Here is a 52,777-nt window from a genome sequence, read left to right on the forward strand (position 1 = left end):
TTCTTTGGTCCTAAAAAAAAGTCCCGGAAATGATGAAAATATAATGCAATGCACAAAGAAAGGGAGTAAAATATAGTTAATTAGTTGTTACTAGGGAAGATAGTTTTCTTAATCAAGATGCAAAGGGGATCTTCGTTATGTCAGAGCAGAAAGCATACGTCCATAAAGACAGCCGTATGCTGTTACAGGACAACGTACACGCTAGTAGAGATTCCGAAGATCCCACCGCCTGGCTTAGGGAAACGGAAATAGTAACGCATGACTTCCCTTATCTAGCAAATTTAATTGCAGACAGTTTCAAAGAATGGTTTGGTGGGCTCGATGTCCTTCCATTCTCCAGATCATGGGAATGGTGTGTGCTGAATTTTGAAGGTAAATATTTAAACAATAGTATGGATCAACAAGAACTATGGAGGCAGCAGTGGGAACAGGCGGCGGCTTCTAGCTTAATTTCAGAAACAATCTCTGCCGTTCCGCTAACCGTAGAAGGTAAGGATCTGAGCTTTTTTACCATACCGCTATTCACTCGCGTCGGCAATGAAATTTTTGCATTTTTGGGCTGTTCTATGCCTACGCAACAATATGAAATGGGTGGTCGAGATACTGCAGAAGCTATGTCGCTGCATTACCGCACCTGTTTTTATCATAAGTTTGAACATATATTTGTAGCTGATCTTGCAAGTACCCATATTCATGCAGAACGTGAAAGCAATCGTCGTTCATTGTTATTTCAGATTGTTCAGCGGATGCATGACAATATTGATGTAGATGCTGTACTTTCGGAAGTCATTGATAGCATCTCTGCGATGTATCCTGGAGCCAGACTCGATCTGTATATGTCACAAGATCATCGCAGCACTCATCCGCAGGTCAAACCGTTACCTTTTCACATGTCCAGTGATGATGTCTGTGCCAGGGCGTTCAAGGATGGACGTGTTGCGCTGCACACTAGTGATGAAAATCACCGAAATGTAGAAATAGGGCTTCCGTTAGGTGGTAAGCAGGGGGTTTATGGGGTATTCCATATGGTGATGGATAATCCAATCTTCCCTGACGTTGATTTACGGTTTCTCACAATGGTAGCCGATACGGCAGGGACTGCTTTTGAGAATGCCAAGCTTTATGTGCGCTCCAATCAGCTAATCCGTGAGCTTCGCATGAGTAATGAGCTTACCCAGCGTTTGAATCAGAGCTTACGTTTAGGCGATATTTTTCAATTTGCGTTTGAAGAGTTACTTGAAATGTTTGGTGCAGATTACTGCTGTATCTTACATATGAATGAGGAAAAGGGTGGCCTAGAAGTTATTGCCTGCAACCATCCCTCATTGCAGAATGAAGTATTAGAAGTAGGGGCAGGTTTAGGTGGAAAGGTGTATTCCACAGGTGAATCACTGATCATGTCTGACTACATAGATAATCCTAAGACAACATCCCGACTAATGAATGCTACCGGTTCGCAGTCGTTGATTGCCACACCTCTTAGTGTGGGTGGAGAAGTGCGAGGTGCGATTATGCTGGCACATCGGGATGCTCATTATTTTTCCTATGACAACTACAGGCTATTGCAGGCGATGGCGGGACATATTGGTCTAGCAGTAGGTAACGCCAGGCTACATGCTGAAGTTAGACGTCTTGCGAATAGAGATAGTCTAACAGGTCTTTATGCTCGTCATTATTTGGACGAAGAGATAAAAGAAAGACAGTCTACGGACTTCTGCGGTTGTTTAATTGTTGTGGATATTGATCAGTTCAAAATCGTGAATGATACCTATGGTCATCAAAAAGGTGATAAAATTCTAAAAGAGGTTAGTGAAATTGTGAAATCTTCCATCCGACAAGGCGACATTGCTGCGAGGTGGGGTGGGGAGGAGCTCTCCGTTTATTTACCGTTAATGGGAATGCAGCAGGCGGGTTATGTAGCTGAGCGTATACGCAAACGCGTTATGGAAGAAACTGAACCTAGTGTAACGGTATCCTGCGGAATAGCGGAATGGAGCTGGATGGACGATCGAGTAAGTGTTGAGTCATTATTTTATCGAGCGGATATGGCGCTGTATAAAGCTAAGAATAACGGCCGGAACCAAGTTGTTTTTGATACGAAAGAAAATGATAGCAATATTAAGAACCCGTGAGGTAAGCCTCATGGGTTCTTTTTTTATATGCACAGTTATTCTGGCTCTAATTGCGGTATAAGGCTTGCAGGAAGGGAGAACCCTATACGTGGGTTGTACTTAAGTAAAATACTCCGAGAAAGGCCTGAGGTCCGTGAGAAAGCTATTATTACTTAAGGGAGGAGTCCCTCTAGTTCTGACACTGTATTGCCTGTTCTGTAGCGGATGTAGCGTCATGAGAGACAAACCTGCGAAGGAAGATTTAAGTTTGGCGTTGGCAGGGATGGCTGGAAGTGATGAGGTTGTTTTTGAAGGGGCAAATATGCTGAAACGAGGGGGAACAACGGTCCCTGAATCTTTATTGTTCTACGGAGGCACAGTGGAGGATCATAAAAAGGTCAAGCTGTACACGCTTCTTCCAGATAAATCCATGACCCAAAAAAAAGCAGCTGATGGCGTTAAGGACTTAAAGAGTAGCGCATATGCTCTGAAACCTTATTACAGTCAGTTAGAGAAAAAAGAGGGAAGATGGGAACTTCAGACTACTGAAAATTCCTCGGAGGAGGGGAATCCATTACCTGCGCTTAATCCGTTAAAGCAACTCGAGGAGCTTGAGTCCATGGAGAAGAGTGTAACCGAAGAGGCTGGAGCTGGCAGAGGGACAAGTGTGCTGCGAATCGAATTGACGCCTTCAGAGGCTAGGAAGCAGCTGGTTGCTGAATTGGAGAAAGAAATGCAGAACCTTCGTCCCAAAGTCCCCGAATCCGCTGAGAACAACGCAGAGGCTGATCAGGCAGTGACGAAAGCTTTGGAGAAGCTGTGGCAGAAGAAAAATAATGAGCTACACCAAAAGCTGAAACAGGCTAATGTAGAAACGGTCTACCACCTAACGGTTGATAAGAAGCATAATCTTCCCAGAAGGCTTACCTTGAATCGAAAAGTAAGCTATTCCGGTGAAATGATGAATAAATCTGAAAATGAAACTTATGTATCTAAGGTGGATTTCACAGGTTACCGTTAATCTTAACATGGTTATGCAGGTCTTGCGCTCCATAAAGGGCGTGCTACAATAGAACAGCATGCTTATTTTTCAGACAGAGGAAGGAAGAGTACACAATGAAAGATCCCAGAATTCAAAAGCTGGCGGCAAATCTTGTAGGTTATTCCGTAGATGTTCAGCCAGGCGAGAACGTGCTTGTAGAAATGATTGGCAATGAAAGAGATTTAATCAAAGCTGTTGTTGAGGAAATCGGTAAAGCTGGCGGTCATGCTTTTGTTCAGTTGACAGATCGTACAGTCCTACGCAGCATGCTTAAATATGCAACACGTGAGAGTCTTCAGACATGGGCTGAAATTGACTTGAACCGGATGAAGCAAATGGATTGCTATATCGGCATCCGTGCAGGTGAGAATGTAAATGACCTGTCCGACGTTCCAGAAGAAAATATGAAATTGTATAATTCTTTGTATTCCCATCCAGTGCATAGTGAACAACGCGTGAAGCATACGAAGTGGGTAGTATTACGTTATCCCAATGCGAGTATGGCTCAGCTTGCAAATATTAGTACAGAAGCATTTGAGGACTTTTATTTCGAAGTGTGTAATTTGGATTACGCCAAAATGGACAAGGCTCAGGATGCATTGGCTGATCTCATGCGCAGAACAGATAAGGTACATATTTCAGGTCCTGGAACGGATCTTAAGTTCTCCATCAAAGGAATCGGTGCAGAGAAATGCTCTGGACAAAAGAACATTCCGGATGGCGAGGTTTACAGCGCTCCTGTTCGTGATTCTGTAAATGGAACGATCAGCTATAATGCACCATCCGTTTATAACGGAGTGACTTTTGAAAATATCAAATTCAAATTTGAGAATGGTAAAATTGTTGAAGCAACAAGCAATGACTCCGCTCGCTTGAATGAAATCCTGAATTCAGATGACGGCGCACGTCATATTGGTGAATTTGCCATAGGCTTTAACCCTTACATTTTGCACCCAATGAATGACATTCTGTTCGATGAGAAAATTGCAGGCAGCCTGCACTTTACACCAGGACAAGCATATGATGTTACAGATAACGGAAACCGGTCTTCCATTCACTGGGATCTTGTATTAATCCAACGTCCAGACTATGGCGGCGGGGAGATTTATTTTGACGATGTATTAATCCGTAAGGATGGAATCTTCGTGTTACCAGAACTGGAAGGTCTGAATCCTGAAAACTTGAAATAAGCTGTAAAAGTAAGAAAACACCTTGCACAAGTAAGCGGATTCAAGGTATCATAAGAAATGGTTACAAATGACTTATGTTTCATAATCAAGTTGCGGAGGGATTTCTATGTCCAGTAACAATGCGGCAATCGTTGATATTGCTCAAACGGCAGGTCAGTTCAACTCTTCAATCGTTCTTCAAGCGGACAACAAGTACATTGATGTTAAGAGTATCCTTGGTTTGTTCACGACTTTGGTATCAAGCCAAAGCTACGAGCTTCATGTTCACGGAACAGATGCAGAAGAAGCTAAGAAGGCAATGAGTGAAGTTTTTGCTAAACACGGTTTGAACTTTACAGTTGTAGCTGAGTAATAGTTGTATGTAAAGACGTCCTACCGATTTACGGTGGGGCGTTTTTTCTAGAAAAAGATGAGGAATTAATGCCATCCCTTATAAACAGCTTAGCTGCTTCTTTCAAATAAATGGTTAGTATAAACAGAATTGTTGTATTGATATCCGATTTCGACTAATATTAAGTAAAATAGTAAAAGCAGCTTAACTTTTGGACATGGGGGGGAAGAGGCATGACTTCGTCGGAATTACAGGAACAGTTTAATCTTAAAGCGATCAATCTTCTACAAGAAGATGCCGATAAAATTCAGCAACTTATTGAAGTGCAGATGGAAAATCTGGCAACACGCTACTGCCCTCTCTATGAGGAAGTGCTCGATACCCAAATGTACGGTTTCTCAAGAGAGGTCGATTTCGCGGTTAGAGCAGGTTTGGTGCCAGAGATTACCGGTAAAATGGTGCTGAGTAAGCTGGAGCGGAATTTAGCAGTACTCTATGAGGCATTGAATAACAAAGCAAAAGAAGAATAAGTTTTGATTTATAGTATTCATAGAAACGCACATGAGGACAGATCGTCACTCATGTGCGTTTTTTTTGAGAATTATATATGGAAGTATTTATACTAGATAAAAGGAGACTCCGAGAATTAGATAAACCGTTAATAGCAAGAGACCCTCATACCAGTTGGTCGAACCATCCTGAGTGATTGATTTGGCAATAAAGACGGCGACACCAATGGCGACAATTTCGATCGTTGTAAACACAATGTCCATAGTATCACCCATGAAATAACTGGCGAAGATAAGTACAGGCGCTACAAATAGTGCAATTTGAAGACTGCTCCCGACAGCTATTTCTACTGCCGCACCGATTTTGTTCTTCATGGCTAGCATAATGGCTGCACTATGTTCTGCGGCATTACCGATGATTGCCACGAGGAAGGCGCCTACAAACAGTTCACTAAATCCAAAGCGCTCAGTTAGTGTCTCTAGCGTCCCTACCAGCCACTCACTCACAAAGGCTACCATCACGGTAGCAAGAAGTAGATAAAGGATGGATCTGTTTCTGGACCACTTAGGCGCATGCTCATGAGCCATTTCTTCCTTCCCGGCTTCTGTAACGTCCTCTAGATGTTTCTTGTGCGTAATCATGGAGAAGACCAGCCAGGCCATGTACGAAGCGATGAGCAGCCCGGCAACGATTAAACTCAGCACGTCTGTATCTTTTTCAGTTATGGAATGGGTATTGAAGAACATAGCCGGTACAAATAAAGCGATCACCGCTACGATCATAAGGGAGCCGTTCATACCGGCAAGGGTTACGTTAAAGTTCTGTACTTTGAACTTCATTCCGCCAGCGAAAATACTTAAACCTAGGACAAGCAGCAGATTGCCGATAATGGAACCGGTAAGACTGGCTTTCACCATGTCGAACAGTCCTTCCTTCACTAGGAAAAAGGCAATGATTAGCTCTGCGGCATTACCGAAGGTAGCGTTTAAGAAACCGCCTAACCGCTGTCCAGCATAATGTGCTACACTTTCAGTGGCGCGGCCCAGAAAGCCAGCCACAAACACAACGGCTACTGCAGAGAGAACGAACTGAAGCGTGTGGTCCCAATCTGCATAATGTCCTATGGCACTAAGGATAAAGGTGATTGCCAGCAAAGCTGGTGAAATCCATTTTTTCAATGTAAAGTACACTCCAATCTATGTATTCAGGATCAATTCATAATCAATATACCCAAATTATTCCTAAGTGTAAACGAGAAAGCGAGAAACTGATTTGCTTTTTAGCCTGTTTAGGAATTACAATAATTGATAATGAGTTAAGGGGGGATATGGCATGGCAGAACAACTTCAATTGGAAATGGGAAATATACGAATTTCAAATGACGTCGTCTCGAAAATTGCCGGATTGGCTGCCTTGGAGACTCCAGGTATTGCAGCCATGTCAGGTGGCCTATCAGAGGGCTGGGCAAAGCGTCTTAGTGGCAAGAACGTCCAAAAGGGCGTTACCGTTGAAGTGGGACAGCTAGAAGCAGCAGTAGACCTGCGTATTATAGTTCTCTATGAAACTCCGATACATGAAGTGTGCCGGATGCTTCAACAGAACGTACGCGAAGCTGTGGAGAGCATGACTGGACTTCATATTGTTGAAGTGAATGTCAAAGTTGAAGGCGTAGCCTTTAAGAACGATGAAATTGCTTAATGCAAAAGAGCTTGTACACAAAAAAGCAGTCCAAGATATTTAACTTGGACTGCTTTTTTATATATTCCATTACATCCGGATTTATGAATCTTACCGGGAACGAACTTGTCTAACCGTAGTTACAGATTTCGTGACTTCCTCTTTGGCTGGAAGATTAGTTTCTCTTGAAATGCTCAGCATAATTCCCATGGACAGCATACTCACAAGAAGTGAAGAACCGCCGTAGCTGATAAATGGCAAGGTTACACCAGTAAGCGGAATCGTCTTCGTTACACCACCAATATTGACAAAGGCTTGAATAGCAATAAGCCCCATAATACCTATGCCAACGAGTGTGCCAAAGGGATCCTTACACCTTAATGCGATTAAAATACCTCGCCAGATAAAATACAGGTATAACATCAGAAATAACGCCGTTCCTACAAAGCCGAATTCTTCACCAATGACGGGGAAAATAAAGTCCGTATACGGGTATTTAAGATAATCCAGCTTTTGAATGCTTTTGCCAAAGCCAGAGCCACTGACTCCACCTTGTCCGAGAGCGGTCAAAGACTGAATAATATTATACCCTTCTCCTTCAGGATCCTGATAGGGATCTATGAAAGCTTGAATTCGACCTTTTTTATAGTCTTGATTGGCGACTACTTTTTCGGATGCAGGGGCAAGGGAATCAATCGCCGCTTTAGCCCCCATAACTATTCCTACACCTAGCACCAAGAGGGCGATAGAACCCAAGATATGCTTCATGCTGGCACCGCCTGCATAAATAACGAGTCCGCTGGTAGCCACGAGAATAAGGCAAGAGCCCAAATCTGGCTGCATCATAATAAGCCCAGCAACTATACCTACGATGACCATTACAGGGATATATCCAGTACGGAAATCTCTAAACCTTTCACCTTTTTTGGTAATCAGTGCGGAGAGATACAGGATAATCGATATTTTGGCCAGCTCAGTAGGTTGGATACCTAGCTTCCCGATACTTAACCAGCTTTTGGCGCCATTGATTCTTTCGGAGAAGGCTACAAATAGCAGGAGGATCACGGTGATGATAAAGATAGGCACATACCACTTCTTGAATTTACTGTAGTGAATGTTCATGGCTGTAAACATAACAACGATTCCAAGTACGATCCAGATCATTTGGCGTTTCATGAAATATAGAGGGTCATTACTGAACTTCGAGCTTGCTAAAGTCAAACTGGAGCTAGCACTGAAGACCATGACTAGACCGAAACCCACAAGTAGTAGTGTTAAGATAAGTAGTTGGAAATCGGGTGTTCCTCTTTTGGGCAGGCTGACATTTTGTTTCGTCTTTCCCTTTTTGTTACTCAAGCCTCCAACAGCTGCTTTAATTCGAGAATCCGAGTAGCAGCAGTGTCCAATACTGGTTTAGGCACCGGGGAGTCATACTCCAGCCCATGGGGGAATGTTGCTTTCCCTAAATATACGGCTTCAATTGCAAGTACGGCATCAGCTTTCTCCAGCTTACCCTCGACAGCGCGAGTGTTGATGCGTAGAAAGTATTCGCCACCATCCTGTGGGTCTTCAATTTTGCAGTCGTAAGTGGCACGATAGTATTCCCATTGCCAGCGAATGAAGCCAGCCTTTGTCGCACTCTCGTCCAGATAGAGAAGATCACTCTTCAATCCTACGAGGCCCGTGTTCTCAAAAATCATAGCACGCATATCCCCCTTATGAAGTATAATGATGAATTTATGATCCGTTTGCTGATGTTCTACCTCATGATAGTATGTTTCTAAACGTTGTGCAAGAGTGGACACCTCCTAACGATACCCAGTTTTTTGCGTTTCTGCTACAATGAAAGAATTATAGCCGTGTGCGGCTGGAATAGAGTGAGCAGGACTGCTGTCGCATGCTGTTGATGCGGGTTTATGAAGAAGGGGATGGAGAACGAATGAAGAGCTTAGCGGTTGATTCTCTCATGCCGGAGATCGTGGAATGGAGACGCCATTTACACCGTCATCCGGAGTTGTCTTTTCATGAAAAGGAAACGTCAGCATTTATAGCAGACAAGTTAGCAGAATTCGGCATTGAAGTTAGGAGAAGCACGTCTGGATATGGTGTAACAGGTGTATTGCGAGGACATCGGCCGGGGAAAACGGTAGTCCTTCGCGCGGATATGGATGCACTACCTATTATTGAGGAGAATAAGAATGACTATGTTTCGCAAAATGAAGGGGTTATGCATGCCTGTGGGCATGATGGACACACTTCAATACTGCTGGGTGTAGCCTCTTACTATAGCAGCCGCCTTGAAGAGTTAGAAGGGGAACTGCGTTTTCTTTTTCAGCCAGCGGAGGAGGTATGCCCGGGTGGTGCACAGGGGATGATTGCCGAAGGCATGCTGGAAGGTGCAGATGCGGTGTATGGTTTGCATTTGTGGACTCCGCTTCCAATGGGTACCGTGGGCAGTGCACCAGGACCTCTTATGGCATCTGCTGATGAATTTTTCATTGATATCATCGGCAGGGGCGGACATGGCGGTATGCCGAATCGCACGATAGACAGTATTGTGGCCGGGGCGGCGCTTGTGACTCAGCTTCAGAGCATCGTAAGCCGCTCTGTGAACCCGCTGGAGCCCGCTGTGCTTAGTGTAGGAACCATTCAAGGGGGATTCGCCCAGAACGTCATTGCTGAGCATTGTCGCATTACAGGAACCGTACGGGCGTTCGACGAGGAGACCCGTTATCTGATCCGCAGCAGAATCGAAGAAATGACAGTTTCAATAGCTGGCGCATACGGTGCAGAAGCTAAGATAGATTATGTTATGGGATATCCGCCACTCGTAAATCACGAGGGGGAATACCAGCGTTTTTCCGAGGTGGCACCAGGAGCACTAGGAGAAGCTGTTCAAGTAATTCGGATGGAAAAGCTGATGCCAGCAGAGGATTTTGCCTACTATGTAAAAGAAATTCCTGGCTGCTTTATGTTCGTAGGGGCTGGGAATCCAGATAAAGATGCAGCATACCCGCATCATCATAGCAAATTTGATTTTGACGAGGATGCTATGTTGCATGGGATGAAATTATTGATCGCTATGGCGAATTCCTGTTTGCAAGAGAAGACAATCGTATAATTTCGTTTCATAGAGGAGAACCTATTCCATAACATGGAGATTACGTTTAGGAGGGTTCGTTCTTGAAGACAGTGAAAGAGGTTATGACGAGGGAGCCTGTAACAGTCACACTACTGGATAATGTGTATGAAGTCGCTGTTAAAATGAGAGATCATGACACTGGATTTATACCAGTCATTGATAATGAAGACGATAAGACATTACTTGGTGTAATTACAGATCGTGATCTAGTGATTAGAGGTTACGCGGCTAAACACCCTGGATCAACTGCTGTGGAAAAGGTAATGAGTAGAGAAATTCAGACCGTCTCAGAGAATACATCTGTAGATGAGGCTGCAGAACTGATGTCGAGCTGGCAAATTCGCAGATTGGCTGTGACTAGTGGCCAGAAGCTGATTGGTGTAGTGTCCATCGGTGACTTGGCTGTGCGCAACATTTTTGCGGACGAGGCTGGCGAAGCGCTTCATGATATTTCGCAGCAGCATTTACATTAAATAGTTTGATAGGGAAGCTCATGACCGTTATGCGGGGATGAGCTTTTTCCTGTTCAAATATAAGAAAATATAGATTTCACACTATACATTTTCCTTATGTTTCTCGCATAAACGCTTACCGCTCTTTTGGGACGCCGAAGGCGTTTTTGCTTGTATGAATGTAAGCAGATTACATAGCGCAAGCTTGAATAAAATTAATGATTGGGGAGGGAACGTTTTGAATGAAACAGGGGCTTGCATTGTGCGAAGGGATCGGACGATTCTACTGGAATGTGCACATCCTGGTTTTGAGAAGGCAAGGAAAGAACTGGGAACCTTTGCAGAGCTCGTAAAGAGTCCTCCGGCTTATCACACTTATAGAATCACTCCATTATCATTATGGAATGCTGCAGCGCTTAATTATACAGCTGAATCGATTATTTCAAGTCTGCATCAACTCGTGCGCTGGGGTGTTCCTGCCGGGCTGGAGGATGAGATCGCAACTCTTCTCTCTAGGTATGGGAAGCTTACCCTTCACGGGAAGGAGACTTCGAATGAGATCATTACGCTTAGGGCTGAGACAGCTGAGATTCTGAATGGACTAGTTAATGAATCAGGTCTAAAGGAGTTAGGTTTGCAGAGAATAAATCCACTAGAAAGCTCATGCCGTGCGGAGAACAGAGGGCTTTTAAAGCAAGAACTGATGAGACTAGGCTACCCTGTACTGGATTATGCTGGTTATCATGTCGGGCAAGCTCTAAGTTTGACCTGGAAGGAGTCTCACAATCACGCAAAGGATGGAGCGAAAGGTGAAGCTTTTGGACTGCGTGAATATCAGCAGGAGGCTGTCCAGATGTTTCAAGGCATAGAAGGGCAGGGAGGCAGCGGGGTGGTTGTGTTGCCTTGTGGAGCGGGTAAGACGGTAGTGGGATTGGCCGTTCTTGAAAGTCTACAATGCGAAACACTGATCTTAACTTCAAATACAACTTCGGTAAGACAATGGGTAGATGAGCTGCTTGAGCGAACCGATTTGGCTGATGAGTCTATTGGCGAATACTCTGGTGAAAAAAGAGAAGTGCGGCCTGTTACTATAGCTACCTATCAGATATTAACGCACCGTCAATCCAAAGGCGGTCCTTTTCTCCATATGAAGCTGTTCAATGAACGCAACTGGGGTTTGATTATTTATGATGAGGTCCATCTGCTTCCAGCTCCAGTATTCCGGGCTACAGCAGATATTCAGGCAACTAGAAGACTAGGTCTCACTGCAACTCTGGTTAGAGAAGACGGGAAGGAAGGGGACGTATTCTCATTGATCGGGCCTAAGCGTTACGACATGCCTTGGAAGGAGCTGGAGCAGCAGGGGTGGATTGCAGAGGTAGAATGTGTCGAGATGATCGTACCGATGAGCTCTGAGCTGAGACAGAAGTATTTGTATGCTGAAGCGAAAGAAAAATTTCGTATGGCCTCATGCAATCCTGCAAAAGCTGAGGTGATAGCCGGGCTTCTAAAAGCCCATCAGGGATCATCGGTTCTGGTTATTGGACAGTATCTCGACCAATTAATTGAACTGGCGGATAAGATCGGTGCACCTCTGATTACGGGTAAAACGAAGCAGCGAGAAAGAGATGAGTTGTATGCAGCTTTTAAAGAGGGAATAATACAGGTGCTTGTTGTCTCTAAAGTAGCGAATTTTGCGGTGAATTTGCCAGATGCGTCGATTGCTATTGAGGTTTCAGGAGCTTTTGGATCCAGGCAGGAGGAAGCCCAGCGCTTGGGTCGAATCTTGCGTCCGAAGGCGGGTGAGAACAAAGCGTACTTCTATACGCTGGTATCTGAAGATAGCCGGGAGCAGGAATTCGCAATGCGCCGCCGGATGTTTTTAACAGAACAGGGGTATGAATATGTCGTTAAAATGGTGCCGAACGGAAAGGAGCGAACGATCCATTGAACCAGCTATCAGCGGATGCTTTAGAGGTCTTAAAACGATTATGTGCTGCTTACGCGGCCCAACCCTTTGAAGAGGGGAAAGAAGAGCGGTGGCGTCCTACGACGCTCTGCCGGGCGGAGCAAAAGCTTGCAATGAATGAACTTCGGCGCGCGGGTTTGTTAACTGCGAGGTATAAAATATTGGGGGAGAAGCTGTATCAGATTCCTGTTGAACAATTATTAGTGCTAGAACAAGAATTCTTCCCATACCAACCTAAGTTTATTGAGGGTTATTCAGTGAATCTATCCATGGAGGCGGGTGCTGGACTGGCAGTAGATCTGTTTCGGGCCTTGCTGTTCATGGCTCGTGAAGGCTTGCCTTTGACCGCTAAGGGAATTATTCATAAAAAGAATTTAAATCGTTTAGCGGCTCAGCTTTCTTTTCAGGAAAAGCATTTAGCGGGGCTCTCTATGGGCACTCCTTCGAATGAAATGGATGCTCTGTCAGCCGCTCTTGTAGTAGATATCATGTTGTGTCTTGGGCTTATTACCAGACTGAAAACAGGCTATAGACTGGACAAGGATATGCTGGGAAGTTGGTTGCAACTTCCTGAGACAAGAATGACTGACATCCTGTATGGGATTGTTATTCATCGTTTTGGAAGCATTGGGCCTGCCGATCAGCATTTTCGCTATTTAATATCCAGCAATGCTTTTGTATCAGAGAAATGGACAGCGTTGCCTGAGCTTCTGGACTGGATGGCAGATATGAATTTAACCGGAACAGTTACCCGGAAAGAGCTGGAACAATCAAGCTTAAACTGGCTTCGTTGTCTAACAGGCTTTGGATGGTGTGAACTGGGGAGCACGCCTGAGGGTATCCAGTGTTTTCGCTGGACTGCTGCAAAACCGAAGCTGATGTATAGTAGTGAGTCCTGCCCTGATTCTGTGTCAGAGCATTCGAATGACCAGTTTATTGTGCAGCCTGATTTTGAAGTCCTGATTCCACCGGATGTTCTCTATACTGTGCGCTGGGTTTTATCTGAATGCGCTGAACTTCTGCAAACAGATACGATGTGGAGCTTCCGACTGACTCGTGAGATGCTAGTACATGCATCAGAGCGAGGGATGCCTCCAGAAGAAGCGATAGCTTGGATTAAAGATCATGCACTGGGTGGTCTGCCATCTATGGTGGAGCTATCTTTAGAGCAATGGGGAAAGAGCATTGGCCGAACATCATTCTCTGAAGTGATTCTGTTGACCTGCCAGACAGAGGAGGACGGAGAGGCTATTGCAGCCCACCCGCGACTGCAAGAGAGCCTTAAACGTATCGGACCGCTTCATTTCCTTGTATCTCCGGAGTCTATGGAGCAGATACGTAAGGAGCTGTTCTTAGCAGGATTGGCCCCTTCTAGGATGATTGGAGGACGTGAGGAAGAGGTGGATGCTGAATGGACTTCATTTCATCAAGAAGCCGAAACCGAGCAAGCGTTGTATTCACTTCCAGTACTAAATGCTGAACTAAGGCTACTAGACAGAGGGAATCCCTTTTTAAACCTACCAGTTATTTCTCCTGAGCAGGAGGAGGATATCTTATTAGGCGGAGAAAATGTGCCACAGATCTGGAGCAAGGAATGGCGCCATTATCATAGCTCAACCGCTCAGAAAGTAATGGAACAAGGGCTGAAATGGGGAATTAAGGTGCGGTTTTCCTTAAAGGACCAAATGTTAGATTTCATCCCCTCCAGAATAAAAGGTAATCCTTGGAAAGTGGCAGGGCATCTGCTGTATAACGATGGTGAAACGGTTGAGGAAATAGAACTGACCCCTGAAGATTGGAAGGAAATGAAGTTAGTAATTCCCAAAAGGCGAAGAAATTCCTCTTCTGCTGAAGCGAGTGATTATGGTATGATAGAAAAGTCTACTGAATTCGGTAGAACATTAACGTAGAAAAGAGCTGAGTTCATGAGCGTAGCGGAATTAAATACGGTCGATATGGCTGAAGTGCTGACATACGCCTATGAATTAGGCGATATGATTAATCAATCCGCCGAAGTGTCGGATTACTTATACTGGAAAGGACGGGTTGATTCGAACCCAGAAATTCAGGCCATGGTCAAACAGCTTCAAGCCAAGAAGGAGTTGTTTGAAGAAACACAGCGATTCGGACATTTTCATCCGAACTATCATTCAGCGAAGGATGAGGTTTCGGCAGTAGAAGCGGAATTGGAGAAGTTTGAAGAGGTCGCTCGTTTTAAGCAGGCGGAGAAGACTCTTGATGACATTCTGCATTCCATGTCGGAAGCGATTGCTTTTTCAGTATCGGATAGCATTAAAGTACCAAGCAATGATCCTTCCCCTAAAGGTGGATGCGGTAGCGGGGGAAAATGCTCCTGCGGATAAGCTTCCCTTAGGATTTAGAGAGAGAAAGGCGGTTTAGCTTATGTTTGCGGAACGGACAGGATACATCATTTGGGTAAGTGACGTTAAAGCGGCACGTAACCTTGAGAAATACGGAACATTACACTATGTTTCTCGGAAAATGCATTATGCAGTGATGTATGTAAATGCAGAACGTGCCGAGGAAGTTATGAAGAATGTCCGCAGACTCTCCTACGTTCGTAAGATCGAAAGATCCTATCGTAACGAAATTAAGACAGAGTATACCAGTAATGGGCCGGACAAGTCCCGTAACTACGGTATGTAATTCTTGGAGATGAACAGGTGCTTAAGTAGCACCTGTTTTTTTATGCGCAGATCTCGGGTAACCGCGGTTTCTTGCGTGCTCTGGAACTTGTACAACTTTCAGCAATGAGGTAAGATGACAACATTAAGTACATACAAAGACCCTTATGGTGGAGTGTGATGATGATGCGCAACAAAGGGACGGATTGGCCCAGTTCTTACGAGCCCTTCCACATCATGCTGAACGACTACAGGGTCGCTGACATCGTTATAACAAATCATGCGAAGAGTCGTTATTTGGACCGGATCAGTAAAGGTGTAAGCAATGACGAAGAGGTCGCCGCATGGATGTGGCAGTGCCTGATGCAGAATCGGCTCAAGCCCTTTTCAGACAGTGATTTTAACGCGTATTTAATTGACGATGACTCTGTAGTAATCGCTGAGTTCACGGAATTGATAGGTGAAAAAGATATTTCAGGTCAGCCATTATATTCTATGATCATCGTTTCGTTTCTTGGGAGAATCTCTGCGACTCCACAGTTGAGAGATTTAAAAACTTACTTTTCGCTGCTGCGCAATTCCCGCCGCACTAAGCTAACGAAGAAGAAGCGTAAACGCAAATAGTGTATAAAGAAAGAACAGAAGGCATGCGGCGGTGGCTGCATGTCCTTTTTGAAAACAAGAATATATAAGCTTCATATCGTACATAATCCTTAAGTTTCTTTTATAGATAGCACAAGGAGTTGCAGAGCATGAACTTTCATCAATTACATATTTTTTATACTGTCTTAGAGCGAGGAAGCTTCTCGGCAGCGGCACAGACATTACATATGACTCAACCAGCAGTGACCATGCAAGTGCAGGCGCTAGAGGATTATTTTGGAACCAAGCTCTTCAATCGTTCTACCAAAAAAATCATGCTCTCCGAAGCAGGTCATACGTTAATGCCATACGCGCTACGCAGTATCCAATTGATGCGGGAGACGGATCAAGCGATGTCGGCGTTTACGCATATGTTGGAAGGGCGCTTGCAGCTTGGGGCAAGCCTTACCATTGGGGAGTATGTGCTGCCACGGCTCTTAGGTCCTTTTGGAAAGCAATATCCGAACATTTCAATCATGATGAAGGTCATGAATACCTCGCAAATTATGGAGGAAATCCTAAAACATCAGTTGAATTTTGGTTTAATTGAAGCGTCGGTAACACATCCTGATATGGTGATTGAGCCGGTGATGGGGGATGAATTGAAGTTGATTGTGCCCCATGATCATCCGCTTGCGGAGCAGCAAGAGGTCACTTTGGAGGAGGTGCTTCAGCACCCTTTTGTTCTGCGTGAGCAGGGCTCAGGAACGCGGCGTGTGATGGAAGAGCAGCTGTTCTCGAAGGGGCTTGATCCGCGATCGATGAAAATAGTGATGGAGCTTGGTAGTACGGGTGCTGTGAAGTCGGCAGTGGAGGCAGGTCTTGGGGTTACTATTATCTCGACTTCTTCTGTTAAACATGAGGTTGCACTTGGACTACTGAAAATCGTGAATATCTCGGATGCCTCATTTAAAAGACAATTCTACGCCATTCATCTAAAATCGACACTGCTGCCAATTTCTGCAGTGACGTTCTTGACTTTTTTGCGTGAGCATTCGAATGATAACTAAAGCAATATGACCAGAGGCAGGAAACTTAGAAACTAGCGGTAGAGGTGATAGAAATGGAGAATGAAACTAGACTGGATGAACTGAAGGGCGACAGACCGGAGAATATTGACGCCTCACGATGCGATCTTCACACGCATACTCAAGCCTCTGATGGCATGCAGCCACCGGAGGAAAATGTACGTCTCGCTAAAGAGAAGGGACTAATCGCAGTTGCCATTACGGATCATGATACTGTGGCTGGTGTGAAGGAAGCCCTCGAAGCAGGAAAGAGGTACGGAATCACTGTTGTACCGGGTGTAGAGATCAGCACTCGTGCTGGAGGAAAAGATATTCACGTCCTTGGATACTACGTAGATCCAGCAAATGAGTTGTTTCTTTCCCGTTTGGAAGGGCTAAGAGAAACACGGGCTCTAAGGAATGAGGCGATCCTCTCAAAATTACGTGGGCTTGGGATTGAAATTACGCTTGAGGCAGTTGTCGCGGGAATTGGACGGGAACTGAAACCTGATGAGAGCATTGGTCGACCACATATTGCTGATGAGCTGGTTCGTCTTGGCGCAGCTACGGATATGAGAGATGCGTTCAATAAGTATTTAGCCGAAGGTGCAGCGGCTTACGTGTCACCCCCACGAATCACGCCCGAGGAAGCCTGTGATTGGATTATCGAGGCGGGTGGGTCTCCAGTATTGGCACATCCAGGCCTATATGGCGACGACCAGTTAGTACGAGGGATTGTGGAGCGGGGGGCTTTTAAAGGGATTGAGGTTTATCATTCGGATCACGAACCCGCTGATTCAGAGCGTTACCTAACTATGGCTGAAGAATACAGCTTAATTATAACCGGCGGCTCGGATTTTCATGGTGCCCGCCAGGGTGTAGTATTCCATGGAGATATCGGTAGTGTTACGGTTCCTGTCCATGTGCTGGATAAATTGAAGAAGCTTACTGACATATAGCTCAATTCAAATCAATAAGTGATTTATTAGTTTTAGATTGCACTTTGTGCAATAGGATCGCCATTGCAGCTTGGAAAAAACAAGTCTATTGCACGAAATGCAATCAAAATCATTTTGTGCCAAAACTAAGTGCATTCTGTTGCACATAATGCACTAGAATAACTTCATGACTAAGCAAAGGTCTTTATGCTTGGGAGAATACGAAAACCGGCTGTCATCCACAAATGGACGACAGCCGGTTCTTTTTGTTATTTAGCTTCTCAGCGTATTTGGAAGACTCTTAATGCGATTTTCATCTGGAGTGACAAACAATGTTTTCTGATGATCGTAGATCACAAATCCGGGTTTCGAGCCACTCGGTTTGCGGACATGGCGGATCAGTGTGCAGTCTACAGGCACACTGCTTGACTGCTTCGCCTGGCTGAAATAAGCGGCAAGCTGGGCGGCTTCTTCCAGTGTGGCATCTCCAAATTCCTCACTACGGATGACAACGTGAGAACCAGGAATATCCTTGGTATGCAGCCAAGTGTCATTAGGTGAAGCTAGTCGATTAGTGACGTATTCGTTCTGTAAATTATTTTTTCCGACATATATGTCGATGCCTTCAGACGAGGTGAAGACCTGCAATGTAGGTCTTGTTGCTTTTTTCTTTTTCTTGCCTTTTTTGCTTCGGTCGCGAAGATATCCTTGACTTACAAGCTCGTCGCGGATCTCTTCAATGTCATTCAATGAAGCGTGGGCAAGCTGTTGAAGTAAACTTTCCATGTAGGATATTTCCTCATGGGTCTTGATCAGCTGCTCATTAATGACAAGGAGGCTGTTTTTATATTTGTTGTACTTTTTAAAATAACGTTGTGCATTATCCGATGGGCTTAATAAAGGGTCAAGTGGGATGACCATTTCTGCCTGATTTTCATCATAATAATTGACCAAAGAGGCTTCTTTATCTCCTTTGGACACGGCATGTAAGGAGGCAAATAGCAATTCACCCCAAATACGATAGCGATCTGCGTCTTGCGCTTCGTCTAGATCTTTCTGTAGATTGGCAAGCTTCTTAACGTTTTTGCTACGTTCGTTGCTCAGGAAACGGATCAAATCACTTACCCGTTGCTTCACCGCATCACGTTCAGCTTTATCCCCGTAGTAATCCTCCATGCACTCACTAATCGTGTTATATTGCTTCGCATTCTCACCCAATAGAGATAACGGAATCGCGGAAAAAATCATTTTCCCTTTCGCATTCGCACCTGAAACAGGAGAGAATTCGCAATTATGGACAGGTCCCATTACAGACTGGAAGGCGTCCCATAACTTTGTTGGAAATTCTGGTGCAGATTCCTGTGTATCACCTATCGCAAGGTCATTTCTGAGACGAAGAGCAATCTCTCCGGCAACAAGTGGACTCATTCCGCTGAAGGCATGCACCATCCAGCCTACCGGGTCAGCTGATGGGGAAGGACCGCCTGAGCCATCAGGTTTCTGTTCAACCTCTTCTTTTGTAATCAGGTTGGCGAGCTCACCTTCAATGATTTCTTCCGGTTCGGTCTCCTTCTCATCTTCTTCCAGTAGAGCGGATTCTTCAGCAGCTGAGATCAAATTGAGAAATCGTACTTTATCGATCTCCAGAGGGTTCAGCTTGTGTTGCTGAGGAGGCTCTGTGTAAGCGACACCGGGCATTACGATCCGGTAGCTACTGATTGATGGAGTAACATGATGAATGCCGTCTATGATCGTTCCTGTGCTGAGCTCAGTAAGGATGATATTACTATGCCGTCCCATGAGCTCTATGATGATCTTTTTGGCAGAGACGTCTCCAAGCTCATCTCTAGTCTTAACATTTATGTGAATAATTCGTTCCATGCCTACCTGAGTGATACTCTCAATAGCCCCACCTTCACAATGCTTACGCATGAGCATGCAGAACATAGGTGCTTCTGATGGGTTTATGCTGCTTCTTTCTGTAAGATGCAGACGCGGATATGTCGGATTAGCAGAGAGCAATAGCTTGCCGCCGCCACCGGCACCCCGCAGGTTGAAGATAAGATCGTGATTGTTCGGTTGATATATTTTGCCTATACGCGCACCGATGAATGATTGCAGTTCGTGCACGATAGCTCGGGTAACAATGCCGTCTAATGCCATGATAAAGCTCTCCTGTCGACGTGAAATGAATTTCTGAAAATATAAGAAAGTATAAGTGTCACATCATACTTTATATCTTATATTTCTTGTTTATACGCTTACCGCCCTTCTAAAAACACCGAAGACGTTTAAGCTTACCTCTCTATGATGCCATACTTTGGGACATTCGCGCAAAAGGGGAATTGGTTAGGCGGTGATATTATTGGACGACCTTGAATACACTTGGTCATGAACAGGTGGAAAAGCTGTGCGCCGCCGGAAGTCAAGAAACGACCGGGAGGGAAAGAAAAGTCATGGAACAAAACAGTTGGCACCGGCTCGGTGCAGAAGAGCTGCAGAAAATGTTCAATGTCCATCCGAGGACGGGCCTCAGTGGAGAGGATGCCGCGGAGCGACGGAAGCAAAATGGGTATAACGAGCTGTCCGAAGGAAAGACCGTATCCCCGTTTACCCTGCTGTTGAACCAGTTTAAGGATTTCATGGTGCTTGTGCTTATGGGTGCGACGCTCGTATCCGGTTTGCTTGGCGAATATTTGGATGCCATCACGATCATCGCGATTATCCTTTTAAACGGAGCCCTTGGGTTTGTCCAAGAATTCCGCGCAGAACGTTCGCTAAGAGCTTTAAAACAGCTCTCCGCACCTTCTGCCAAAGTACTGCGTGGGGGGAACAGTGAGGTCATTCCAGCAAAGATGTTAGTACCAGGTGATATTGTCTTGCTGGAGAGTGGTGATCGAATACCCGCGGATATACGATGGCTGGATTGCAGTTCTCTATATGTGGAGGAATCCGCGCTAACTGGGGAATCGCTGCCTGTCTCGAAGCATTCGGATGTGATCCGCGCGGAGGAGATTCCGCTCGGCGATCAGAAGAATCTTGGGTTCATGGGCACAATGGTAACCAGGGGTACTGGTAAAGCTATCGTAATTCGTACGGGTATGGACACAGAGATGGGTAAGATTGCTGACCTGATCCAGAATACAGAATCTCAGGAAACTCCCCTTCAGCATCGTCTCGAGCAGTTAGGGAAAATTTTGATCTATGTATCACTAGGTTTAACAATTGTAGTTGTAGCAGCCGGTATTTTACATGGACAGCCTGCCACAGCAATGTTCTTGGCCGGAGTAAGCTTGGCGGTCGCTGCGATTCCGGAAGGGCTTCCGGCCATTGTAACCATCGCACTTGCACTGGGTGTGCAGAGGATGATCAAACGAAAGGCTATCGTTCGTAAATTACCTTCAGTAGAAACCTTGGGCTGCGCATCCGTCATCTGTTCGGACAAGACGGGTACATTGACTCAGAATAAAATGACGGTGACCCGATTATGGACAGGCGGACGTGGCCTTGAAGTAACAGGTGAAGGTTATGCTCCGAACGGACAGGTTCTGGAGAAAGGTAAACCGGTTGATCTCAAAAATGATCAAAGTTTAAGACGGATGCTACAGGTGGGTGCTTTGTGCAGTAATGCGGAGATTATTGAGACCTTTCCGACCGAAGTGCGAGGTAAGCGTAAAGGGAAGGATAAGGACATTGTAGTTGATAAATCTTCTGACAGCTCATCGATCTGGGAACTCAAAGGAGATCCAACGGAAGGAGCTCTAGTAGCGCTCTCAGGGAAGATGGGTTTGACCGCCCAGACGCTTGCCGTAACATACTCCCGTGAGAAGGAATTTCCTTTTGATTCCGAGCGGAAGTTAATGTCAGTTATTATTGGTCATCCCGGAGGACGGATGGTATGTACGAAAGGCGCGCCTGATGTGCTGCTTAATCGCTGTTCGTATATGCTCTGGGAGGGCGGTGTCGTGCCTTTAACGCCAACATTGCGGCAGAAAGTACTTGATGCCAATGAGCAAATGGCTTCAGGTGCACTTCGTGTCCTAGGTATGGCTTATCGTGATATGCGTCCAAGTGAAAATGTGGATAGTGAAAAGGATGCGGAGTGCCAACTTGTCTTTATCGGATTGGCTGGAATGATTGATCCACCGCGGCGTGAAGTTCGCGATGCCATTAGCGTCACACGCCGAGCAGGAATTAAGACTGTGATGATTACTGGGGACCATGGAACGACTGCTGAGGCCATTGCTCACCAATTAGGAATTCTGCAACGTGGGGGCACAGTATTAACAGGGGCTCAACTGACTCGGATGGATGATGATGAGCTGGATAAAGTATCGGATAATGTGTACGTATTCGCCCGCGTATCTCCAGAGCATAAGCTTCGTATCGTGAAGTCTTTACAGCGCCGTGGTCATGTTGTGGCTATGACCGGAGACGGAGTCAATGATGCTCCAGCCATAAAGGCGGCAGATATAGGAATATCTATGGGGATCACCGGAACAGATGTGACCAAGGAAGCATCTTCATTAGTGCTAGGGGATGACAACTTCTCAACCATTGTTGCTGCCATTGAAGAGGGTAGAAACATCTATGAGAACATTCGTAAATTCATTCGATACCTGCTCGCATCAAATGTAGGGGAAATCTTGACTATGTTCTTTGCCATGATGCTCGGTCTGCCTCTGCCATTAGTGCCTATTCAAATTTTATGGGTCAACTTGGTGACAGACGGACTGCCAGCGATGGCGCTTGGTGTTGACCAGCCTGAGAAGGACTTAATGGAGCATAAGCCGCGTGGTGCAAAGGAAAATATTTTTGCCCGTCGTTTAGGGTGGAAGATCATAAGCCGTGGATTTTTAATCGGTTTATGTACGTTAGGAGCATTTTGGCTAACCTTACGTGTAGCACCAGAGAATCCAGCGCAGCTGATTCGAGCACAATCTGTAGCTTTTGCAACACTCGTTATGGCTCAGTTGATTCATGTCTTCGACTGCCGCAGTTCTCGTTCGGTGTTCCATCGAAATCCGTTCCAGAATAAGTACCTAGTTCTTGCTGTATTGTCATCCGTGATTTTGATGCTGGCTGTTATGTATATTCCATTTCTCCAGCCCGTCTTCAAAACAGTGCCGCTTAATTTCCGTGAATGGTGTCTAGTTTTTGTAACAGCGGGAATTCCGACCTTCTTGATGGGGGCTGGCAGTGTTTGGGGCGGTAAACGAAATCGAGGTCGTAGCGGCAGTAATTCGATGATAAAAAGTACAAAAATTTCGGCATAAAGTTAATAGTATTGCTCCATTCCTAAAGGTATACTTGTTGCAGTTAACGGCTCGTATCTAACTTAACATAACCTTTAGGAGTGGACTTTCAATGGAATTCACAAAAATGCACGGCCTAGGCAATGACTTCATCGTAGTTTTCGGCGAGCAAGAGCTACCAAGTAATGCAGCTGATCTTGCTGTAACGTTATGCAATCGATTCTTCGGAATTGGTGCGGACGGACTTGTATACATCCTTCCGTCTGAACGCGGCGATTACATGATGCGGATTATGAATTCTGATGGCTCGGAAGCAGAGCAGTGCGGAAATGCCATTCGCTGTGTATCCAAATATGTCTACGATCATGGCCTGGTAAATTCCGAGCAGATTGTTATTGAAACGATTGGTGCCGGAGAACAAAAGGTTACCTTGAATGTAAAAGACGGTGTAGTGGAAACTGTAACGGTTGATATGGGTGAACCTGTATTGTCCGGTCTTCAAATTCCGGTAGCTATTGATACGGAACCCGTGCTCTCAGAGCGGATTGAATCGGATGGAACCGAATTTAAGTTCACTGCAGTATCTATGGGTAATCCTCATTGTGTTATTTATGTAGAAGATGCCGTATCTTTCGATCTTGCGACATGGGGACCTAAGCTAGAGGTACATCCATTGTTCCCGAGAAAGGTAAACGTCGAGTTCGCGACGGTTCTGGATCGAGGCAGAGTAGATATGCGGGTATGGGAACGCGGAGCTGGACCAACACTTGCATGTGGGACTGGAGCTTGCGCAACTTTAGTATCTTCTGTGCTAAATGGTCTGACGGACCGAGCAGCTTGGATTAGTCTAAAGGGTGGCGATCTGTTCATTGAATGGAATGAAGAGGATAACCATGTGTATATGACAGGTCCTGCTGAGGTTGTATTCACAGGAAGAGTAGAAATTTAGATTAATACTATAAAAGGCAGCCCAAGAGACTATTCTTGGGCTGCCTTTTTTGTGATCCAACATCCTTACAGCTTTAAGTAGCCGAATAATGGAAGGGATAATCGAGAATAATACCCTCAAGCTTGAAAAAAAGGGGGGAACCTTGTTGAACATAAACGGGATAAACAGAAGAAACAAATCCGCGAAGGAACAACAGGTAGCCTCAGTTCATAAAAGCACCCGATTCCCGAGGCTTAGTGTTGATTTAGACCAAACGCTCGAACAAATAGATAGTGAGCTGGGTTATAGTCCGGATCTCAAAATTCGTCAGGTAAAGATCGGAAGTGAGAGACCTGTTCAATCAGCTACGATTCATCTCAATGGACTCGTCAACACGGAAACAGTCAATGAATTCGTTATCGGTTCGTTACTAGGAATTACAGACGATATGCTCAAAGAAAACATTTCGGCAAAAGATGATCTTAAGGATTTTATATTTAATCGTGCTTTGGAATTAGGTGAAGTGCATCTGCAAGAGGATTGGAACGAGGTCCTGCTAGCGATCCTTTCTGGCAGCACGGTTATTCTTATTGAGGGATATGACACTGCGATTATATGTGAGACGGAGGGAGGCGAAGCTCGCTCCGTCAGCGAGCCATCCACACAGCTAGTTGTACGAGGTCCAAAGGATAGTTTTGTTGAATCTGTAGCCACGAATATTTCTCTGATTCGGAGAAGAATTAAGTCACCTAAGCTAAGATTGGAACATTTGAAAATCGGAAAGGTAACTCACACTCATGTGGCCCTCATGTTCATTAAAGACAATGCTGATGAGAATCTGGTAGAAGAGGTGAGGAAAAGGCTACGTGAAATTAATGTCGATGCCATCATGGAATCCGGCTATATTGAAGAGCTGATTCAGGATAAAACCTTCACACCTTTTCCAACCATTAATAATAGCGAACGGCCTGACGTTGCAGCGACCAACTTATTAGAGGGCAGGGTTGTGATCATTATAGATGGCACCCCTTTTGTGTTGATTTTGCCTGCAGTATTTACGCTTTTTTTTCAATCTGCCTCGGATTATGCACAAAGATTCGATATTGCAAATCTTATGCGTCTTATTCGATATATCAGTTTTATTGTGCTAATTCTAGGGCCTTCCGTGTATATAGCGTTAACCACCTACCATTATGAGATGATTCCCACAACCTTACTGATCAATCTATTGTCACAACGTGAAAATGTACCTTTTCCCGCGTTTGTGGAGGCGGTGCTAATGGAGGGGGCTTTTGAGATTATAAGAGAAGCGGGAGTAAGAATGCCTCGGGCAGTTGGTCAAACTGTATCTGTGGTGGGTGCTCTTATACTTGGCCAGGCAGTTGTGGAGGCAGGAATTATTACTCCAGTGATGGTTATTGTAGTAGCGTTGACGGGGATTGCGAGCTTTGCGATACCTGCTTATAACATGGCGATATCTGGAAGGATTATTCGTTTCGGATTTTTAGTGCTGGCCGGTATGTTTGGTTTTTTTGGGATTACTTTAGGCTTGATTGTTTTGCTTGCACATATGAATAGTCTGCGTTCATTCGGTGTCCCTTATCTGTCCCCTATTGTGCCCATTTCCTCACATGGTCAAAAAGATGCGTTCTTAAGACTGCCCTTATGGGCTTTAAGAACGGAGAAAGAATCTACTAAGCACGAAGGCATTTCAGAAGGAAAGAAGCTCTCAACAGGACATGAACAGAATTTTTCTCCTAAAATCCTAAAAAAAACAACTGAGGCAGAGCAGCCAAAAAAAGGAGTGCAGGATGAAGAGTAATCGCCTTTTTTTCATTGGATCCTTATTGCCTTGCTTAATGATAATTTTAAGTCTTACAGGTTGCTGGGACAGTGTGGAGTTAAATAGAAGGGCAATCGTTTCTGGAGTGGCTATTGATAGAGGTCCTACAGATGAGGAGAAATATGTATTATCTTTTCAGATTATAATTGCTGACGAAATCTCTGGCGAGAACGCCAGAGGTGCTTCGCCAGTCGTTGTATATAAAGGTAGTGGACGTACAATGTTTGAAGCGTTGGCTAATGCTTCGCGTCAGACTGCGCGTTTTTTGTCCTTAGGACATATCCGAGTGATCGTTATTTCGGAGAAGTTTGCTCGCGAAGGCATCAAAGATATGATGGATGTACTAGAAAGAGAAAGTGAAACTAGGCTAACCAGTTACATTTTTATATCAAAGGGACAGCCAGCGGTAGATAGTATGACGACCATGACAACGTTTGGCAAAATACCCGCCAATGATCTGGTGGAGAAGCTGCAGACGACCTCTAAACAGTATGGATATAACTACATGATGGAAGTAGACGATGTAATTCGTGGTATTCAAATTCCAGGTGGTGGGCCTATCATCAATGGAGTAATGGTAATAGGCGAATTGGGCCATAAAGATAATAACGACAGTTTGAAAAATATAGAACCTGAAGCCATTCTTACAGTTACAGATTTTGCTGCATTTAAAGAGGATAAGCTAATAGGTTGGCTGCAAGGTGATGAAGCTATGGGCACCGCCCTTCTAAAAAATAAAATTACACAAATCCCTATAGTGGTTTCGACTGGTAAGGATAAATATGTATCATTCATCGTGTATTTATCTCAGGTACATATTCATGCTGATGCGAAGGATGCGGAGCATCCGGTAATCACAATATATATCACTGAGCAGGCAGGTTTAAAAGAATCACTCACTGCCTTGAATTTGACAGATCCTAAGGTCTTAACTAATCTTTCTGAACTTTTAGAAAAGGATATTAAGGAGAAGATACAAGCAGCTATTTCAGCAGCCCGAAAGCTCAAAAGTGATTATCTTGGCTTCGGTGAAACAGTAGAACGAGAGAATCCACGTGGCTGGAAACAAGCGAAGGATCATTGGGAAAACATATTTGCAACCTGCGAGATCAAAATTGACTTGGATGTGGTTATTCGGCATACCGATATGCGAAATGATTCCTTCCAGTCTAAAAAGAATTGATGAAATAAAAGGAGGGGTAGCCATGGGTAATATAAAGATAGGACTACTGCAGTTTTTCACCTTGACGGTGTTGTTTGAACTAGGAACGGCGCTGGTAGTGAATCTGGGAATGGAGTCTGATAGAGATGCCTGGATTTCCATACTACTGGGAAGTTTGCTGGGTCTGATCGTTTTTGCGGGGTACGCTTATCTGTATAGAAAATTTCCAGATATACCTTTGACGGTATATATCCGAAAGCTGTTAGGCAAATATATAGGTACGGTAATTTCCATACTCTACATTATTTTGTTTCTCAATGTTGCCGGTCGGGATTTACGGGATGGTAGCTCTATGCTGGTTATGGCTACTATGCACAGGACGCCGTTATTCATTGTAGCGATGTTAATGGTATTAGCTAGTGCTTATGTATTGCATAAAGGAGTAGAAGTGCTGTCCCGAACTTCGTTGGTGTTTGCGGTGCTTGTAATACTAATCGGATTATTTTGTTCGAGCATGCTAATGTTCTCGGGCTCCATTAATTTGAACCGTTTGCTCCCTGTTTTTGAGAATGGAATTAAGCCAGTTTTTTCCTCTGTGTTACATCAAAACTACATGTTCCCTTTTGGTGAAATGATCTGTTTTACTATGCTTATGCCTTATCTGAATAACGTTAAAAAAGGTCCTTGGGTAATCGCTGCGGGCATATTTGTATCAGGTATTCTCTTGAGCCTGACTATGGTTTTAAATATATCCGTGCTTGGTTCAGATATTGTTAAAAGATCACCGCTCCCTCTAATGCCTACGATCAGTAAAATCTCTATATCCGATTTTGTTCAACGATTAGATATATTAGTTGTCATGGTACTGATAATCGGTGTTTTTTTCAAATTGTCTGTTTTTTTTGCGGCAGCACTTATTGGGATATCAGAATTGTTCAAGATGCCTTATCGAAGAATGGTTTATCCGGTAGCTCTTATTATCCTGTTTAGTTCGATGCTGAACGCCCGGAGCTTCACAGAACATATTGAAGAGGGAGGAAAACTGTTATACACGGTCTTTCCCTTCTTTATGGTGTTGATTCCATTGCTCCTAATTATTATTACAGCGATAAGAAGTCACAGTTCCCCTCCTCGTTCTGGTTGATGCCCCGTCTTCCAGGCTAGGATATCGGGAATAATCAGGCATAGCAATAAAATACAAGCAGCGGCTTTTTCAGAGGCTGTATATAGCAAGTAATTTAGAATATAACTGATATTGCCCAGACCATACCCGAACAACCAATCCCCCATATACAGAAATAATAAGCAGAGATTGCATAAAAGTAGAATTACCATGTATTTTCGGATCAGAAACTTTCTTGTTTTTTTCTTCACTTAAATGCCCCCTTTAATTGTTTTTTGATAGTATGAGGATTTTAATACTTGATCATGCATACCCGGGCTGGGGGTCTGATTGCTTTTCTTGTGAAAGCTTATCATCTATAGCGATTTATGTTACATTAGTATGAAACTAACGTAGAACCTAATGTGACAGGGGAGGATCTTGCAGTGAAGCCGGATTTACGTTCCGCATGGGGAAACAAAGTATTGGTCGGAGACGGAGCGATGGGTACCTATTTATATCAGAAGGGTTTCCCTGTCGGCATTTCCTACGAAGAATTAAATTTGACCTCTCCGGGGGTTATCGAAGATGTCCATCGCAGCTATATCGATGCAGGAGCAGTGCTGCTAGAAAGCAACACCTTCTCAGCTAATTTTGACAGGCTGTCCAAATATGGTTTGGAGTCCAAGGTTGAAGAAATTAATCGCGCCGGAGTAAGAATCGCTCGTAAAGCTGCTGGAGATACAGGCTATGTATTAGGTGCTGTGGGGTCTATTCGCGCCGGTAAGCGTGCAAATCTCTCATCGACAGAGTTGAAGAAGTATTTTGCACAGCAGATTACAGCGTTATTAGAAGAAGAAGTAGACGGTATTATGCTAGAAACCTTTTACGATGTCGAGGAACTGCATCTTGCGCTAAGAACAGTACGTAAACATAGTACTCTCCCAGTCATTTGCCAATTTGCTGTGGATGAATCGGCACGTACATTAGATGGCTTGACGTTACCAGAGGCTTTCCGGATCTTAGAAGGTGATGGAGCGGATATCATCGGATTTAACTGTAATACTGGCCCAAACGGGATTAAGAGAGCACTAAAAGCGGTACAAGGCAATCTTATTCTGCCTACCTCGGTCTATCCGAATGCGGGCGTTGCGGATTATGTAGATGGAGAATATCGGTATGGTGCCTCACCGGAATATTTCGGACAAATGGCAGTTACTTTTGCAGAAATGGGTTGCCGAATTATTGGGGGCTGCTGTGGTACTACCCCGCAGCATATTGCTGAAATTTCTTCCGCATTGAAAGATTACGTACCTCAGCCACTTCCAGAACCGACGCTTCCGACTGTAGAGCGTGTATCTTTGCAGGAGCATTTTGGCGAAGATGAGGGAAGTGATGGTCGTGAGCCGAACCTGGTTGATCTAGTAAAGGAACGTCATACGGTTATCGTTGAGCTTGATCCACCTCGTGATTTGGATATCGGCAAGTTCATGAAGGGTGCAGAAGCGTTGAGAAGAGCAGGCGCGGATGCGCTGACACTCGCCGATAACTCACTGGCTGTTACACGGATGAGCAATATGGCTTTGGGCCATTTGGTGCATGCTAAAACTGGACTCCGTCCACTAGTTCATATTGCTTGCCGCGATCGTAATCTGATTGGTACCCAATCACATTTGATGGGTTTTGATGCGCTAGGAATTGATCATGTGTTAGCGGTGACTGGGGATCCAGCGAAATTCGGAGATCTTCCCGGCTCAAGTTCGGTTTACGACTTAACCTCTTTTGAGATTATTCGTATGATTAAGCAGTTGAATGATGGCATTTCCTTCTCAGGTAAACCTTTGAAGCAGAAAGCGAATTTTGTTATCGGTGCTGCCTTTAACCCTAATGTTAAACATTTAGATAAGGCCGTACAGCGACTGGAGAAGAAGATTGCCTCTGGTGCAGATTATATTATGACTCAGCCTGTCTATGATCAGGAGCTTATCGTAAAGATCGCTGAGGCAACTGCACATTTGGATATTCCCGTGTTTATTGGTGTGATGCCACTGGCTAGTGGGCGTAATGCAGAGTTCCTGCATAATGAGGTTCCGGGAATCCAGCTTACGGATGAAGTCCGGAATCGCATGAAGGGACTTGAAGGGGAAGCAGGAAGAGCTGAAGGGGTCGCCATCGCTAAAGAGTTGTTAGATGTTGCTACGGCCCATTTCAATGGGATCTATTTGATGACACCGTTTATGTTCTATGATATGAGTGCACAGTTGATCGAGTATGTATGGGAGAAATCAGGACGTAAATTGTCCCCCTTGTTTCGCTAGTAATAATCAATTACAATAGTGTAATGGATGTGATTCCGTTGTCATTTAGCATGACCGGATACGGTCAATCGTCCCTGCAATTCGGCGGCTACAAGATTATGTTCGAAGTGAAATCGGTGAATCACCGGTACTGCGAAGTTGTACTGCGGATGCCCCGGGATTGGACGGGTTATGAGGATGTGCTGAGAAGAAAGGTTCAGCAGCACGTCAAACGGGGAAGGATAGATGTTACCATCAATAGAGAGCACGATGAGTCGTCTTCCGGACCGGTTCTGAATCGCTCTGCTGTCATGACTTATCTTAAGGCAGCAGAGCAGCTTAAGAACGAGTATGGTTTGTCCGGTGAGTTGACTCTACGTGATATACTTTCTATACCCGGTATTATGGAAAGCAAAGATGAGGCTGCGGGTGCCGTGTCCGCGGCCTTAGAAGACTACTCTGAAATGTTGGAGACGGGACTTGAGCAGAGTTTGCAGTCTTTGCTAGAGATGCGCGCCCGTGAAGGCAGTTTTCTAGCCGCTGATATTGAACAGCGTCTCAATCATCTCGAATCCATGCATGCTGAAATGGTCGAACTTGCACCTGCTGTAATCATTGAATATCGTGACAAGCTTCGTCATCGATTAAATGAGCTAAATGATGGGACGTTCGCTTTTGATGAGCATAAATTCGGGATGGAAATCGCTATTTTTGCAGATCGCTGTAATATTGATGAAGAGTTGACCCGGTTGTATAGTCATTTCGAACAATGCAGAACCCTCCTGAAGGGGAAAGGACCGGTAGGACGCAAGCTGGATTTTCTCATTCAGGAGATGAACCGGGAGACGAATACAATCGGATCGAAATGTAATCATTTAACACTCGTGGGTCTTGTGCTAGACATGAAAGCGGAGCTGGAGAAGATTCGCGAACAAGCGGCAAACATAGAGTAACCGGGAACAGGCAATAGCATAGAACTTTATGGGGGGAACTACCGGAACATGGCAATCAAACTTATCAACATTGGCTTTGGGAATATTGTGTCCGCCAATCGCATTATTTCCATCGTCAGTCCGGAATCTGCACCGATCAAACGTATTATCCAGGAGGCTCGAGATCGACATATGTTGATCGACGCCACCTATGGCCGACGGACTCGTGCCGTAATCATTACAGATAGCGATCATGTCATTCTGTCGGCTGTACAGCCGGAGACTGTAGCGCATCGCTTATCCAGTAAAGATGACGACAACGACGAATAACAACTAAATGGAGTGTATTATGTCAAAAGGATTGCTCATCATATTATCCGGACCTTCCGGCGTAGGTAAAGGTACTGTATGCACTGCGCTACGACCGAAGATGCCCGAACTTATCTACTCAGTTTCTGCTACTACTCGCAGTCCGCGTGCGGGTGAGGAAGACGGCGTGAACTATTTTTTCAAAAGCAAAGAGGAGTTTTCGGCTATGATAGAAGCCGATCAACTGCTTGAATATGCGGAGTACGTAGGTAATTTTTACGGTACTCCACGTGATTTTGTAGAGAGAACTCTCAATAGCGGCAAAGATATTATTCTCGAAATTGAGGTTCAGGGAGCTCTCAAAGTTAAAGAAAAATTTCCTGAAGGTATTTTTGTATTCCTTCTTCCACCTTCTATGGACGAGTTGAAGGACCGCATACGCGGACGGGGTACGGAACATCCAGATGTGATCGATCACCGCATGACTGTAGCGGAGGATGAGATTAATCTAATGCAGCATTATGATTATGCTGTTGTGAATGATGAGATTGATCTGGCCTGTAAGAGAATAGAAAGCATTATTATCGCCGAACATTGTAAAGTTAGATAATGAATGCTGCAAGGCTTAAGGTATTACCAGTAAACTATGAAGAGGTGTCCCTGTGCTATATCCATCAATTGATGAAATGATGACCAAGGTTGACAGTAAGTATTCGCTCGTTGTAGCCGCAGCACGTCGTGCTAGACAATTGCGTGAGGGTGGCAAGACAGATGTGAAGAACCCTAGATCGCATAAATTCGTCGGTGTTGCTCTTGAAGAAATTTACGAAGATCGCATTACGCTTACCCGCGGTGAAGAGTAGTCTCTACCCTATTTAGATATGACCTTTTGTAGAAACGGATACCGCCTATTGTTATTAGGCGATGCCGTTTCTTCTTGGGTTATGGAGCAATAATGGGTCTTTAATGAATGCTGATAGCCCTAGACCGGGCTGTTTCTGACAACCGGAAGGTTGTTATTTTTTTCTCAAAATATAAGAAGTTTAAGAAATAGATCATTCGTTGTAAAAGTAGGGAACAGGGGGGAGATCATGTTGAAGAGCTTGAAGGGGAAGACTATTTTACTTGGGATTACAGGGGGAATTGCCGCTTACAAAGCAGCAGCCCTAACCAGTAAGCTTGTCCAAAAAGGAGCTGAGGTTCATGTCATAATGACAGCTTCGGCAAAGCAGTTCATTACAGAATTAACTCTACAGTCACTGTCTAAGCAACGAGTATATAGCGATACATTCCAGGAACGGGACCCATCCTCCATTTCACATATTGATTTGGCTGATTCGGCGGACCTTGTGATAGTAGCACCAGCAACTGCTAATATTATTGCTAAAATGGCGCACGGAATTGCAGATGATATGTTATCCACAACGTTACTCGCTACTACTGCACCTATAATGGTGGCGCCGGCTATGAATGTTCATATGTATCAACATCCCGCTGTACTTAGCAATTTGGATACCCTCGCTAAACGAGGTATTCAGTTTATTGAGCCTGGAGAAGGTCTGCTGGCATGTGGTTACGTGGGTAAAGGACGTTTAGAGGAACCGGAGACTATTGTAAGTTATGTTGAGGATTTTTTTGCGTTGCAAGAAAGTGTGAAGTCTAGTCCACTCAAGGGTAAAAAGATCGTCATCACAGCTGGTGGAACAGTAGAACGGATTGATCCGGTACGCTATATCTCCAATGATTCCTCCGGTAAGATGGGTTTTGCATTGGCGCGTGCTGCACGTGCTATGGGTGCTGAGGTTACCTTGATTGCTGCGAGAACAGATGAAGCGCCTCCGCAGGACCCGGATATGAATGTCATTCGTGTTCAATCCGCACAAGAGATGTATGATGCGGTTACTGCGCTGTGGAACAGCTGTGATATCATGATCAAGGCGGCTGCTGTATCGGATTACCGACCTAAGCAAAGTGAGCCTTCGAAAATTAAAAAAAGTGGGGATACGCTGACTCTTGAGCTTATAAAAACAACGGATATCCTGGAGACGCTAGGTAAGAACAAAGATAAGCAGTTCTTGATCGGCTTTGCTGCGGAGACAGGGAATACAGAATTTTATGCAAAGGACAAGCTGGTTCGCAAAAACTGCGATCTCATTGTTGCGAACAATGTAGCGGCTGCAGGAGCCGGATTCGGATCGGATACGAATATTGTATCGATTTATGATATAGATGGATTGGTGCTCGAATTGCCACAATTGTCTAAGGATGAGGTCGCTCGCCGTTTGCTGACACTCGTGGCAGAGCGAATTACTGGAGCTTCATTATAATGGATATTGCCAAGGTCATTGTGGATGTGCCTGTACGCAGCACTGACCGGCCATTTGATTATAATATTCCAGAATCATTAAAGTTATGGATTGAAGTGGGCAGCCGAGTAGCGGTCCCATTTGGACACCGTACGGTGCAAGGATTTGTCGTTTCTCTGGAGTCAGGTGAAACAGTAGTGAATCCTGGTCTTAAGGCTATTCAAGAAGTGCTGGATTTGCTTCCGCCTTTATCTCCTGAATTAGTTGAGCTAGCGGACTGGATGAGTAAAAGATATGCATGCAGACGAATTTCAGCCCTGCAAGCGATGCTACCCACTGCTCTAAAAGGGAAGGCAGAACGACTGATATCGCTAGGAGATGTGGAAGAAGAAGCAGCATTTTCTGATGATGCATTATTCCCTATGTTTGCAGATACAGGGAATGAGGAACGACTAATTACTGAGTTTATTGGACGTAATGGCGAAGTTTCCATGAAGCAGCTCACCCGTGCATTTCCGGAGGCTGCGGAGACGGTGAAGTTCATGCTAAGACGTGGAGTTCTTGTAGAGAGCCAATCGATTAAAGATAAAATGGGCAAGAAGAAGCTGAAAGCAGTAGATCTTGCGATAGGGATCACGGCTGCTCGTGAGGCGTTGAATAAATTCCCCAAAAAGTCCGCGCGACAGAAGGAAGTACTTAGCTTTCTGATTGAAAGGGAAGCTACACTCCCAATGGCGCTTAAGGAAGTCTTGTCTGCACTTCAAGTGACGGCTAGTACCGTGAAGGGTTTAGAGGAAAAAGGCTTTATCGAAATCAGTGAAATCGAAGTCTATCGCGACCCTTATCAAGGACGTGATTTTAAGCCTACTACGCCTCTGCCACTTACAGCAGAACAAGAGATTGTATACACACGTATTTCACGAACGCTAGAAGAACAGCTCCATGAAGTTTTTCTGTTACATGGCGTTACGGGGAGCGGTAAGACAGAAATCTATTTACAATGTATCAAACGTTGTTTGGATCAGGGTAGACAGGCCGTAGTGCTTGTCCCAGAAATCGCATTAACGCCGCAGATGGTGGAGCGCTTTAAAGGGCGCTTCGGAAGTGGTGTCGCGGTAATGCATAGCCGATTATCTGTTGGCGAACGTTACGATGAGTGGCGTAAAATCCGTGAAGGCAAGGCTATGGTTGCCGTTGGCGCCCGTTCAGCGGTGTTTGCACCGTTCTCTAACCTAGGTTTGATTATTATGGATGAAGAGCATGAGACCTCATATAAGCAGGAGGAAAATCCGAAATATCATGCCCGTGATGCAGCGATTCGCAGAGCCGAACAGTGTGGGGCAGCCGTGATTTTAGGCTCTGCCACGCCTTCGTTAGAAAGCTATCATGCTGCTAGAGCGCAGAGTGATATTCATTTTTCGCCAGTCCTTCTAGAGATGCCTACCCGCGCGCTTGGTAACGAACTACCGAAGGTAAATGTCGTGGATATGCGGGAAGAGCTTAAAGAAGGTAATCGCTCGATGTTCAGTCGAAAGCTTCATTCTGCATTGGCTGAAAGACTGGAACGTGGAGAACAGACCGTGTTATTGCTTAACCGTAGAGGTTTCTCGACGTTTGTTATGTGCCGGAGTTGCGGATATGTAGCAGGCTGCCCCGAGTGTGATATTTCATTAACGTACCATAGTCGTAGTGACAATTTGCGTTGCCATTATTGTGGTCATGCTGAACCAGCACCTAAGCTTTGTCCAGAGTGTGGAAGTGAGCATATCCGTTTCTTCGGAACGGGGACGCAGCGGGTGGAAGAAGAGCTTGGTAAGTTGTTTCCTGGGATACGGGTGATTCGTATGGACGTGGATACAACGACAGAAAAAGGTTCGCATGAGAAGCTGCTAAATCAATTCAGAGACAAGAAAGCGGATGTTCTGCTAGGCACTCAGATGGTAGCAAAAGGTTTGGATTTTCCTGACGTAACTCTTGTTGGCGTAATTACAGCAGATTCAGCGTTGAACTTGCCCGATTTTCGTGCAGCGGAGAAGACCTTCCAATTGCTTACACAAGTTGCTGGAAGAGCAGGTCGGCATCAACTTCCGGGTGAGGTTGTAGTTCAGTCCTATACACCTGAGCATTATTCTATTATTCATGCTAGCGGGCATGACTATCTCTCCTTTGTAAGGGAAGAGCTGAAGCATCGCAGAGGGCTACATTATCCGCCTTATTGCAGACTGATACTCGTTACATTATCCCATGAGCAGCTACCGCTGCTACTCCGGATGGCAGAGAATTACGCTATGAATCTGCAGGGGAAGGCCAGAAATCTAAGATGGTATGGGAGTCTAGATAAGCTAACCACGGATGTACTAGATCTGTTAGGTCCCGTAGCTTCCCCAATCCCTCGCTTAAAGGGTAGATATAGATTCCAATGTATGATAAAATGGCGCGGCGCCATCGATGTGATAGGGCTTGTTCGACAAGTGGCTGAGGAGTTGGAGGATTCTGTACGGGATACAGGGCTCCAGATCAGCATTGATGTTGATCCGCAAATGTTGATGTAAATCGTTATCATGTTACAATGTAAAAAAAGAGCTAGATCAATAAACTCTAAATATAGAGATGTACAGAACGGGAAGGTGTTTTTAATGGCGATACGTATGATCGTTAAGGAACCGGATGAAGTGTTGCACAAAATAGCAAAAGAAGTAACTGTAGTTACACCTAATGTTAAAAAATTGTTAGATGATATGGCTGATACGATGTATGACGCTGAAGGTGTAGGTCTGGCAGCTCCACAAGTTGGTATTTTGAAGCGCCTAATTGTGGTGGATGCAGATGAAGAGCACGGGCTGATCAAAATGATTAATCCGGAAATCATCGGTACAGAAGGGGAGCAGCTAGGACCTGAAGGATGTCTTAGTATTCCCGGATTGAATGGTGATGTACGACGTGCAGAGACAGTAACCGTACGTGGTCTTAACCGTGAGGGAAAAGAAATTACCATTACCGGCAGTGGTTTACTTGCTCGGGCTTTTCAACATGAGATTGACCATCTGAACGGAGTACTGTTTACCGATATCGCTGAAAAAGTATACGAGATGACAGCTGAACGCAATGAGACTGAGGAGTGAGGATATGAAGATTGTATTCATGGGAACCCCAGCCTTTGCGGTACCAAGCTTGCAAATGCTGATGGATGAAGGCTATGAAGTTGTAGCAGTCGTCACCCAACCAGATCGACCGCAAGGACGTAAAAAGATCTTGGCTCCTTCACCAGTTAAAGAAGCCGCATTATCTCTCGGTTTACCTGTGCTCCAGCCTGAACGGATGCGCAAACCTGAGGCTGTCGCAGAGCTAGCTGCATATGAGCCTGACCTGATTGTTACAGCTGCTTATGGTCAAATTTTGCCTAAAGCTGTATTGGATTTGCCTCGTAATGGTTGTGTGAATGTTCATGGTTCACTACTTCCTAAATACCGGGGTGGCGCACCGATTCAACGTAGTATCATTAACGGTGAGAAGGTTACCGGCGTTACTTTGATGTATATGGCTGAAGGACTTGACACTGGAGATATGATCTCGCGCGTCGAGGTGGCTATCGAGGATGAGGATACTTCCGGCACGATGTTCGAAAAGCTTAGCCTTGCTGGACGTGATCTTTTGAAGTCTGAAATGCCGCGATTAGTAAACGGCCTTGTTCAAGCGGCTCCGCAAGACGACAGTCAAGCGACCTTTGCTCCTAACCTAAATCGTGAGGATGAGCGTTTGGATTGGAACGCTGGCTCACGTGATAACTATAATCGAATTCGTGGATTAGTACCTTTTTCCGGTGCGTTTACGCTTTGGAATGGAGAGACCTTCAAAGTATGGGCTTCAAAAATTCCTGCTGAGCAGAAATCAACTGATAGTGCGCCAGGAACGGTACTTTCGGTCACTGAACATGGTGTCGAGGTTAGGACTGGGGACGGAAGTCTGCTGCTAACTACCGTTCAACCTGCTGGTAAAAAAGCGATGAGTGCTGCGGATTTTAGCCGTGGCGGTGTCATGAAACCAGGGACGGTGCTAGGTTGAGCGCGGGCGGTAACGGTGCGGGCCGATCTGGAGTAAGTCATAACTCTGGCAATAAAAATAGTAACGATCATAAAGCAGTGAGTGGTAAAAAGGGCGGTAGCGGAAATAAAGGTAAAGCTGCTACAGCTTCTGCCCGCGATATCGCTCTCGATATCCTGGTTAAAGTCGAACAACAAGGGGCTTACAGCAACTTATTGCTGAACAGCAGTCTACAGAAATCTGCACTTAGCAGAGAAGATGTTGGACTAGTTACAGAGCTCGTCTATGGTACCATCTCTCGGATGAATACACTTGATTATGTGCTCGAGGAATTTGTTAGCAAAGGGATTGCTAAATTGCAGCCCTGGGTGCGTAATTTACTACGTCTAAGCTTATATCAAATTATGTACCTGGATCGCATACCATCTCATGCAGCTGTAAACGAGGCTGTTAATATAGCTAAGAAAAAGGGCCATCAAGGAATTTCGGGTATGGTTAATGGCGTGCTTCGTAGTGTGCTGCGCGCTGGAGATTTACCGGTAATACCTGATGGATTGAGTCCTGCGAAGCGGATATCTATTCAGTACTCACATCCTGTATGGTTAGTGAAGCGCTGGATTACGGAGTATGGTGTTGACACTACGGAAGCAATTTGCTCTGCTAACAATGAGCCACCCGCTGTCAGTGTACGCGTAAATACTACGATGATCAGCCGTGAAGCCCTGTTGAGTCAGATGATTGAACAAGGTCTGCAAGCTTCTGCTTCTGAAGTAAGTCCTTATGGTATTGTTGTAAAAGGCGGTGGTAATCTGGCTCTTTCATCCTGGTACCGGGATGGATATCTATCTGTTCAGGATGAAAGCTCCATGCTTGTAGCTGAAGCTGTTGCACCTGAGCCTGGAATGAGAGTGCTTGATTGCTGCGCCGCGCCTGGGGGCAAAACGGCCCATATGGGCGAGCTGATGAAAGATGAAGGATCTATTTTTGCTAACGATCTGCATCCACATAAAGCTAAGCTTATCTCGGATCAAGCTGCACGGTTAGGTCTCGAAAGCGTAGTAACAGGCAGTGCAGATGCACTGGAGCTTGAGCATACCTTAGAGCATCATTCCTTCGATAGAATTCTTTTGGACGCGCCTTGCTCTGGGCTTGGTGTAATCCGCCGTAAGCCAGATCTCAAATGGCGTAAGCAGCCTGAGGATGTTGTAAGTGTAGCATCATTGCAGGGTCAGCTGCTGCAGTCGGTTTCTAAACTGTTGAAACCGGGTGGTGTTCTGGTTTATAGTACCTGTACGACTGAACAAACGGAAAATAGTGAGGTTGTAGCTGCTTTTTTGGAGCAAAATCCTGATTTCACTTCTATAACATTTGCTTCCCCGCTGTGGGGGAGATTGGAAGGTACTGCGCTGGCTGTAGGTGAGGGGATTCAGTTATTGCCACATCATTATGGCAGTGATGGGTTCTATATCTCCAAACTTCAAAGAGTGTTGTAATATAGCAAATTTACTGACAATCGTTGTATCTTCCGCCCGCCGGGCTAACGTACGGCGGGCTATTTCTTTTACCGTCTCTGAAATTTGTGTTAAAATAGGAAGAATGAGAAATAATACGCATATCCTTATGAAAGAACAGGTGCTAATATAATGAAACCTTTAATATATGATTTTTCTTTAGAAGAGTTACAGCAGTGGGCGAAAGATAACGGTGAGCCTGCTTTTCGTGGTGGACAGATTTTTGATTGGTTGTATGTAAAACGTGTAAGTGACTTCGAATCCATGAGCAATTTGTCTAAAGGACTTCGTCAGAAGCTGAACGAGCAATTCTCTATTGCAGCACTCACTGAGATTACTAAAATGGAATCGAAAGATGGAACAGTAAAATTCCTGTTTGGATTGCATGATGATCATGCGATCGAGACAGTTATCATGAAACATAATTATGGAAATAGCGTTTGTGTAACAACTCAAGTAGGCTGCCGAATCGGCTGTACCTTCTGCGCCTCTACGCTTGGTGGATTGAAACGTGATTTGACGGCGGGTGAAATTGTAGCTCAGGTTGTACGCTCTCAACAGATCTTGGATGAGCGGGGTGAACGTGTCAGCAGTATTGTTATCATGGGTACTGGTGAGCCGTTTGAGAACTATGATGCAACAATGAGATTCTTGCGTCTTATGATTCATGAGAAAGGTCTAAATATTGGACAACGGCATATTACTGTCTCCACTAGCGGGATTGTGCCGAGCATTTATAAATTTGCAGAAGAAGATACACAAATAAATTTGGCGATTTCGATTCATGCACCTAACGACAAACTGCGTTCGAAGCTAATGCCAGTTAACCGCCGCTTTCCGTTTGATGATGTGATTGAATCTTTACGTTATTATCAAGCAAAGACGGGGCGCCGGGTCAGCTTTGAGTATGCATTGATCGGCGGGGTGAATGATCAGCCGGAGCATGCTGAGGAATTAGCAGGTGTGCTTAAGAACATGCTGTGCCACGTCAATTTGATTCCAGTAAACCACGTGCCAGAGCGGAAATATGTACGAACTTCACGCAATGATATCTTTGAGTTTCAACGTATTTTGGCTGACAACGGCGTGAATGTTACCATTCGCCGTGAGCAAGGCCATGATATCGCGGCCGCATGCGGACAGCTGCGTGCCAAACATATGGAGTTGGGGTGAGGATATTTGATCAGAACAGTTCATGCCAGCGATATTGGCCGAGTGCGCTCTGTCAATGAGGATTCGGTCTGGATCGGCGCGACGCGCCACGGTTATACACTCGGCATAATTGCCGATGGGATGGGTGGACATCAGGCTGGTGAAACCGCGAGCAGGCTTGCTTTGGAGACGATGAGGAATACCCTAGACGGGCTCTTGCCTGAGCTTCAGGACGAAGCACTGCGTGATGCGTTATCAGCTGCTATTTTGGAAGCTAACAGCACTGTCTTCAAGGAGGCTTCCCGCGACGATAAGTACCACAATATGGGTACTACTGTCGTTGCTGCCCTGATGAATGGTTCAAACGGATATATTGGCCATATCGGAGACAGCAGAGCCTATTTAATAAAGGACAGTGCAGCAGTTCAATTAACCGAAGATCACACGCTAGTCAATGAGCTGTTCAAGAACGGTCAGATCAGTGTGGAGGAATTAGATAATCATCCGAGACGGAATGTGCTGACGAGAGCACTTGGAACAGATGCTGAGGTGGTGGTTGATTTAGCACCTGTTACCCTGCTACCTGGGGAACTTTTGCTTCTCTGCAGTGATGGTTTAAGTAATTTTGTTAACAATGAGCATTTGGGCAAGGTAGCGGGAATACATGAGATACCGTTAGAGGAAAGAGCGGACCGCTTACTTCAGTTGGCACTGCTTGCTGGCGGCGGCGATAATATTAGCGTCGCTTTGTTAGAACATCATGGAGAGGCCGCTGTGCCCGAAACAAAGGAGTGGGATTGATGATCGGTCACGAACTGGGCGGCCGTTACCAAGTCATCGAACGGATCGGCGGAGGTGGAATGGCGCTCGTCTATAGAGCACATGACATTCTTTTAAACCGAAACGTCGCCATTAAAGTATTGCGTAATCAATTTGTTCATGACGAGGAATTTATCCGCCGTTTTAGGCGTGAGGCGCAATCAGCTGCATCTTTGTCTCATCCGAATGTGGTTAGTATTTACGATGTAGGACAAGAAGACGAAATTCATTATATTGTCATGGAATATATTGAGGGCAAGAATCTTAATGAAATTATAAAAGAACGAGCGCCATTACAGGTTGACGAGTCCGTAAGGATCGCTTCACAAATCTGTGATGCACTTGATCACGCTCATCAGAATCAAATTATTCATCGGGATATTAAACCACATAATATATTGATCGGGCGCAATGGCCGGGTGAAGGTAACGGATTTCGGTATTGCTCGTGCGGTAACATCTACTACCATTACTCAGACAGGCTCTGTAGTAGGTTCCGTTCATTATTTCTCACCAGAGCATGCTAAAGGTGTCTCAACAGGCGAGAAATCCGACCTGTATTCATTAGGGATTGTACTCTATCAAATGCTTACCGGAAGTCTTCCATTCTTAGGGGAGAGTCCGATTAGCGTAGCTCTAAAGCATCTGCAAGAAGAGTTTGAAGAGCCAAGGCTCATAAACCCACTTATTCCGCAAAGCGTTGAGAATGTAATTCTAAGATCGATGCGTAAAAATCCGGAAGAGCGTTATCAGTCTGCAAAGCAAATGCTGCAGGATTTAGAAACCTGCTTGTTGCCTGAGCGCCGTAGTGAAGCAAAAGTTCTTTTTAACGATGAGGAAGACGAGGATCGAACGCGGGTAATACCAGCGATTAAACCGATCCAAAGAAGCAATGGAAATCGTAATCATCGCCACGATCGGATGGATAATGATGAAGATGATGATGACGATCCGGTACCTGTGAAAAAAGGTAAAAAACAATGGACTAAACCTGCATTATGGATTGGTTTAACTTTAGTGTTACTACTGGCTATGGCCAGTCTCGTGTGGTACGTTAAATCCCAATTAGTTGTTCCTGAGGTATCGGTTCCTTATGTGGTCGGTAAACAGCTGGAACAAGCGAAGACTGAACTTGAGGATTTGGGGCTTGAGGTTGCTGATCCTATACTGTATGACTACAGTCCGAATTTCGAAGAGAATGTGGTCATGAAGCAAAGTAGGGAAAAGGACGCCAAAGTGAAAAAGGGAGCCTCCCTAATACTAACTGTGAATACGGCGAAACCATTAACTAAGATGCCAGATGTAACCAATTACACTTTCGACGAAGCGGTTAAAGCGCTAATGGCAAAGGGTGTACCCCAGAATCAAATTAAGAATGAACCTCTCTTCGATGAAAATACGGCGGTGGGTAAGGTTGTAAAATCTGACCCAGCCTTTGACAGCGAGTTTGATCCAGAGACGGTTTCAATCACCCTCTACGTTAGCAAAGGAGAAGAAAGTGTCACGATGCCAGACCTCATCGGTAAGACAGAGAGTGAAGCTAAGGCACTTTTGGAAGAATCCAAACTGGTCCTCGGAGATGTAAAGGAAGAATCCAGCTTCACAGTTGATGAAGGTAAGGTAACGAAAACTTGGGCTTATGAGAAAGGTACCTCTGTTCCACCTGGAACAGCGATTACGATTTACTTAAGTACAGGTTATCCACCTGAAGCCCTGAATTATACCTTTAATGTACCAGTAGCTCCTGCACAGGATGGAAAGAAGAGCAAGATTCGAATTGAATTCGTTGATGCGCGCAACAATGGTGAAAAACAAGATTGGGGAACGCGTACCATTGGAAAGAGCCAAGTGCTGTCCGTTAATCTAGTGCTTGCTCCGAATAAAGATGGTTCTGTTATTGTTACCCGAGATGGTGTGCTTTTAGACACTTATGTGATCCCATATATTGATGCGAAGAATGGCACGGTACAAGAACCTGAACCACCGACGGTTCCCACTCCGCAGCCGACTCAGACACCGATAGATCCTACACCTACTGCTGAACCGACCGTTGAGCCTGAGATCCTGCCTCCAAGTTCAGACAACGAAGGTTCTACTAATACTGGATCAGTCAATCAGACGGGATTCCTTACTAACAATTCGGTGAATAATGAATCGACCAATAGTGATAACAACAAGAACAGTAATAAAAATGATGACAAGCATAATAATAAAAAGAAAGACAAATCTAAAGATAAAAGCGATAACTAATCAGGGCAGAAGTGCTTGAATAGTTGTGGCAGCGAAGTGACCCGGGGATTTTCAAACTTGGGTCATTTTCGCAAAATCAGGAGAGGAAGGCTCACTATGTATGCCTGAAGGAATAATAGTAAAGGCGTTAAGCGGATATTATTACGTAAAACCGCTTCGCGAAGGATTAATTGCAACAGAGGAAGACTCAGTTCAATGCAGAGGCCGAGGCATACTTAAGAAAAAGGGGATCGCTCCTCTTGTAGGTGACCGCGTGATCTATATGCTGACTGAGCATGGTGAAGGGATGGTGGATGAGCTTCTCCCTAGAGAATCTGAATTAATTCGTCCACCTGTAGCGAATGTAAGCCTTGCCGTTCTATTATTTTCTGTGCGGGAACCTGATATGAACCTGAATCTATTGGACAAGTTCCTAGTTCATATTGAGCACTCGGGACTGGAACCCTTAATAGTTCTGACCAAACAGGATTTGGCTAATGATAATGGTGAAGCCACTAAGTATGTTAAAGAGCTCTATGAAGATATTGGTTATGAAGTGATGGTTACAAGCTCAATCACAGGAGCTGGCAGTGATGAACTAAGAGAGCGGCTTACTGATGGTATTAGTGTATTTGCCGGACAATCTGGGGTAGGAAAGTCGACCTTATTGAATCGTATTGTACCAGGACTTAAACTGGAGACAGGTGAGATCAGCTTACGTCTGGGCCGTGGTCGTCATACTACCCGCCATGTAGAATTGATGGATATTGGCGGGGGCGGCTTTGTAGCGGATACCCCTGGTTTTAGTCAGCTTGATTTTCTTGAGCTTGGGGTTGAAGAGCTTTCTACTTGTTTCCGTGAATTTGCAAACTATGCTGGGGATTGTAAATTCCGTGGTTGTAGTCATCAGCATGAACCAGGCTGTCGAGTTATTGAGGCATGGAAAGCTGGAAATATCGCTGATAGCCGGTATGAACATTACAAATTATTTTTTAATGAAATGAAAGATAAAAAGCGGAGGTACTAAGTCATGATACGAATAGCACCATCTATATTGTCTGCCGATTTCGCAAGTTTAGGTTCAGAGGTTGCAGAAGCTGAGGTCAGTGGCGGGGATTGGATCCATGTGGATGTAATGGACGGGCATTTTGTGCCGAATATAACGCTTGGTCCACCAATCGTAAAAGCAGTCTCGTTACATACCAAGCTTCCACTTGACGTTCACTTAATGATTGAGTCTCCAGAACGTTATATTTCTGATTTTGCCGCCGCAGGCGCTAGTGTGATTACTGTCCACGCTGAGGCTTGCGTTCATTTACACCGTGTGGTGCATCAGATCAAGGAATTGGGTCTTAAGGCAGGAGTAGCTATTAATCCGGGCACTCCGGCATCAGCGGTGCTTGAGGTGCTTGAGGATGTGGATATGGTTCTCGTGATGACCGTTAATCCTGGCTTTGGAGGTCAAGCGTTCATTCCTAACACTTTACGTAAAATTACTCAAATTAGAGAATGGGCGAATGAAGTTAATCCCGATTTACTTATTGAAGTCGATGGTGGTGTTTCGGAAGCCACAGCGCCATTGGTTGTTAGTGCAGGGGCAGATGTTTTGGTTGCTGGAAATGCAGTTTTTGGCCGGAGTGACCGTGCTGCAGCGATCCTTGAAATTAGAGAAGCAGCGGAAGCGGCACTTCGTTAAAAAAATAGGCTATTACGACTAAAGGTATAGGCCAAGTCCTTGACGCATAAATATGGTTACATGAGCAGAAATCTCATGTAGCCTTTTTTGTTTTGGCAGGGAGGACTGCAGTACGTTACCGTTAGAACAAGAAGAAAGTCTCCTGCGTACGGCATGAATTGATGGGAGGGTAAACCATGAAATTTTACACGTTTAAGCTGCCAAGGTTTTTGGGAGGTTTTGTTAAAGCGATTTTGAACACATTTCAGAAGAGTTGATCTTGGGCTTGGAACAGAAAAGAAAACATGAAAAAAAGCACCTTACAAATGTAAAGGGTGCTTTTTGCTTCATATGAGTGATCGCTCGGTCTTTAAAATTGCAAAAGACTAAACGCGTTCAACTTTACCGGCTTTCAAAGCACGGGTGCTGACGTACACGCGTTTTGGTTTACCGTTCACGAGGATACGGACCTTCTGAACGTTAACTCCCCAAGTACGACGGTTGCGGTTATTGGCGTGAGACACGTTGTTACCGCTGCTCGGTTTCTTGCCTGTTACTGCACATTTGCGGGACATAGATTACACCTCCTTATTCCTAACACCTGCATAAAACAATACTTATCTATAATATCACAGCAAATTTTGCTACGTCAACCGATTCAAAAACATTTATTTCTTTTAATACTTATAGTACAATGTAAATTAGTGCATTATGTCCTGTTAATCATAGAATGATTAGGCATGAAGTTAGGAAGGGGAATTCTCAATTGAGTAAGCGTTCTATAAACGGAACAGATTTTACCGCTATGGTATTGGCTGGAGCGGATAAGCTGCAACAGCATGCAGAACACGTCAATTCCCTAAATGTTTTTCCGGTTCCAGACGGAGATACCGGAACTAACATGAATTTGACGATGACCGCAGGTTCGAATGAATTGAAGAAAAATAATACAACGTCTGTCGGTCAATGTGCAGGTGTACTCTCTAAGGGCTTGTTAATGGGCGCACGGGGGAACTCCGGTGTTATTTTATCTCAATTGTTCAGAGGATTTAGCAGATCAGCAGCGCAACATGATGAGCTAAACGCACAGCAATTTGCTGCTGCACTGCAAAGTGGAGTGGACGCAGCCTATAAAGCAGTTGTAAAGCCTGTAGAAGGAACTATTCTTACAGTGGCTAAAGAGGCTGCAAGACATGCTGTCTATTATGCTCGCCGAACTACAGATGTTACAGAGCTCATGACAGAGGTGTTGGCCAAAGCAAAGGAAGCCTTAGCCTATACGCCGGAACAATTGCCTGTCTTGAAGCAAGTCGGTGTCGTAGACTCTGGCGGTCAAGGACTGGTCTATATTTATGAAGGGTTTCACCAGCATCTGACGAGCGGAAGCTCCGGTGTGTCTCAACCTGTAAAAGGACAACCTCAGGCACCAGTCGTGTCAACACCGGTACCGGTGTTAAAGAAACCTGAAAGTGAACTGTCTTCTGTACAGTCTTCTGCACAATCACAGCTTTCTACAGAGGACATAGAATTTCTATATGATATGGAGTTCTTCATTAATCGCCAGTTAGGTGGTAACGTGAGAACGGATTTTGATGAGGAAACCTTTAGGAAAGCGTTGTCAGTAAATGGTGATTCCATTATTGTAATTTCGGATGATGAAACCATTAAAGTGCATGTGCATTCCAAGGCTCCTGGTGAAGTTTTGAATCTGGCACTTCTCTATGGGGAAATTACGCAGATTCATATTCTCAATATGCGTGAGCAACACCGTGACTTGCTAACTGCAGGGATGGATATTGCACCTATGCCGGATGTTTTCGCTGATATGCCGGATGAACAGAGCCGGGTACAATCAGCTCCAGCCGAACCACCAGCAGATGATTTGGCACCTTACGGATTCATCGCAGTATCATCAGGCGCTGGGATTGCAGATATTTTCAAAAGCCTCGGTGTGGATGTTGTCTTAGCTGGAGGTCAGACTATGAACCCTAGCACAGAGGATTTCGTGAACGCGATTTCTTCTATATCTGCGAAGCATGTATACATTCTCCCGAATAACTCCAATATTGTTCTTGCCGCTCAGCAGGCTAAAGATCTCTTGGAGGGCGAACGTGAGATTACAGTTATTCCAAGTAAAAGCATTCCTCAAGGAATCGCTGCAGCCTTTGCGTTCCAAGAAGAGGATTCTGTGGAGACTAATTCTGGGAACATGCTAGAAGCAATCTCACAGGTCAAGTCGGGACAAGTAACAAATGCTGTCCGTGATACAAGCTTTGATGATCTGGAGATTAAATCCGGGCAATTTATCGGAATTTCAAACTCCAAAATTGTCGCTGCCGCAGATGATCTGTTAGCTGCAAGTCAGGCGCTACTGTCCAACATGCTTGAGAATGGCGATGAAATCGTTACGATCCTTATTGGAGCAGAAACTGATTCTGAGGTCACAGATTCCTTAAGCGAGTGGCTGGAAGAGACTTACCCGAATGTGGAAGTAGAGATTCATGAGGGTGGCCAACCCCTTTATTATTATCTTTTCTCCGTAGAGCCATAGATAGATGCTGAGGGTTCTATAACAATTCAGGAGCAACTTGCTAATTACGTAGTTGGCAAAATTATAGTATGGGGGAGATAATCCATGAATCGTACCATTATCGTCACCGACAGCACATCTGATATCCCGCCAGCAATGGCGGAAACGTATGGCATTGAGGTCGTCCCTTTGACCTTGATGTTCGGCGAAGAGGCTTTCCGGGACAATCTGGATATGACGCCGGAGCAGTTCTATGAGCGACTTCCCCGCTCGTCACAGTTGCCGACTACTTCTCAGCCCTCACCGGTTGAATACATGAATGTGTATCGAGATATTTTGGAACGTTACCCGGGAAGTCCTATCCTTTCGTTTCATATTTCTTCTGGATTAAGCGGTACGTACCAATCAGCACTATTGGCTAAATCGATGTTGGAGGAGGAGGGAGAAGGGATCACTGTAGTAGATTCTCTCTCCGCTTCTTACGGTTTTGGATTTATGGTGGTGGAAGCCGCCAGATTGGCTGCTGAAGATAAGAGTCCCGAAGCGATTCTTGAAGCTGTAGAAAGTCTGCGCCAATCTCGTAAGCTTTACTTCTTGGTAGATACGCTTGAATATTTACAAAAAGGCGGGAGAATCGGAAAGGCCTCGGCCATTCTGGGAACGCTTCTTAATATTAAGCCAATCCTGTCTATTGATGCAGAAGGAATAATATATGCGGTGGAGAAAGTTAGAGGCCGTAAGAAGGCTATTGCCCGTATGATTGAATTATTTAAGAAGGATATTCAAGGTGTAGACAAAATCAATGTGGCCGTGGGTCATACGGCTGAACCGGCTTCCGGTGAAGAGTTCCTGAAAGAGCTGTCAGGACATTTTACACTAGAAGAGAAAGTGCTGACGAACGTCGGCCCTGTCGTGGGCAGCCATGTCGGAAACGGTACGTTAGCTGTATTCATTTGGCCTGCAAAATGAGGGATGAATATGACACTGTCATTAAATCAAATTGAAGTAAAAAACATAACTGGCGTGAGTGCTCAAAAGCAAAGCGAGCTTCACGCCTTTGGCGTCTTTACAGTAAAGGATTTGTTAGAGTATTATCCGTTCCGTTATGAGGATTATCGCCCACGCTCGCTGAGTGAAACTAAACATGGGGATAAAGTGACTACAGAGGCTAAAGTGATCGGTATCCCCGTACTGCAACGTTTTGGAGGCAAGTCACGACTGAGTTGTAAAATGGTTGCGGAGCCTTGGATGTTCACAGCTACATGGTTTAATCGTCATTACGTGCGTGAGCAGCTTACTGTGGGACGAGAAATTGTAATCACAGGTAAATGGGATCAGAAGCGAAATCAAATTACAGTGACGGATTTTGAATTTCCCGATCGTGGGGAAGGGAAGACAGGGACTCTACAGCCGGTCTATTCCATCGGTGGAAAGATCACGCAGTCGTGGATCAGGAAAAGTATTAATCAGGCGCTTCAACAGTATGGAGATTTAATTCCCGAGATACTACCACATTCTATTATGCGCCAATATGATTTTATGCCCCGTAAACGGGCGATTGCTACCATTCATAGGCCAGAGGATACACGTGAAGGACAACAGGGACGCCGCAGGATGGTGTATGAGGAATTGTTTCTGTTCCAGTTGAAGATGCAGGCATTCCGGGTACTCAATCGCGGTAGGATGGACGGTGTAGTCCATACCGTAGATAACGCAACCGTTCGTCAGTTTGTTCGCAGCTTACCTTTTGAGCTTACAGATGCTCAAAAACGAGTGGAGCTGGAGATCTTACATGATCTGCGATCACCATATTGCATGAATCGACTGCTTCAAGGTGATGTGGGTTCCGGCAAAACTGTACTAGCTGCCGTCGCGCTTTTTGCTACCGTACGATCTGGTTTTCAGGGTGCGCTTATGGTGCCCACTGAGATTTTAGCAGAGCAGCATATGCGTTCACTTACGAAGATGTTTGAGCCGTTTGGAATTACGGTTGGTCTGTTAACAGGGAGTGTAACTGGACGGAAACGTAAAGAATTGTTAGCCTCACTACAAATGGGGATGCTCGATATTGTTGTAGGGACGCATGCATTGATTCAGGAGGATGTATTTTTCCGCGATCTGGGTCTTGTAGTTACGGACGAGCAGCATCGGTTTGGTGTAAACCAGCGAGGTGTATTGCGGCGTAAAGGATATAATCCGGATGTACTTACGATGACTGCAACACCTATTCCACGTACACTTGCGATCTCAGTTTTTGGAGATATGGATGTATCCACGCTGTCGGAAAGACCAAAAGGCCGAGTGCCAATAACCAGTTATTGGGTCAAGCATGATCTTATGGATCGTGTCCTGAATCTGATTAAGCGTGAAATAGAGCTGGGACGTCAGGCTTATCTGATCTGTCCGCTCATTGAAGAATCGGAGAAACTGGATGTACAGAATGCTATAGATTTACATATTCAGATGAGCCAAGCTTTTCCTAACTATAAAGTTGGGCTTTTGCATGGAAAGATGTCTCCAGCTGAAAAAGATGAAGTGATGCGAGCATTTTACAACAATGAACTGCAACTCTTAGTATCCACAACGGTTGTAGAGGTGGGTGTAGACGTTCCTAATGCCACGTTGATGATTATTATGGATGCAGACCGGTTCGGATTATCACAGCTGCACCAGCTTCGTGGACGGGTTGGTAGAGGTCAGCATGCCTCTTATTGTGTACTAGTGGCTGATCCGAAATCTGAAATTGGGCGTGAACGAATGACTGCCATGACGGACACCGATGATGGATTTGAGATTTCGCGAAGAGATTTGGAGCTACGTGGTCCAGGTGATTTTTTTGGAACCAAGCAGAGTGGATTACCGGAGTTTCGTTTGGCGGATATGACGGCTGACTTTGAAGTGCTGGAGCAGGCGCGTGATGATGTGGCAGAGCTGCTTAAGGATGAGAAGTTCTGGACATCTCCTGAATATGCACCTCTTCGGCATTATTTACAAGGCGAGCAAATTTTCCAAGGGGAATTAATTGACTAAGTAGGCACATCTAGCTCCTAAGCCTCATATACTGTGAAAGATTGGATATGACGGGAGGTGCTACACTTGGGTTATCAACAATTCGGAATTAGCCCTCAGCTCGTGGAACGCATCAAGCTGAAGATGAAAAACGCGACTGTCAAAGATCGTATTAAAAATATGATTAACGGCGTCTCGAAACAAGAGCTACAGGACACGGCAGTTGTTCGCAGGTTGGTACGGAATGCGTCAGGTGTACTAAATGAGAAATTGACCTCGACGCAGGAAGACCAAATTGTGAAATTTATTATCGCTCAGAAAATTGATCCAAACAACACCTTCCACTTGATCCGTTTGTGGGGAATGTTTCGTTAGGAAAGTGTGCTAGCTCAAGAAGTAGAAGCTGTCTCCAAAGTAGTGAATACTACTTGGTTGCAGCTTCTTTTTTTGTGAATCAAGAATGAATTCTAGGGAAAAGCAGACAAACTAACACTGGCTCATTAACGTTGATTAATGAACGCCGACTGACGAATGTAGACTAACCAATAATTTTCCGGTGAAAATCCTGCAATAGTACATCTTTAGATGATACGAGGAGGGTTAAAGTATTAATTCCTGCAAATCTGCAGGAATTCTTGCATGGGAAGAAGCTTTCGAGCCATAAATGAGGATATTCCTGTACATTTGCAGAAATTGGGCTTAAAGGAGTGGATATCTGAGTCAAAAGATGTACTTTTGCAGGATTTCGCTATTCCAGCGAAAGAACCCCGGTTGATAACGTAAAAGTAGCGCTCCCCCCATACACGGGAGAAACGCTATTTATCTGACGTGGAAAAAAAGTTACCTTCAAACTAAAGAAGACGTAATCATCCTACTCACCATACTCATCATTCTGCCCTATTAGTTAGGATGGCAGGTTACTCAATCTTTGATCACTGGCAGCTGATTTGAGCACAATTTGGCTGTCAGGATCACAATTAAGAACGATGGTCCGCAATTGATGTTCTTCCATTTTGTTGATGAGACAAAACAATGTGCTCAGCTCTCCATTTTGCCCGGAGCCTTCAGCAAGCCCAACTTCTCGATTTAATGAGTTTTCGAGCGTTTTCTGGATATCCATGCAACATTTGCTGGTAATCCATGCAGCGCGTGAATCGGATAACCCTCGGAGTGAGAATCTCACACCTTCGAAGGCCAATAAGTAAGCAATAATGGAGTACATGGCTTGCTCCCAGCCAAATAGTGTGCCTGCTATAAGCAAAATAGCACAGTTCAGAATCATGATGACGACTTCGGTTGACTTTGGCGGTCCACCACTCAGAAGTGAATATCCTTGATCACTTGCATGTTTGTTCACACCACCGAATCGGACAGATATACCGATACCGAGTCCTAAACAGATGCCACCTGCCATAGCAGCAGGTAAAGGATCACTAATCACTGCAGGGAAACGGTGTAGAGCAAGAGAAGCGATGGTCAGGCAAGCTAATCCTAGAACGGTATACAGAGCAAAGCGAAGATTCACTTGCTTTCGAGACATGAATATAAAAGGTAGATTGAATAGAAAAAGAAACAATCCCAGCCGCATTTCAGTGGTATGAGCGAATAATGCCGATAAACCTGTGATTCCACCAACTACAAGCCCATGTGGTATGAGAAATAATTCTAATCCTACTGCGGCAAGTAGTGCTCCTGCAATAACGGTTAGAACTCGGATTACTGAACTTTTACGTAGTTGTTTATGTTGTGTTGTCTTAGTCTGCAATGTTTTTCCTCCTTTAGCAGGGGAAACAACTTTATTCATTTTCGTAGGGAGCGACAGCTTTTTGGGATAATTTTGCAACATGTCGCTTCTTTAATTTATATAATGCATCCAATACTTTATAGAACTATTTTGATTCCTATCTAGATGCAAGTTTGCATAATAAATTTTTACCGATTCCCGGTAAATCCTATTCTCTATAATCCATGAAATTCTAACCTGAATTTAGGTGTCTTATAATTATTTCGCTTTCTTCGAAT

Annotated in this window: 47 protein-coding genes; 40 read left to right on the plus strand and 7 right to left on the minus strand. The window is 44.9% G+C overall.

Annotated elements, in window-relative coordinates:
• Positions 1-137: 137 nt before the first annotated feature.
• From ACWNM1_RS19420 to ACWNM1_RS19440, 5 genes are all read left to right on the plus strand, one after another.
• Positions 138-2,132 carry a sensor domain-containing diguanylate cyclase gene (locus tag ACWNM1_RS19420; protein ID WP_449602274.1) on the plus strand — a complete coding sequence of 665 codons (1,995 nt, stop codon included), beginning with the start codon at positions 138-140 and terminating at the stop codon, positions 2,130-2,132.
• Positions 2,133-2,346: 214 nt separating this feature from the next.
• Positions 2,347-3,132, plus strand: a complete 786-nt coding sequence (locus tag ACWNM1_RS19425) for a hypothetical protein (protein WP_449602275.1) — start codon at positions 2,347-2,349, stop codon at positions 3,130-3,132.
• Between the two features lie 95 nt (positions 3,133-3,227).
• Positions 3,228-4,343, plus strand: coding sequence for an aminopeptidase (locus ACWNM1_RS19430; protein ID WP_076282932.1), 1,116 nt, complete (start codon positions 3,228-3,230; stop codon positions 4,341-4,343).
• 106 nt (positions 4,344-4,449) lie between these two features.
• On the plus strand, positions 4,450-4,695 hold the full coding sequence (locus ACWNM1_RS19435; RefSeq protein ID WP_042126831.1) for an HPr family phosphocarrier protein: 246 nt from the start codon (positions 4,450-4,452) through the stop codon (positions 4,693-4,695).
• A 212-nt stretch (positions 4,696-4,907) separates the two neighbouring features.
• Positions 4,908-5,204, plus strand: a complete 297-nt coding sequence (locus ACWNM1_RS19440) for a YlaN family protein (protein ID WP_042126833.1) — start codon at positions 4,908-4,910, stop codon at positions 5,202-5,204.
• A gap of 87 nt (positions 5,205-5,291) precedes the next feature.
• On the opposite strand, the gene cax is transcribed toward ACWNM1_RS19440, so the two are convergent.
• Positions 5,292-6,362, minus strand: coding sequence for a calcium/proton exchanger (cax, locus tag ACWNM1_RS19445; RefSeq protein ID WP_042187348.1), 1,071 nt, complete (start codon positions 6,360-6,362; stop codon positions 5,292-5,294).
• A 154-nt stretch (positions 6,363-6,516) separates the two neighbouring features.
• Between cax and ACWNM1_RS19450 the strand changes: the two genes are divergently transcribed.
• Positions 6,517-6,882, plus strand: coding sequence for an Asp23/Gls24 family envelope stress response protein (locus ACWNM1_RS19450; RefSeq protein WP_042126837.1), 366 nt, complete (start codon positions 6,517-6,519; stop codon positions 6,880-6,882).
• A gap of 90 nt (positions 6,883-6,972) precedes the next feature.
• On the opposite strand, the gene ftsW is transcribed toward ACWNM1_RS19450, so the two are convergent.
• Both ftsW and ACWNM1_RS19460 read right to left on the minus strand, forming a co-directional pair.
• Complete coding sequence (gene ftsW, locus ACWNM1_RS19455; RefSeq protein ID WP_449602276.1) at positions 6,973-8,217, minus strand: putative lipid II flippase FtsW; 1,245 nt, start codon at positions 8,215-8,217, stop codon at positions 6,973-6,975.
• Positions 8,214-8,561, minus strand: coding sequence for a YugN family protein (locus tag ACWNM1_RS19460; protein ID WP_042187352.1), 348 nt, complete (start codon positions 8,559-8,561; stop codon positions 8,214-8,216). The genes ftsW and ACWNM1_RS19460 overlap by 4 nt, the downstream gene beginning before the upstream one ends.
• A gap of 197 nt (positions 8,562-8,758) precedes the next feature.
• On the opposite strand from ACWNM1_RS19460, the gene ACWNM1_RS19465 reads away from it, so the two are divergent.
• The 9 genes from ACWNM1_RS19465 (at position 8,759) to ACWNM1_RS19505 (ending at position 17,677) form a co-directional block, all read left to right on the plus strand.
• A complete protein-coding gene (locus tag ACWNM1_RS19465) occupies positions 8,759-9,982 on the plus strand; it encodes a M20 family metallopeptidase (RefSeq protein WP_449602277.1) in 1,224 nt (407 codons plus the stop codon).
• Positions 9,983-10,044: 62 nt separating this feature from the next.
• Positions 10,045-10,476: a CBS domain-containing protein gene (locus ACWNM1_RS19470; protein ID WP_449602278.1), complete on the plus strand. Its 432-nt coding sequence runs from the start codon at positions 10,045-10,047 to the stop codon at positions 10,474-10,476.
• Positions 10,477-10,693: 217 nt separating this feature from the next.
• The gene (locus tag ACWNM1_RS19475; protein ID WP_449602279.1) at positions 10,694-12,406 is read left to right on the plus strand and encodes a DNA repair helicase XPB; all 1,713 of its coding nucleotides are present in this window, start codon (positions 10,694-10,696) and stop codon (positions 12,404-12,406) included.
• On the plus strand, positions 12,403-14,334 hold the full coding sequence (locus ACWNM1_RS19480; protein ID WP_449602280.1) for a helicase-associated domain-containing protein: 1,932 nt from the start codon (positions 12,403-12,405) through the stop codon (positions 14,332-14,334). Before ACWNM1_RS19475 ends, ACWNM1_RS19480 begins: the two co-directional genes overlap by 4 nt.
• Positions 14,335-14,349: 15 nt before the next feature.
• Positions 14,350-14,787, plus strand: a complete 438-nt coding sequence (locus tag ACWNM1_RS19485) for a YlbF family regulator (RefSeq protein WP_076282926.1) — start codon at positions 14,350-14,352, stop codon at positions 14,785-14,787.
• 40 nt (positions 14,788-14,827) lie between these two features.
• Entirely contained in the window at positions 14,828-15,091 is a 264-nt protein-coding gene (locus ACWNM1_RS19490; RefSeq protein WP_042126853.1) for a YlbG family protein, read from the plus strand.
• Between the two features lie 164 nt (positions 15,092-15,255).
• The gene (locus tag ACWNM1_RS19495; protein ID WP_094868656.1) at positions 15,256-15,693 is read left to right on the plus strand and encodes a hypothetical protein; all 438 of its coding nucleotides are present in this window, start codon (positions 15,256-15,258) and stop codon (positions 15,691-15,693) included.
• A 128-nt stretch (positions 15,694-15,821) separates the two neighbouring features.
• The gene (locus ACWNM1_RS19500) at positions 15,822-16,721 is read left to right on the plus strand and encodes a selenium metabolism-associated LysR family transcriptional regulator (protein ID WP_449602281.1); all 900 of its coding nucleotides are present in this window, start codon (positions 15,822-15,824) and stop codon (positions 16,719-16,721) included.
• A gap of 53 nt (positions 16,722-16,774) precedes the next feature.
• Entirely contained in the window at positions 16,775-17,677 is a 903-nt protein-coding gene (locus ACWNM1_RS19505; RefSeq protein WP_449602282.1) for a PHP domain-containing protein, read from the plus strand.
• A 252-nt stretch (positions 17,678-17,929) separates the two neighbouring features.
• Here the strand turns inward: ACWNM1_RS19505 and ACWNM1_RS19510 are convergent, their stop codons facing one another.
• On the minus strand, positions 17,930-19,819 hold the full coding sequence (locus tag ACWNM1_RS19510; protein ID WP_449602283.1) for an Rqc2 family fibronectin-binding protein: 1,890 nt from the start codon (positions 19,817-19,819) through the stop codon (positions 17,930-17,932).
• Between the two features lie 293 nt (positions 19,820-20,112).
• Here ACWNM1_RS19510 and ACWNM1_RS19515 point away from each other — a divergent pair, with 293 nt between their 5' ends.
• From ACWNM1_RS19515 to ACWNM1_RS19535, 5 genes are all read left to right on the plus strand, one after another.
• Positions 20,113-22,932, plus strand: a complete 2,820-nt coding sequence (locus ACWNM1_RS19515) for a calcium-translocating P-type ATPase, SERCA-type (protein ID WP_042187372.1) — start codon at positions 20,113-20,115, stop codon at positions 22,930-22,932.
• 91 nt (positions 22,933-23,023) lie between these two features.
• Complete coding sequence (dapF, locus tag ACWNM1_RS19520; protein WP_449602284.1) at positions 23,024-23,860, plus strand: diaminopimelate epimerase; 837 nt, start codon at positions 23,024-23,026, stop codon at positions 23,858-23,860.
• Between the two features lie 145 nt (positions 23,861-24,005).
• A complete protein-coding gene (locus tag ACWNM1_RS19525) occupies positions 24,006-25,661 on the plus strand; it encodes a spore germination protein (protein ID WP_449602285.1) in 1,656 nt (551 codons plus the stop codon).
• A complete protein-coding gene (locus ACWNM1_RS19530) occupies positions 25,651-26,865 on the plus strand; it encodes a Ger(x)C family spore germination protein (RefSeq protein ID WP_449602286.1) in 1,215 nt (404 codons plus the stop codon). The genes ACWNM1_RS19525 and ACWNM1_RS19530 overlap by 11 nt, the downstream gene beginning before the upstream one ends.
• 22 nt (positions 26,866-26,887) lie before the next feature.
• Entirely contained in the window at positions 26,888-27,988 is a 1,101-nt protein-coding gene (locus tag ACWNM1_RS19535) for a GerAB/ArcD/ProY family transporter (protein WP_449602287.1), read from the plus strand.
• Here ACWNM1_RS19535 and ACWNM1_RS19540 read toward each other — a convergent pair.
• Positions 27,961-28,218, minus strand: a complete 258-nt coding sequence (locus ACWNM1_RS19540) for a hypothetical protein (RefSeq protein ID WP_449602288.1) — start codon at positions 28,216-28,218, stop codon at positions 27,961-27,963. The genes ACWNM1_RS19535 and ACWNM1_RS19540 overlap by 28 nt on opposite strands.
• A gap of 174 nt (positions 28,219-28,392) precedes the next feature.
• On the opposite strand from ACWNM1_RS19540, the gene ACWNM1_RS19545 reads away from it, so the two are divergent.
• From ACWNM1_RS19545 to spoVM, 16 genes are all read left to right on the plus strand, one after another.
• Positions 28,393-30,264 carry a bifunctional homocysteine S-methyltransferase/methylenetetrahydrofolate reductase gene (locus ACWNM1_RS19545; RefSeq protein ID WP_449602289.1) on the plus strand — a complete coding sequence of 624 codons (1,872 nt, stop codon included), beginning with the start codon at positions 28,393-28,395 and terminating at the stop codon, positions 30,262-30,264.
• A gap of 38 nt (positions 30,265-30,302) precedes the next feature.
• Positions 30,303-31,196, plus strand: coding sequence for a YicC/YloC family endoribonuclease (locus ACWNM1_RS19550; protein ID WP_449602290.1), 894 nt, complete (start codon positions 30,303-30,305; stop codon positions 31,194-31,196).
• A 48-nt stretch (positions 31,197-31,244) separates the two neighbouring features.
• On the plus strand, positions 31,245-31,505 hold the full coding sequence (gene remA / locus ACWNM1_RS19555; RefSeq protein WP_006209218.1) for an extracellular matrix/biofilm regulator RemA: 261 nt from the start codon (positions 31,245-31,247) through the stop codon (positions 31,503-31,505).
• 19 nt (positions 31,506-31,524) lie between these two features.
• A complete protein-coding gene (gmk, locus tag ACWNM1_RS19560; protein WP_449602291.1) occupies positions 31,525-32,094 on the plus strand; it encodes a guanylate kinase in 570 nt (189 codons plus the stop codon).
• Between the two features lie 52 nt (positions 32,095-32,146).
• Positions 32,147-32,347, plus strand: coding sequence for a DNA-directed RNA polymerase subunit omega (gene rpoZ, locus ACWNM1_RS19565; protein WP_036686188.1), 201 nt, complete (start codon positions 32,147-32,149; stop codon positions 32,345-32,347).
• 228 nt (positions 32,348-32,575) lie between these two features.
• Positions 32,576-33,811: a bifunctional phosphopantothenoylcysteine decarboxylase/phosphopantothenate--cysteine ligase CoaBC gene (coaBC, locus tag ACWNM1_RS19570; protein ID WP_449602292.1), complete on the plus strand. Its 1,236-nt coding sequence runs from the start codon at positions 32,576-32,578 to the stop codon at positions 33,809-33,811.
• The gene (gene priA, locus ACWNM1_RS19575) at positions 33,811-36,342 is read left to right on the plus strand and encodes a primosomal protein N' (RefSeq protein WP_449602293.1); all 2,532 of its coding nucleotides are present in this window, start codon (positions 33,811-33,813) and stop codon (positions 36,340-36,342) included. Before coaBC ends, priA begins: the two co-directional genes overlap by 1 nt.
• 84 nt (positions 36,343-36,426) lie before the next feature.
• Positions 36,427-36,912, plus strand: coding sequence for a peptide deformylase (gene def, locus ACWNM1_RS19580; RefSeq protein ID WP_042126884.1), 486 nt, complete (start codon positions 36,427-36,429; stop codon positions 36,910-36,912).
• Between the two features lie 4 nt (positions 36,913-36,916).
• On the plus strand, positions 36,917-37,852 hold the full coding sequence (fmt, locus tag ACWNM1_RS19585) for a methionyl-tRNA formyltransferase (RefSeq protein WP_449602294.1): 936 nt from the start codon (positions 36,917-36,919) through the stop codon (positions 37,850-37,852).
• Positions 37,853-37,929: 77 nt separating this feature from the next.
• Positions 37,930-39,324: a 16S rRNA (cytosine(967)-C(5))-methyltransferase RsmB gene (gene rsmB, locus ACWNM1_RS19590; protein WP_449602302.1), complete on the plus strand. Its 1,395-nt coding sequence runs from the start codon at positions 37,930-37,932 to the stop codon at positions 39,322-39,324.
• Between the two features lie 150 nt (positions 39,325-39,474).
• A complete protein-coding gene (gene rlmN / locus ACWNM1_RS19595; RefSeq protein ID WP_042187390.1) occupies positions 39,475-40,515 on the plus strand; it encodes a 23S rRNA (adenine(2503)-C(2))-methyltransferase RlmN in 1,041 nt (346 codons plus the stop codon).
• A 6-nt stretch (positions 40,516-40,521) separates the two neighbouring features.
• A complete protein-coding gene (locus ACWNM1_RS19600; RefSeq protein ID WP_449602295.1) occupies positions 40,522-41,295 on the plus strand; it encodes a Stp1/IreP family PP2C-type Ser/Thr phosphatase in 774 nt (257 codons plus the stop codon).
• Positions 41,295-43,562 (plus strand): Stk1 family PASTA domain-containing Ser/Thr kinase, encoded by a 2,268-nt coding sequence (gene pknB / locus ACWNM1_RS19605; RefSeq protein WP_449602296.1) that lies wholly within the window; start codon positions 41,295-41,297, stop codon positions 43,560-43,562. Before ACWNM1_RS19600 ends, pknB begins: the two co-directional genes overlap by 1 nt.
• A gap of 100 nt (positions 43,563-43,662) precedes the next feature.
• Positions 43,663-44,568, plus strand: coding sequence for a ribosome small subunit-dependent GTPase A (gene rsgA / locus ACWNM1_RS19610; RefSeq protein ID WP_449602297.1), 906 nt, complete (start codon positions 43,663-43,665; stop codon positions 44,566-44,568).
• 3 nt (positions 44,569-44,571) lie between these two features.
• On the plus strand, positions 44,572-45,237 hold the full coding sequence (gene rpe, locus ACWNM1_RS19615; RefSeq protein WP_449602298.1) for a ribulose-phosphate 3-epimerase: 666 nt from the start codon (positions 44,572-44,574) through the stop codon (positions 45,235-45,237).
• A gap of 176 nt (positions 45,238-45,413) precedes the next feature.
• Positions 45,414-45,494 (plus strand): stage V sporulation protein SpoVM, encoded by an 81-nt coding sequence (gene spoVM / locus ACWNM1_RS19620; RefSeq protein ID WP_020431362.1) that lies wholly within the window; start codon positions 45,414-45,416, stop codon positions 45,492-45,494.
• A gap of 108 nt (positions 45,495-45,602) precedes the next feature.
• Here the strand turns inward: spoVM and rpmB are convergent, their stop codons facing one another.
• On the minus strand, positions 45,603-45,791 hold the full coding sequence (rpmB, locus tag ACWNM1_RS19625) for a 50S ribosomal protein L28 (protein ID WP_042187400.1): 189 nt from the start codon (positions 45,789-45,791) through the stop codon (positions 45,603-45,605).
• A gap of 191 nt (positions 45,792-45,982) precedes the next feature.
• On the opposite strand from rpmB, the gene ACWNM1_RS19630 reads away from it, so the two are divergent.
• The 4 genes from ACWNM1_RS19630 to ACWNM1_RS19645 all read left to right on the plus strand — a co-directional run bounded on the left by ACWNM1_RS19630 (position 45,983) and on the right by ACWNM1_RS19645 (position 51,130).
• The gene (locus ACWNM1_RS19630; RefSeq protein ID WP_449602299.1) at positions 45,983-47,767 is read left to right on the plus strand and encodes a DAK2 domain-containing protein; all 1,785 of its coding nucleotides are present in this window, start codon (positions 45,983-45,985) and stop codon (positions 47,765-47,767) included.
• Between the two features lie 84 nt (positions 47,768-47,851).
• Positions 47,852-48,715: a DegV family protein gene (locus ACWNM1_RS19635; RefSeq protein ID WP_042187404.1), complete on the plus strand. Its 864-nt coding sequence runs from the start codon at positions 47,852-47,854 to the stop codon at positions 48,713-48,715.
• Positions 48,716-48,724: 9 nt separating this feature from the next.
• Positions 48,725-50,776 (plus strand): ATP-dependent DNA helicase RecG, encoded by a 2,052-nt coding sequence (gene recG, locus ACWNM1_RS19640; protein WP_449602300.1) that lies wholly within the window; start codon positions 48,725-48,727, stop codon positions 50,774-50,776.
• Positions 50,777-50,842: 66 nt separating this feature from the next.
• Entirely contained in the window at positions 50,843-51,130 is a 288-nt protein-coding gene (locus ACWNM1_RS19645; RefSeq protein ID WP_042187408.1) for a stage VI sporulation protein F, read from the plus strand.
• A gap of 529 nt (positions 51,131-51,659) precedes the next feature.
• On the opposite strand, the gene ACWNM1_RS19650 is transcribed toward ACWNM1_RS19645, so the two are convergent.
• A complete protein-coding gene (locus ACWNM1_RS19650) occupies positions 51,660-52,520 on the minus strand; it encodes a YitT family protein (protein WP_449602301.1) in 861 nt (286 codons plus the stop codon).
• Positions 52,521-52,777: the final 257 nt, after the last annotated feature.

Source organism: Paenibacillus sp. Marseille-Q9583, assembly GCF_976954365.1.

Bases quoted from the DNA above. Each gene is read 5' to 3' on its own strand.
- ACWNM1_RS19420 (WP_449602274.1), top strand. From the start codon at position 138: ATGTCAGAGCAGAAAGCATACGTCCATAAAGACAGCCGTATGCTGTTA.
- ACWNM1_RS19425 (WP_449602275.1), top strand. From the start codon at position 2,347: ATGAGAGACAAACCTGCGAAGGAAGATTTAAGTTTGGCGTTGGCAGGG.
- ACWNM1_RS19430 (WP_076282932.1), top strand. From the start codon at position 3,228: ATGAAAGATCCCAGAATTCAAAAGCTGGCGGCAAATCTTGTAGGTTAT.
- ACWNM1_RS19435 (WP_042126831.1), top strand. From the start codon at position 4,450: ATGTCCAGTAACAATGCGGCAATCGTTGATATTGCTCAAACGGCAGGT.
- ACWNM1_RS19440 (WP_042126833.1), top strand. From the start codon at position 4,908: ATGACTTCGTCGGAATTACAGGAACAGTTTAATCTTAAAGCGATCAAT.
- ACWNM1_RS19450 (WP_042126837.1), top strand. From the start codon at position 6,517: ATGGCAGAACAACTTCAATTGGAAATGGGAAATATACGAATTTCAAAT.
- ACWNM1_RS19460 (WP_042187352.1), bottom strand. From the start codon at position 8,561: ATGATTTTTGAGAACACGGGCCTCGTAGGATTGAAGAGTGATCTTCTC.
- ACWNM1_RS19465 (WP_449602277.1), top strand. From the start codon at position 8,759: ATGCTGTTGATGCGGGTTTATGAAGAAGGGGATGGAGAACGAATGAAG.
- ACWNM1_RS19485 (WP_076282926.1), top strand. From the start codon at position 14,350: ATGAGCGTAGCGGAATTAAATACGGTCGATATGGCTGAAGTGCTGACA.
- ACWNM1_RS19490 (WP_042126853.1), top strand. From the start codon at position 14,828: ATGTTTGCGGAACGGACAGGATACATCATTTGGGTAAGTGACGTTAAA.
- ACWNM1_RS19495 (WP_094868656.1), top strand. From the start codon at position 15,256: ATGCGCAACAAAGGGACGGATTGGCCCAGTTCTTACGAGCCCTTCCAC.
- ACWNM1_RS19500 (WP_449602281.1), top strand. From the start codon at position 15,822: ATGAACTTTCATCAATTACATATTTTTTATACTGTCTTAGAGCGAGGA.
- ACWNM1_RS19505 (WP_449602282.1), top strand. From the start codon at position 16,775: ATGGAGAATGAAACTAGACTGGATGAACTGAAGGGCGACAGACCGGAG.
- ACWNM1_RS19510 (WP_449602283.1), bottom strand. From the start codon at position 19,819: ATGGCATTAGACGGCATTGTTACCCGAGCTATCGTGCACGAACTGCAA.
- ACWNM1_RS19515 (WP_042187372.1), top strand. From the start codon at position 20,113: ATGGAACAAAACAGTTGGCACCGGCTCGGTGCAGAAGAGCTGCAGAAA.
- dapF (WP_449602284.1), top strand. From the start codon at position 23,024: ATGGAATTCACAAAAATGCACGGCCTAGGCAATGACTTCATCGTAGTT.
- ACWNM1_RS19530 (WP_449602286.1), top strand. From the start codon at position 25,651: ATGAAGAGTAATCGCCTTTTTTTCATTGGATCCTTATTGCCTTGCTTA.
- ACWNM1_RS19535 (WP_449602287.1), top strand. From the start codon at position 26,888: ATGGGTAATATAAAGATAGGACTACTGCAGTTTTTCACCTTGACGGTG.
- remA (WP_006209218.1), top strand. From the start codon at position 31,245: ATGGCAATCAAACTTATCAACATTGGCTTTGGGAATATTGTGTCCGCC.
- gmk (WP_449602291.1), top strand. From the start codon at position 31,525: ATGTCAAAAGGATTGCTCATCATATTATCCGGACCTTCCGGCGTAGGT.
- coaBC (WP_449602292.1), top strand. From the start codon at position 32,576: ATGTTGAAGAGCTTGAAGGGGAAGACTATTTTACTTGGGATTACAGGG.
- priA (WP_449602293.1), top strand. From the start codon at position 33,811: ATGGATATTGCCAAGGTCATTGTGGATGTGCCTGTACGCAGCACTGAC.
- def (WP_042126884.1), top strand. From the start codon at position 36,427: ATGGCGATACGTATGATCGTTAAGGAACCGGATGAAGTGTTGCACAAA.
- fmt (WP_449602294.1), top strand. From the start codon at position 36,917: ATGAAGATTGTATTCATGGGAACCCCAGCCTTTGCGGTACCAAGCTTG.
- rlmN (WP_042187390.1), top strand. From the start codon at position 39,475: ATGAAACCTTTAATATATGATTTTTCTTTAGAAGAGTTACAGCAGTGG.
- pknB (WP_449602296.1), top strand. From the start codon at position 41,295: ATGATCGGTCACGAACTGGGCGGCCGTTACCAAGTCATCGAACGGATC.
- rsgA (WP_449602297.1), top strand. From the start codon at position 43,663: ATGCCTGAAGGAATAATAGTAAAGGCGTTAAGCGGATATTATTACGTA.
- rpe (WP_449602298.1), top strand. From the start codon at position 44,572: ATGATACGAATAGCACCATCTATATTGTCTGCCGATTTCGCAAGTTTA.
- spoVM (WP_020431362.1), top strand. From the start codon at position 45,414: ATGAAATTTTACACGTTTAAGCTGCCAAGGTTTTTGGGAGGTTTTGTT.
- rpmB (WP_042187400.1), bottom strand. From the start codon at position 45,791: ATGTCCCGCAAATGTGCAGTAACAGGCAAGAAACCGAGCAGCGGTAAC.
- ACWNM1_RS19635 (WP_042187404.1), top strand. From the start codon at position 47,852: ATGAATCGTACCATTATCGTCACCGACAGCACATCTGATATCCCGCCA.
- recG (WP_449602300.1), top strand. From the start codon at position 48,725: ATGACACTGTCATTAAATCAAATTGAAGTAAAAAACATAACTGGCGTG.